This is a genomic window from Flavobacterium enshiense DK69, from assembly GCF_000498495.1.
GTDB lineage: Bacteria > Bacteroidota > Bacteroidia > Flavobacteriales > Flavobacteriaceae > Flavobacterium > Flavobacterium enshiense.
The window spans coordinates 1-51929 of the sequence record NZ_AVCS01000032.1; the positions used below are offsets into that span (position 1 = coordinate 1).

55 protein-coding genes are annotated in these 51929 nt (G+C 33.7%); 4 read left to right on the forward strand and 51 right to left on the reverse strand.

Annotated features, from left to right (window positions below; all coding sequences use genetic code 11):
• Together FEDK69T_RS14700 and FEDK69T_RS14705 are read left to right on the forward strand one after the other, a co-directional pair.
• The coding region (locus tag FEDK69T_RS14700) for a T9SS type A sorting domain-containing protein (RefSeq protein WP_035656451.1) at nt 1-2670 on the forward strand (2670 nt) is incomplete at its 5' end.
• 584 nt (nt 2671-3254) lie between these two features.
• Entirely contained in the window at nt 3255-5282 is a 2028-nt protein-coding gene (locus FEDK69T_RS14705; protein WP_023574977.1) for a T9SS type A sorting domain-containing protein, read from the forward strand.
• 77 nt (nt 5283-5359) lie between these two features.
• Here FEDK69T_RS14705 and FEDK69T_RS14710 read toward each other — a convergent pair whose 3' ends face one another.
• The 30 genes from FEDK69T_RS14710 to FEDK69T_RS14865 form a co-directional block, all read right to left on the reverse strand.
• Nucleotides 5360-6031, reverse strand: a complete 672-nt coding sequence (locus FEDK69T_RS14710) for an FAD-binding oxidoreductase (RefSeq protein WP_023574978.1) — start codon at nt 6029-6031, stop codon at nt 5360-5362.
• A gap of 140 nt (nt 6032-6171) precedes the next feature.
• On the reverse strand, nt 6172-7305 hold the full coding sequence (rffA, locus tag FEDK69T_RS14715; RefSeq protein ID WP_035630907.1) for a dTDP-4-amino-4,6-dideoxygalactose transaminase: 1134 nt from the start codon (nt 7303-7305) through the stop codon (nt 6172-6174).
• Nucleotides 7305-7937: an acetyltransferase gene (locus FEDK69T_RS14720; RefSeq protein WP_035630908.1), complete on the reverse strand. Its 633-nt coding sequence runs from the start codon at nt 7935-7937 to the stop codon at nt 7305-7307. Before FEDK69T_RS14720 ends, rffA begins: the two co-directional genes overlap by 1 nt.
• Entirely contained in the window at nt 7930-8856 is a 927-nt protein-coding gene (locus FEDK69T_RS14725) for a glycosyltransferase family 2 protein (RefSeq protein ID WP_023574981.1), read from the reverse strand. The genes FEDK69T_RS14720 and FEDK69T_RS14725 overlap by 8 nt, the downstream gene beginning before the upstream one ends.
• Nucleotides 8857-8866: 10 nt before the next feature.
• On the reverse strand, nt 8867-9976 hold the full coding sequence (locus FEDK69T_RS14730) for an ATP-grasp domain-containing protein (protein WP_023574982.1): 1110 nt from the start codon (nt 9974-9976) through the stop codon (nt 8867-8869).
• A 161-nt stretch (nt 9977-10137) separates the two neighbouring features.
• Nucleotides 10138-10965: an alpha/beta fold hydrolase gene (locus FEDK69T_RS14735; protein ID WP_023574983.1), complete on the reverse strand. Its 828-nt coding sequence runs from the start codon at nt 10963-10965 to the stop codon at nt 10138-10140.
• A gap of 5 nt (nt 10966-10970) precedes the next feature.
• Nucleotides 10971-11984 carry an HAD family hydrolase gene (locus tag FEDK69T_RS14740; RefSeq protein WP_023574984.1) on the reverse strand — a complete coding sequence of 338 codons (1014 nt, stop codon included), beginning with the start codon at nt 11982-11984 and terminating at the stop codon, nt 10971-10973.
• A gap of 222 nt (nt 11985-12206) precedes the next feature.
• Complete coding sequence (locus FEDK69T_RS14745) at nt 12207-12599, reverse strand: hypothetical protein (protein WP_023574985.1); 393 nt, start codon at nt 12597-12599, stop codon at nt 12207-12209.
• Between the two features lie 30 nt (nt 12600-12629).
• Complete coding sequence (locus FEDK69T_RS14750; protein WP_023574986.1) at nt 12630-14324, reverse strand: arylsulfatase; 1695 nt, start codon at nt 14322-14324, stop codon at nt 12630-12632.
• A gap of 773 nt (nt 14325-15097) precedes the next feature.
• Nucleotides 15098-15388: a YciI family protein gene (locus FEDK69T_RS14760; protein ID WP_023574988.1), complete on the reverse strand. Its 291-nt coding sequence runs from the start codon at nt 15386-15388 to the stop codon at nt 15098-15100.
• A gap of 236 nt (nt 15389-15624) precedes the next feature.
• Nucleotides 15625-16218: a dihydrofolate reductase family protein gene (locus FEDK69T_RS14765; protein ID WP_023574989.1), complete on the reverse strand. Its 594-nt coding sequence runs from the start codon at nt 16216-16218 to the stop codon at nt 15625-15627.
• A gap of 249 nt (nt 16219-16467) precedes the next feature.
• Nucleotides 16468-17529: a serine hydrolase domain-containing protein gene (locus FEDK69T_RS14770; RefSeq protein WP_023574990.1), complete on the reverse strand. Its 1062-nt coding sequence runs from the start codon at nt 17527-17529 to the stop codon at nt 16468-16470.
• 277 nt (nt 17530-17806) lie between these two features.
• Nucleotides 17807-18355: a dihydrofolate reductase family protein gene (locus FEDK69T_RS14775; RefSeq protein WP_023574991.1), complete on the reverse strand. Its 549-nt coding sequence runs from the start codon at nt 18353-18355 to the stop codon at nt 17807-17809.
• A 266-nt stretch (nt 18356-18621) separates the two neighbouring features.
• Nucleotides 18622-19047: a DUF1801 domain-containing protein gene (locus FEDK69T_RS14785; RefSeq protein WP_035630910.1), complete on the reverse strand. Its 426-nt coding sequence runs from the start codon at nt 19045-19047 to the stop codon at nt 18622-18624.
• A 183-nt stretch (nt 19048-19230) separates the two neighbouring features.
• Nucleotides 19231-19890, reverse strand: a complete 660-nt coding sequence (locus FEDK69T_RS14790; protein ID WP_023574993.1) for a hypothetical protein — start codon at nt 19888-19890, stop codon at nt 19231-19233.
• 358 nt (nt 19891-20248) lie between these two features.
• Entirely contained in the window at nt 20249-21493 is a 1245-nt protein-coding gene (locus FEDK69T_RS14795) for a T9SS type A sorting domain-containing protein (RefSeq protein WP_162147257.1), read from the reverse strand.
• Nucleotides 21494-21736: 243 nt separating this feature from the next.
• Nucleotides 21737-22318, reverse strand: coding sequence for a hypothetical protein (locus FEDK69T_RS14800; RefSeq protein WP_023574995.1), 582 nt, complete (start codon nt 22316-22318; stop codon nt 21737-21739).
• A 170-nt stretch (nt 22319-22488) separates the two neighbouring features.
• Nucleotides 22489-22995 carry a hypothetical protein gene (locus FEDK69T_RS14805; RefSeq protein ID WP_023574996.1) on the reverse strand — a complete coding sequence of 169 codons (507 nt, stop codon included), beginning with the start codon at nt 22993-22995 and terminating at the stop codon, nt 22489-22491.
• A gap of 168 nt (nt 22996-23163) precedes the next feature.
• A complete protein-coding gene (locus tag FEDK69T_RS14810; protein WP_023574997.1) occupies nt 23164-24054 on the reverse strand; it encodes a WG repeat-containing protein in 891 nt (296 codons plus the stop codon).
• A gap of 183 nt (nt 24055-24237) precedes the next feature.
• Entirely contained in the window at nt 24238-24636 is a 399-nt protein-coding gene (locus tag FEDK69T_RS14815; RefSeq protein ID WP_023574999.1) for an energy transducer TonB, read from the reverse strand.
• Nucleotides 24637-24977: 341 nt separating this feature from the next.
• A complete protein-coding gene (locus FEDK69T_RS14820) occupies nt 24978-25376 on the reverse strand; it encodes a GNAT family N-acetyltransferase (protein ID WP_023575001.1) in 399 nt (132 codons plus the stop codon).
• A 204-nt stretch (nt 25377-25580) separates the two neighbouring features.
• On the reverse strand, nt 25581-25970 hold the full coding sequence (locus FEDK69T_RS14825; protein ID WP_035630912.1) for a hypothetical protein: 390 nt from the start codon (nt 25968-25970) through the stop codon (nt 25581-25583).
• A 198-nt stretch (nt 25971-26168) separates the two neighbouring features.
• Nucleotides 26169-27461 carry a serine hydrolase gene (locus FEDK69T_RS14830; RefSeq protein WP_162147258.1) on the reverse strand — a complete coding sequence of 431 codons (1293 nt, stop codon included), beginning with the start codon at nt 27459-27461 and terminating at the stop codon, nt 26169-26171.
• A 309-nt stretch (nt 27462-27770) separates the two neighbouring features.
• Complete coding sequence (locus FEDK69T_RS14835; protein ID WP_023575004.1) at nt 27771-28334, reverse strand: GNAT family N-acetyltransferase; 564 nt, start codon at nt 28332-28334, stop codon at nt 27771-27773.
• Between the two features lie 262 nt (nt 28335-28596).
• Complete coding sequence (locus FEDK69T_RS14840; protein WP_023575005.1) at nt 28597-28950, reverse strand: hypothetical protein; 354 nt, start codon at nt 28948-28950, stop codon at nt 28597-28599.
• Between the two features lie 266 nt (nt 28951-29216).
• Nucleotides 29217-29705: a nuclear transport factor 2 family protein gene (locus FEDK69T_RS14845; protein WP_035630914.1), complete on the reverse strand. Its 489-nt coding sequence runs from the start codon at nt 29703-29705 to the stop codon at nt 29217-29219.
• A 187-nt stretch (nt 29706-29892) separates the two neighbouring features.
• Nucleotides 29893-30582: a TlpA family protein disulfide reductase gene (locus FEDK69T_RS14850; protein ID WP_023575009.1), complete on the reverse strand. Its 690-nt coding sequence runs from the start codon at nt 30580-30582 to the stop codon at nt 29893-29895.
• A gap of 228 nt (nt 30583-30810) precedes the next feature.
• Nucleotides 30811-31320: a DUF6438 domain-containing protein gene (locus FEDK69T_RS14855; protein WP_023575010.1), complete on the reverse strand. Its 510-nt coding sequence runs from the start codon at nt 31318-31320 to the stop codon at nt 30811-30813.
• Between the two features lie 191 nt (nt 31321-31511).
• Nucleotides 31512-32015, reverse strand: a complete 504-nt coding sequence (locus FEDK69T_RS14860; RefSeq protein ID WP_023575013.1) for a GNAT family N-acetyltransferase — start codon at nt 32013-32015, stop codon at nt 31512-31514.
• Nucleotides 32016-32204: 189 nt separating this feature from the next.
• Nucleotides 32205-32813 carry a GNAT family N-acetyltransferase gene (locus FEDK69T_RS14865; RefSeq protein ID WP_023575014.1) on the reverse strand — a complete coding sequence of 203 codons (609 nt, stop codon included), beginning with the start codon at nt 32811-32813 and terminating at the stop codon, nt 32205-32207.
• A gap of 348 nt (nt 32814-33161) precedes the next feature.
• Between FEDK69T_RS14865 and FEDK69T_RS14870 the strand changes: the two genes are divergently transcribed.
• Both FEDK69T_RS14870 and FEDK69T_RS14875 read left to right on the forward strand, forming a co-directional pair.
• Nucleotides 33162-33905, forward strand: a complete 744-nt coding sequence (locus FEDK69T_RS14870) for a hypothetical protein (RefSeq protein ID WP_035630915.1) — start codon at nt 33162-33164, stop codon at nt 33903-33905.
• A 645-nt stretch (nt 33906-34550) separates the two neighbouring features.
• Nucleotides 34551-36098, forward strand: coding sequence for a hypothetical protein (locus FEDK69T_RS14875; RefSeq protein WP_023575016.1), 1548 nt, complete (start codon nt 34551-34553; stop codon nt 36096-36098).
• 222 nt (nt 36099-36320) lie between these two features.
• Here the strand turns inward: FEDK69T_RS14875 and FEDK69T_RS14880 are convergent, their stop codons facing one another.
• The 21 genes from FEDK69T_RS14880 to FEDK69T_RS15975 form a co-directional block, all read right to left on the reverse strand.
• Entirely contained in the window at nt 36321-36989 is a 669-nt protein-coding gene (locus FEDK69T_RS14880) for a M24 family metallopeptidase (RefSeq protein WP_023575018.1), read from the reverse strand.
• A 222-nt stretch (nt 36990-37211) separates the two neighbouring features.
• Nucleotides 37212-37727, reverse strand: coding sequence for a hypothetical protein (locus tag FEDK69T_RS14885; protein ID WP_023575019.1), 516 nt, complete (start codon nt 37725-37727; stop codon nt 37212-37214).
• A 188-nt stretch (nt 37728-37915) separates the two neighbouring features.
• Nucleotides 37916-38668, reverse strand: coding sequence for a hypothetical protein (locus FEDK69T_RS14890; protein ID WP_023575020.1), 753 nt, complete (start codon nt 38666-38668; stop codon nt 37916-37918).
• A 211-nt stretch (nt 38669-38879) separates the two neighbouring features.
• A complete protein-coding gene (locus tag FEDK69T_RS14895; protein WP_023575022.1) occupies nt 38880-39326 on the reverse strand; it encodes a hypothetical protein in 447 nt (148 codons plus the stop codon).
• Nucleotides 39327-39525: 199 nt separating this feature from the next.
• Nucleotides 39526-40266, reverse strand: a complete 741-nt coding sequence (locus FEDK69T_RS14900) for a TlpA family protein disulfide reductase (protein WP_035631005.1) — start codon at nt 40264-40266, stop codon at nt 39526-39528.
• A gap of 160 nt (nt 40267-40426) precedes the next feature.
• A complete protein-coding gene (locus FEDK69T_RS14905; RefSeq protein WP_023575019.1) occupies nt 40427-40942 on the reverse strand; it encodes a hypothetical protein in 516 nt (171 codons plus the stop codon).
• 188 nt (nt 40943-41130) lie between these two features.
• Nucleotides 41131-41667: a hypothetical protein gene (locus FEDK69T_RS14910; RefSeq protein WP_131494772.1), complete on the reverse strand. Its 537-nt coding sequence runs from the start codon at nt 41665-41667 to the stop codon at nt 41131-41133.
• 189 nt (nt 41668-41856) lie between these two features.
• On the reverse strand, nt 41857-42471 hold the full coding sequence (locus FEDK69T_RS14915; RefSeq protein WP_023575025.1) for a hypothetical protein: 615 nt from the start codon (nt 42469-42471) through the stop codon (nt 41857-41859).
• Nucleotides 42472-42659: 188 nt separating this feature from the next.
• Nucleotides 42660-43553, reverse strand: a complete 894-nt coding sequence (locus tag FEDK69T_RS14920; RefSeq protein WP_023575026.1) for a restriction endonuclease — start codon at nt 43551-43553, stop codon at nt 42660-42662.
• A gap of 189 nt (nt 43554-43742) precedes the next feature.
• The gene (locus FEDK69T_RS14925) at nt 43743-44099 is read right to left on the reverse strand and encodes a helix-turn-helix domain-containing protein (protein WP_023575027.1); all 357 of its coding nucleotides are present in this window, start codon (nt 44097-44099) and stop codon (nt 43743-43745) included.
• Nucleotides 44100-44104: 5 nt separating this feature from the next.
• Complete coding sequence (locus tag FEDK69T_RS14930; protein WP_035630995.1) at nt 44105-44398, reverse strand: type II toxin-antitoxin system HigB family toxin; 294 nt, start codon at nt 44396-44398, stop codon at nt 44105-44107.
• A 259-nt stretch (nt 44399-44657) separates the two neighbouring features.
• Nucleotides 44658-45014 carry a hypothetical protein gene (locus FEDK69T_RS14935; protein ID WP_131494773.1) on the reverse strand — a complete coding sequence of 119 codons (357 nt, stop codon included), beginning with the start codon at nt 45012-45014 and terminating at the stop codon, nt 44658-44660.
• 291 nt (nt 45015-45305) lie between these two features.
• Complete coding sequence (locus FEDK69T_RS14940) at nt 45306-45698, reverse strand: hypothetical protein (protein WP_023575030.1); 393 nt, start codon at nt 45696-45698, stop codon at nt 45306-45308.
• Between the two features lie 158 nt (nt 45699-45856).
• Entirely contained in the window at nt 45857-46729 is an 873-nt protein-coding gene (locus FEDK69T_RS14945; RefSeq protein ID WP_023575031.1) for an SseB family protein, read from the reverse strand.
• Nucleotides 46730-46816: 87 nt separating this feature from the next.
• Complete coding sequence (locus FEDK69T_RS14950) at nt 46817-47416, reverse strand: hypothetical protein (RefSeq protein ID WP_023575032.1); 600 nt, start codon at nt 47414-47416, stop codon at nt 46817-46819.
• Between the two features lie 221 nt (nt 47417-47637).
• Complete coding sequence (locus FEDK69T_RS14955) at nt 47638-48009, reverse strand: hypothetical protein (RefSeq protein WP_035630970.1); 372 nt, start codon at nt 48007-48009, stop codon at nt 47638-47640.
• 179 nt (nt 48010-48188) lie between these two features.
• Nucleotides 48189-48836, reverse strand: a complete 648-nt coding sequence (locus FEDK69T_RS14960; RefSeq protein ID WP_035630974.1) for an HAD family hydrolase — start codon at nt 48834-48836, stop codon at nt 48189-48191.
• A gap of 195 nt (nt 48837-49031) precedes the next feature.
• Nucleotides 49032-49433: a hypothetical protein gene (locus FEDK69T_RS14965; protein WP_023575036.1), complete on the reverse strand. Its 402-nt coding sequence runs from the start codon at nt 49431-49433 to the stop codon at nt 49032-49034.
• Between the two features lie 201 nt (nt 49434-49634).
• Nucleotides 49635-50132 (reverse strand): carboxypeptidase-like regulatory domain-containing protein, encoded by a 498-nt coding sequence (locus FEDK69T_RS14970; RefSeq protein WP_023575037.1) that lies wholly within the window; start codon nt 50130-50132, stop codon nt 49635-49637.
• A gap of 198 nt (nt 50133-50330) precedes the next feature.
• Nucleotides 50331-51164 (reverse strand): alpha/beta hydrolase, encoded by an 834-nt coding sequence (locus FEDK69T_RS14975; RefSeq protein WP_023575039.1) that lies wholly within the window; start codon nt 51162-51164, stop codon nt 50331-50333.
• A 160-nt stretch (nt 51165-51324) separates the two neighbouring features.
• Nucleotides 51325-51929, reverse strand: a 605-nt coding sequence (locus FEDK69T_RS15975; RefSeq protein ID WP_035656453.1) for a hypothetical protein, incomplete at its 5' end; no start/stop codon positions are given.

A 51929-nucleotide genomic window follows, 5' to 3' on the forward strand; every position in this document is an offset into this window, starting at 1 on the left:
AATACTGGATCATGTACCAGCGGATCAGCAACAGGAATCGTTTATCCTGCGAAGCCATCTCCTCCTGTAGTAACGAATACTTGCAATGCAGCCTTAACGATACCGGCCTTAACGGATGTAACCGGCTTTACTCGTCAATATAGTTTTGATGGCGGAACAACATGGGGTACTAGCAATTCATCAGGAACAACGCCGGGCTGTTATACGATGAAAACAAGATATGTGCTGGCGGCAGCTTGCGGCGGAACGTTAGCAGGAGCTGAAGCTCCATGCGAAGCATCGGACGCAGGCAATGCAGTGATTTTCCCAACCGCCCCCTCAGCTCCAACAGTTAATTCAGGTTGTGGTAGTGCTATTGTAGTTACCCCTCCTAGTGCTGTAACGGGCTTTACCATTCAATATAGTTTTGATGACGGAGTGAACTGGGGTGCAAATACACCGCCAACTGCGGATAATTGTGATGGTTACAAAATAAAAACCCGTTATGTAATAACTGATGTATGCGGTGGTACCAGCGCTGGTACAGGAGGTAGTGGCAGCTGCGGAGCATCAGAGGCTACAACAAGGGTTTTAGATAAGACAGCTCCGACATTGGTAAATGCAAGCACAGCTTGTAGCAGTCTGAATCAGAGTGATCTCAACCAGTGTCTGAGTGCAGCGCAAGCTTTTGATGCCAATACATTGGCAGAATCGGTAGCGGCATTGTATCAGGACAATTGCGATACATCTGTAACAGCCACGCTGACCAATACGACTCCAGGGGCTGAAAACAGCGATTGCAGCTGGTCATTTACTTATGAGTATACGATAGTAGATAATTGCAATAACAGCGTTACTTGCCAAGTGGAGTACAGCGGCGGTGATAATGAAGCTCCGACATTGGTAGACGCAGACATAGATTGTAGTAGCCTGAATCAAAGTAATCTAAACCAGTGTCTGAGTGCAGCGGAAGCTTTTGATGCCAGTACATTGGCAGCATCAGTAGCAGCGTTGTATCAGGACAATTGCGATACATCTGTAACGGCCACGCATACCTTTACAACTCCGGGGACAGGAAACAGCAATTGCAGTTGGTCATTTACCTATGAGTTTACGATAGTAGATAATTGCCAGAATAGCGTTACTTGCAATGTGGAGTACAACGGCGGCGATAATGAAGCGCCAACCATTCCCCTCAATACCACCTTTAGCCTATCCGTGGATAAAACATCCCTTTGGCCACCAAACCATAAAATGGTTGATATAGCGATAACAACAAATGCTTCAGATAATTGTGGAATAGCCAGCGGTCGTGTAAAAGTAACGAGCAATGAACCATTTAATGCTATTGGGGATGGCAATACTGATTCGGATATTTGGATAGGAACTAATCAAAGTATCAGCGGACAATCAGTGGAAGGTACTGCAGTAATGGGCGATGATGGTAAGCTTCACATTCAACTTCGTGCCGAAAGATCTGGGGTTCAGGCATTAGTTACTCCTGATATTGGCAGAACTTATACCATTGAAGTTTTAAGTTTAACCGATGCATGTGATCATGTATTGACGTTGACAGAACCAAGACCAACAACTGCTGTCACCGTTGCTCACAACATTACGGGGCCTAATGCCGGAAAATCAATTAAATTAGGAGAAACTATTAATTTGACCGGAACATTTTGGGATAAACCAGGTAACAGGCATTCTGTGAAATGGTCTATTGATGGTACAATCGTTAATGGTGTAGTAACTGCTGAGCCAAGTGGAAATAGAGCGGGAAAAGTGTCGGGAAGTTTTAAACCGACTGCAGCAGGTGTATATAAAATACGAATGAACGTTACTGATCAAAATGGAATAACCAGTTATGCTACAACAAATGGTGATTACGAAGCCTATTTTGTAGTGTACGATCCAAAAGGTGGTTATACATATGGAGGGGGTAAATTCATTTCGCCGGAGGGGGCCTTAACAGCAAGACCCAATCTTACGGATAAAGTCGCCTTCGGATTTGCTTCCAATTATGTTAAAAACGCGACAAATCCGAAGGGTGAGACCCAAATCGATTTAAAAATCAGTGATGGCGAGTATAATTTTGGTTTTAACGCTTTAAATTATGATTATCTGGTTGTTAACGGCAATAAAGCTCAATATAAAGGTTTAGGTAAAACTATTATAAATGGGGTAGAGCAAGGCGGATTGGCATTTGTTTTAACGGTTATTGACGGGAAAAATCAAACCACTCCTACCGGATCAGATAAATTTAGGCTGAAAATTTATAATAAAAACACAGGAGTTGTTATTTATGATAATCAGCCTGGAGCCAGTGAAACTGCTGATCCGACGACTGCAATTGCTGACCCGAAAGCAGATGGTACTGATATTGTTGTGGTAAGTACCCCTTCAGGAACAGCGAAACCAGGGGATATAGATGAAATTAAACCAGTAGCAGTTTCTTTCAATGTCAAAGCTTATCCAAACCCTAGTAACAATCAGTTCACATTTGAAATTGAGAGTGAGAGCAGCGACGATATCAATATAACTGTATTAGATATTTCCGGAAGATTGATAAAAGAAATGACCAATGTCAAAGAGTCTAAAGTAACTTTTGGTGAAAGCCTTCCAAGAGGGGTTTATTTTGCAATGGTTCAACAAGGTAATAATCAAAAAACGATCCGAATAGTTAAGGAATAATGGATTTGATTATTAAAAAAACTCCGGCCAACAAGCCGGAGTTTTTTTAATATTATGTCATCAAAATGGTAATTTAACCCGTTGGCGTAATTCATTTGTATTTGTTTCACCATATAGGAACATAGTTTTTATGGATTCTTATTATAACCAATCATAAGCTATATAAAACCAAGAATTGGTCTATGGAATTTTTTTTAACTATGTTTCTATGTGGTTATTTTTATTTATTTTTTAAAATTTAAGAATTTTTAATTATTGTACCCAACGGTGAAAAATTTAAATCTGTAAAACTGCTTTAGGCAGTTTTTTTGTGCCTTTTATCGAAAACTTAATGTCTTGTTAAGATTCTTATAAGCATAATTCTAAATTAGAGTTCAAATTATCGAATTTTTATAGCAACTGGTTTAAAAGTGCTCAAATATAACAGTGGGCACTTAAGCCTTTACAAGTTTACCCCATTTATTGATTTTCGGGATCGGGCAGTAGTGTCTGTTACCATTCCCTGCAAGACGTACGTATGACTAAACCGTAACAATTTTGTTATGGGCTTAAATAGAGTTTATTGTTTAATAAATACCACAACTATGGAAACATTACTACTTAAAAAAGGGTTTTGGAGGAATTTAGTATTATTTACGGCCTTATCATTCACAACTGTAATCTTTGGTAAGACGAAGTTAGTGGATAATAATTTGCATTATTTAAGGGCTTCACCGACTATTTACTCTGATAGGGACGACTATTATTCGGGGGGTTCTAAATTAATAACGACGGCTAACGGTCTTTCATCGGGTTTGAATGTGGAGGTTATTTTTAAGGGTAATGATGATCCTACAACTACAGTTCTTACACGTACATTGGGTACTAACCCATCAGCTTGTGGAGGAAGTGTGACTTTTACTGCAACAGTTTCAAATGCTGGTCAGAGTAACAATAATCCAAAATGCGGATCAGTAACATTTTATGACGGACCAATATCTAACGGAATAACCATAGGAACGGGTGATCTGACTAATGGGCCTAATGGAAATGTTGTCGCCTTCACTACCAGTTCACTTTCACCCGGCGTTACCCATACCATTACTGCTGTTTATTCACCAAGTGGTAGTAATTGTAAATTTCTCGGATCTACCTCTTTTCCGGTATCTCATGTAGTAAATGCACCAACTGAAGCTGTATTTAGCACTCATCCTGCAGATATTACTGTTTCATGCGGAGCAATTCCTACATTAAGTTCTTTAAGTTATACTAATGGTTTAACGGGACTTTGTGGGATTAATGGATCAGTACCTTCCACACAAAGTGCACAAATTCCTTCTGGTATTTGTGGCGGCGTAATCACTGAAACATGGACTTTTACGGATGCATTTTCCAGAACTATCACGCATAGTAGAACAATTAGGGTAAATCCGCCAGAAGTTGCTTCTTTTGACCCTGTGATTGATATCACTGTGGATTGCGGTGCGGCGACTACGAGTTCTTTGGCTTATACTAACGGAAAAATGGGCGACTGTGAAATCAAAGGTTCGGTAACGTCCACTTTAAGCGTTCAGGATCCGGCTGGATACTGTGGCGGGGACATTACTGAGAGTTGGACCTATACCGATAATTGCAACCGAACCATTACGGCTTCACGCATCATCCATGTCAGACCAGCAGCGGAAGCTTCATTTGCATCCGTAAGCGATATTAATGTGGATTGCGGTGCGGCGACTAGGAGTTCCTTGGATTATACCAATGGAAGAACAGGCAACTGTGAAATCAAGGGTTCGGTAACGTCCACTTTAAGCGATCAGGATCCGGCTGGATACTGCGGTGGGGACATTACGGAGAGCTGGACTTATACCGATAGTTGCAACAGAACAATTACGGCATCCCGAACAATCCATGTTAGACCAAAAGCGGAAGCTTCTTTTGCAACTGTAAGCGATATTACTGTGGATTGCGGTGCGGCAACTACGAGTACCTTGGGTTATACCAATGGAAAAACGGGCAACTGTGAAATCAGCGGTTTGGTAACGTCCACTTTAAGCGTTCAGGATCCGGCTGGGTTCTGTGACGGTGATATTACGGAGAGTTGGACCTATACAGATAATTGCAACAGAACAATCACCAAATCCCGAACAATCCATGTTAGACCAATAGAAGTTGCTTCAGAAGATGTCCCTTGCTCTCCTGGAAGCAGCGGTGTACCAAAAGTGTATCTTTGCCATAAAACAGGTAGCGCCAAAAATCCATGTATAAATATTTGTGTGGATCAGAGCGCTGTGGCAGCGCATTTGGCTCATGGTGATTACTTAGGAGAATGTGCACCAAATTGTGAAAACCGAAATGTAATACCTGCAAAACAGGTGGACGGAGAAAATGTTGCATTATTTAATGTTAATGCCTATCCAAACCCAAGTAACAATCAGTTCACATTTGAAATTGAGAGTGAGAGCAGCGACAATATCAATATAAGCGTATTAGATATTTCCGGAAGATTGATAAAAGAATTGACCGATGTCAAAGAGTCCAAAGTAACTTTTGGTGAAAATCTTCAGAGAGGGGTTTATATTGCAATAGTTCAACAAGGTAATAATCAGAAAACGATCCGAATAGTTAAAGAGTAATTGATTTGATTATTACAAAAAACTCCGGTCAACAAGCCGGAGTTTTTTTATTTTATATAATAAATAGGAGAGATGATTTAGTTTTCAATGACGATTGCTTCCGGAGTTGCGCCCAAATCAAGTAAAATATCTGTAATGGTTTTTACAAAATCTTCCGGGCCACATACGTAGAAATTCTGACTGAAATCCAATATGTTTTCGATGAGGAAATTACGATCAATTCTTCGACCCTGAAAACCAACTATATTTTCCCTTGTGTAGAAATTTATGAAATTATTTTTCAGCATTTTTTGCAATTCGTTGGCCATTATTACGTCTTCGGAAGTTTTGTTAACGTATATCAACCGGTTTCCGTGAATCTGGTTGTTTTTATAAAGGTTTCGGAATATTGAAATAAAAGGAGTTATACCTGCACCGGCGGCAATGAAAACTCCCGGACCTTTGTAATTTATTGTTCCAAAAACATCATGGAGAATTAATTCATCACCAGCGTTTATGCGCCCTAATTCGTTTGTTACCCCCTTGCGTTCTTTGTAAATCTTGATCATGAATTCCAAATTGTTTGACTCTTTCAGATTTGTAAAAGTAAATGGACGTTTTTCGTTTTTCCATTGAGGACTATTAATGGATACTTCCGTGGCTTGGCCGGGCGTAAATGTATATCCTTCGGGCTTTTCCACCACAAAAGATTTCACATCATGTGTAATAAATTGGGCTTTTAAGACTTTTACAACATGGCTGGTTTCCATACGTTCAATTTGAGATTGTGGGACAGTTTTTTTAACATTATTAAAGTTAATGAAAAAAAGTGAGTTGTGAAATCAGAAGAGATGGGTATTTGAATGCGATAACAGACAAACAATCAAAATTTTAACAATCAAATTTCAACTTACAGTGAATCGGCGACTTTATCATGAAAAAGCAATATTGCCGAAATAACCTTCTCCACATCCAATTCGTAGAACATAGGGAGTCTTACCAATTTTTCTGAAAAGCTATCCGCATTTGGTAACAGACTTCCATCGTATTTATTAGAATAATACGGACTCGAATGCAGGCTCTGATAATGGAAAATAGCCAGTATGTTATTATCTTTCAGATAACGGATAAGGCGCGAACGATGGACCTCGGAAGGACACACCAGATAAAACATATGCGAATTATTGGACGCAAAATCAGGAATCTCCGGCAATTCAATCTCATTATTTTTTGCCCAATCTTTCAAATTTTCATAATAACAGTTCCACATCTGCAATCTTTTTTTCTGGATATCCTCCAATTTTTCAATCTGTGCCCATAAAAAAGCAGCAATTACTTCGGATGGTAAAAAAGAAGACCCTGTGTCAACCCAAGTATACTTATCGATTTCTCCTCTGAAAAATGCCGCTCTGTTGGTTCCTTTTTCCCAGATTATTTCGGCACGGGGAATAAATTTTGCATCGTTAATGGTTAACATTCCGCCTTCGCCCGCAATAATATTTTTAGTTTCGTGAAATGAAAATGCCCCCATGTGGCCAATAGAGCCTAATGCTTTTCCTTTATAATAAGAATCGATGGCTTGAGCTGCATCTTCAATGATAATTAAATTATATTTCTCGGACAGTCTCATGATTTCGTCCATATCACAAGCAACACCGGCATAATGAACCGGAACAATAGCCTTGGTCTTAGGAGTAATCAATGCTTCTAATTTCGAAACATCTATATTTGGGTGGTTTGGACTTGAATCTGCAAAAACAATTTTAGCGCCCTGCCTCACAAAGGCCAGTGCCGTAGACACAAATGTGAAACTCGGAATTATAACTTCGTCTCCTGGTTGAATGTTGGCCAAAATGGCACACATTTCAAGAGCGTCTGTACAGGAAGTAGTCAACAGTGCTTTTTTAAACCCATATTTTTGTTCAAAGAAAGCCTGGCACTTTTGTGTGAACATTCCATTGCCTGAAATTTTACCTGATTTTACAGCTTCTTCAATATATTGGGTTTCTTTCCCGGTAAGATAGGGTTTGTTGAATGGAATCATTATCTAATAAATTTGGCAGGATTTCCAACATACAATCCTGATTTTTCAATTTTTTTAATCACTACTGCACCGGCTCCCACCTGAGTTTTTTTACAAATGGTCAGATTATCGATAATGGTGGAATTTATTCCCAAAACCGATTGCTCCTCAATTTTCACAAAGCCGGCAATCGCTACCCTTGGTGAAAGAAAACAATGAGAACCAATATAACTATCATGAGAAATCGTACAATCCAGATTTACGATTGTATTACAATCAATTATCGTGCGCTGGTCGATGGTCGTATTCGGGTAAAGTACGACACCTTCACGGATTTCCGCTGTAATATCTATTTGGCAGCTGCTATGAATAATCTTTCCAAATGGGATTTTTCCTTTAAAATTTTCAAAAAACTGTTTTCTCACAGACAGATGTTTGTAACCGATACCCACAAGCAATTCATCAAACTCTTTTTCGAGATAAGCTTTTTCTATAGCATCAGTACCTCCGAGAATCTTGCAATCAAAAACATTTGGTTCCTTACAAAAATCATCAAAAAAGACCACATTTGAGTAATGATGATCTGTCAAAGCAAAATGGGCAAGTTGTTGGCCTAAATGGCCGGCTCCGATAACACCTAATGTTTTACTCATAAATTCTTTTTACAATTGCATTAGGTCTGCCTTGTACTTGTTTGAAAATCTTATAGATATAGATTCCAATGATACCCAGAAAAGTTGAAATTACTCCCAAAATAAGAACATTGATAGCTATAATGGACGTCCATCCCAATTGGACCTGATCTTGATAAATTAACTTCTGGATGACAAGATAAATGATAAATAAAAAACTGAAAAAGGAAATTGATAAACCAAAATAGAATAACCATTCCAATGGCTTTCCTGAAAAAGAAGTTATGGCCTGAAGCATTAATTTGGCTCTTCGTTTGAATGTGTAAGTACTCGCTCCATCTCTGGCTCCTTTTTTAACAGGAATCCCTTTTTGGTTGAAACCAACCCAGTACATCATCCCGCCAATGAATAAATTTGCATCCTGCAATCGAAGTAATTCTTTTACATACTGATGAGTCATTAGCCGTTCGGTTAAGATATTGTGAGGTATCTTAGTGTCGGAAAGCTTATTAATTAAAATCCAGAAAAGGCTGCCGCTGTTCCGTTCAAGAAAATCTCCCTTTCTGCTTTCCTGAAAACCATAAACCACATCCAACGATTGATTTCCTTTAATTTCATTATAGAATTCGACTAAAATTTCAGGAGATGTTTCGAGATCATTGTCGATCAAAAATATATAATCCCCATTAGCATATTGCAATCCTGCCTGAATAGCATAGTGATGGCCAAAATTTCGGGAGAGGTCAATTATTTTTATCTGCGGAATATCTTTTTTTCGTCCCAAGAGATATTCAACCGAGTCATCAGGAGAACCATCATTAACAAATAGTAATTCGAAATCATTACATTCAATTGCCGATAAAGCTTTTCCGATTTCAATCAAAAATTGCTCTAAAAAAACCTTTGATTTGTATAAGGTGGATACTACTGAAATTTTCATTGATAATATTTTAAAGCAATTCTTGTCTCTTAATCGATTGGTAAATCAAGTACCCAGAGCGGTCATTACTGTTGCTAATATATTTTAAATTTTTATTCTGGATTTTTTTTTCAACGTCAAACTCGTTATTTGTTTCGAAATAAGATAACAGGGGAGCAGTTTCCTTGCACAAAAAATAAACCCCGGAAGAATTTTTTTGACGTAAAACAGGGACTGAAAAATTTCCCAGGGCAATTTCAATAACTCCCTGTATAAAATCATATCCTGTGGAAAGTTCCACAAGGTCAGAACCTATAAAATCTCCTCCCATCCGGGCACCAACCTCTATAATATAAACTTCTCCGTTTTCATCGATTTTAATTTCTGTATGCCCGGCTCCATATTCCACATTTAGCGACGTTAAAGCTTTAAGGGTCTCGGTTATTATTTTTTCCTGAATTTCCGAGGACAACAAACTTGGCTGATGATGTGCCAATTCGACAAAGTGAGGTGCTCCGGTTGTCACTTTATCAGTGATTGCCAAAATATAATGTTCCCCTTTCCAACTGATACTTTCAACACTAACTTCCCTTCCTTCGATAAAATTTTCAATAATGGCCCTGTTTGAAATTGATTCTTCAAGAGCTACAGCAATAGCTTCTGATAACTCATTTTGAGAATTCACTTTTTTTACGCCTCTGCTCCCGGAACGATCTATAGGCTTTACGATAACCGGGAAATCAAAATTCAACTGGTTATTTTCAGGTTTATCAGTTACCCGAAAGTTTGGAATTGCACAACCGGATTGAAAAAAAACATTTCTCATTCGCCATTTGTCAGTTGTGTTCAATGCAGTTTCATAACTGTTTCCTGTCAGATTCAATCTTTCAGCCACATGACTGATAGAGGGCATGGCCATATCTGTCGCAATAGTGGTGATCCCATCAATTTGTATTTTCTCGCATTCAAGTAAAATTGCTTCTTTGTCCAAAATAGAAATCGGATAAAAAAAATCAGCAACTTCTCTGCAAACGGCACCTTCATCCCACGCAAAACAATGAGTTTCAATACCCATTGCTTTGGCTTTTTTCACCAAGGGCAACTGCAGGTAACTGGCTCCGATTATTGCAAGTTTTTTCATGTATCTGAAAACAGTTAAATAATTTGCTTTAACTTTTCAAATATAGTTTTTCCTTAATAGAAGTGAAAGTAAAAAATTATGTAAAAGTTAAGGAGGGGGGTATCTTCGGAGATGCAATTAAAACTTTTATTTTGAAGTTTTTTCTTTTTTGCCCGTTAATATTAAAGTTTTGGTTCTTCTTCAAAGAATTTTTCAATCAAGGGAACGATGAATTCATTCTCTTTAAAGTTTGGATTTAATGTTGTGATTTCTCCGATATAGGCGCCATGCCCACCCGGGATAATTGCCAGTTTGCAATCAGGAATTAGTTTCGACATAGCAACAATATGTTCGGAAGTTGCCACATCCTGGTCGCCATTAACGAGCAAAACGGGAAGTTTAATTGATTTTATCTGGTCATCTGAAAATTCTTTGAAGTTTATCACCCTTTCGGCGCATTTTTCATACATATTCATAAGCTTTGTACTGTCGGGATTGACCATTAAAAAAGCGTCTTTGTATTGTTGCGGCATTTGCTCAAATGTTCCGTTTTTCATAAACTCCCAAAACTGCGGAAATGCACCATTTTTTTTTAGTAAAGGAGAAGCTGCCACTATTTTATGGCAAAGTTCCGGATGTCTTATCGCCATTTGTAATGCGGTGTTTGCGCCATTACTAAAACCAAAAAGGTCAGCCTTGTGAATGTGAAGGTTTTTAAGGAGTGCGGCAACATCATCGGCGTCCTGCTCAAATGAAATGGGAGTATTTCGGTCACTCGTCCGTCCATGCGCCTGAAGTTCAACGCAAATCAGCTGGTGCTCTTTGGAGAAAAGAGGTATTACTCTTCCAAAAGTGGTCTGAATGGTAGAACCACCGCCATGAATAAGAACTAGGGGTTTTCCCTGTCCATAAATTTCATAATACATTGCCATTCCATTTACTTGGGAGTAACCGCTTGTCATGACCGGGTTTTCAGTTGTTGAAATTGTCATGTTATTCTGTTTTATCATTCGTATCACTTTACAAATATAGTCTTCCAGTCTTTCTTCATATCAACCATAACCCATCCATATTTTCCGGCATCATCTAAGCCTTTCGACAACTGACCAATATGCGATTCACGGTCATAAGCCCATTCTCTGTCAGCGTCGGTGTGATGCACAATCAGTCCAAAGCGTGGATAGCCTGTTGCTGTTGTAGTCCATTGGAGCATCTGATAATCGCCATCGGAGTTTCCTGCAGCAAAGACCGGTCGCTTGCCTATATACTGATGAATGCCCACAGGTTTTCCTTCTTTGTCGTCAATGAAATTTAATTCGGGAAGCTTTACAAGTTTCGGTTGACCATCTTTACTAACTTCATACTTTACTTTCCCTGAACTGCCCACGACCATGTAAGGCGGAATACCGTATGCTTTTTCTACCCACACACGCATGAAATCAACTCCGCCACCGGAAACGATGAACGTTTTGTAATCATTTGCTCTCAGGTATTTCAGCAATTCCACCATCGGGAGATAAATCATTTCGTTGTAACGTTTTCCGGTTTTCGGATGTTTAGCAGAACGCATCCAATCTTCTACAGTTTTTGAAAATTCGTCTGTGGTCATTCCGGCATGGGTGGTCATCATAATTTTGAGCAGGTCATGCTCACCGCCTGCCAAAGCCGTCTTAATATCTCCCTCTAAAATTGCTTTGAAAGGTTGCTGGTTTTTCCATTCGGGATGTTCAGGAGCCATTGCCCGGATACGATCAATGGCAAAAGCGAACTGGAAATATAGTGGTTGCTCACCCCAAAGAGTTCCGTCATTATCAAAAGTGGCGATACGTTCGGCCGCAGGAATAAAGTCGGCGCTTCCTTCAGTAGTGGTTTTCTTGACAAAATTAACAATGGCTTGTTTTGTCGGTCCGTCATTCCATGAGGGAAGCGTGTCCTTATTTTTTTGCTGAGTTGTTCCCTCTGAGTCTGGCAGTTTTATCCATGCGACAAGCAATAGTGCCGCTACACATAAGAAAGTTTGTATTTTCATAATATGTAACTTTTTATTTTCATTTTGGAAATACAAGTGTCAGAACTGCTCGCGCTCATATTGCCGGTTTTGATTGCCACACGAGGAATTCGAGAGCTCATTTTCATTTTTTCATCCACCGGCAATATCGTGCTGCGAAATATGCCAATTTGCATGGTTCCTTTCATAGGAATACTTTTTCGATGTATCTATTTGATGGCCAATTCGTTATTGGAATATGAATTAATAACTTTTGTTTTTCTCTTTATAGCGTGTTTTTACTTCTTCCTTCACTTCTCTCTTTTTTGTTGTGTATGTTTGGAATTGTTCAGGCGTTAAAATCTTTTTCAGTTCTTCTTCTTTTGCAGTTTCATTGCTTTTTATTTTTTTCATTTTTTCGTTTCTAGGCCCTGACATATTTTTCAGTTCCTCATTTAAGCGTGCATATTTTAAATTAAGCTCCTGTACCAACGGAATTTGTTCGGCTGTGAGGTTCAGGTTGTCTTTCATCCAGGTTGTAAGTTTTTCAGCACGCTGCTCCGGAGTAGATTGTGCTTTAGCGTTTTTAGATTGTGCATTAACGTTTACTACTGTAAGTAACATAACGGACAGTACTGCGATGATGATTTTTTTCATAATGTTGAGTTTTTAATATTGATATTCATTTTATTTTTTCTTCTTTTTATTAGTCGGCTCTACTTTTTTTTCCTGTCTTAGCATAGGGAAACTCAATTCAAGTGCCTGCTTAGCTTTGATTGCTTTTAACTCACCTTCAATAATATTTGCAGGATTAAAGCTGGGTGGAAAAGAGCGCGGAGGGAATTCCTTAAAGGATGCGGCAAAATCGCTTACATATCCCATGCCTAGGTACATCTGTGGAGCATGGTTTAGGGTCCAGTCCCAATATGTGTTGGATGTGAAATCAGCACGCTCAAAAGGATCCTGCATCAGGTTGGTGAATTTCACCAGGCGCAATTTTGTGAAAGGTTCGCCCCACACACCCATGGTTCCCGCGAGACGTTGTTCGGCAAACGTCATCTTCCACTCATTTACACGCATGGCCACCAGTTCTGCGTCATCATCGGTATAGAAAAAGACATTGCGTGCACTTTTCACTCCATTATTCCGGCCTATTGTTCCATTCACAGTTGTGAGAAACTTCGACTGGTCGAAGCCATCAAGGTGTACTTTATAATTTTTACCATTTGCTTTATAACCTTTCAGGCATTTACTAACAATGTCGGATTCCCCGGCAATAGCGCATAGTGTGGGTAGCCAGTCGTTGTGACTCATTATTTCATTTGTAACAGTGCCAGGGGCAATATGACCAGGCCAGCGTACCAGGCAGGGAACTCGAAATGCGCCTTCCCAGTTCGTATTTTTTTCACTGCGGAACCAAGTCATGGCACCGTCAGGCCAGCTATTCATGTGAGGGCCATTGTCTGTTGAATATACAACAATGGTGTTGTTGGCAATACCCAGCTCATCCAGTGCTTTCAGTATTTCACCAACTGTAATATCGTGTTCTATCATTCCATCTATATACTCGCTGTCTCCATACTGGTATTTACCCCTGTGCTCAGCGCGAACATGTGTGCGGAAGTGCATACGTGTTGAATTGAACCAGCAGAAGAATGGTTTGCCTGCAGCATTCATGCGTTTGATAAAATCAATGGCAGCAGCCGATGTTTCATCATCAATGGTTTCCATGCGTTTTTTGGTAAGCGGACCGGTATCTTCTATAGTCTGTTTTCCCACCTTGCCCCAACGGGGATCGTCAGTAGCATCATCAGTGTTGGTCGCTTTACATTTTAAAACACCGCGCGGTCCCCATTTTTCCCTAAATGCAGGGTCTTTTGGGTAGTCAGGCAATTCAGGTTCTTCCTCAGCATTGAGGTGGTAGAGATTGCCGAAGAATTCATCAAAGCCATTTACGGTAGGCAGGTTTTCATTGCGGTCACCAACATGGTTTTTTCCAAACTGTCCTGTAGTGTAACCAAGACTTTTGAGGAATCCGCCAATGGAGGGATCTAACTGATTCATACCCATGGGAGCACCAGGATAACCTACCTTGGTAAGTCCTGTACGGATACCATGCTGCCCTGTAAGAAAGGCTGCCCGTCCGGCAGTACAACTTTGCTCGCCGTAGTATTGAAGGAAACGCATACCTTCATCAGCAATGCGATCAATGTTGGGTGTTGTGTAACCCATCAGCCCATCACTGTATGCGCTGATGTTGGTTGTTCCTATGTCATCGCCCCAGATGACAAGGATGTTGGGTTTTTTATCTTGCGCTTGGGTAATGCAGTAAGCAAATAAACTAATACAGAGGGCAACATAAATTTTGGCAACATTTTTCATAAGACTTTATTTTAGTTGATACTATAAACATTGAATCCGGTGAACGTTTGCAGCCAAAGACAATCTGTGATCAGTCCGCTTCGAAAAGGAAAACAGATGAACCTGACTGCATCAATAAATTTTTTTTGACATACTTATTTTTTAGTATTAGCTATAAATGTATGAATTTGTTTAAGTTTTAGCTTTCTTTTAAAGATTAAATCCATGAAAATCAGACGATTAACATTGTTTTGTTGAAAAAAAGTGCCATGACAAGGGAAAATACTGTTTCTGTAACAGTTGTCACTGTTATTTAGAAATAGTTCTTTTAGGTGTATGTAAATGAGTTGTTTGTGAAATTTACAGGTTATGACGGAGTAATAAAAAATTTTTCAACTGTTTATTTTCTGTCAAATATGTTACGATAATAGTCAACTTTAAAATCGTAAACCGGCCTTGCGGATTTTTGGTATTTTTCCTTGTTTTTCAAATACAGTTTTGATTTTGAAAGCCCTATGTTATTAGAAGTACCGGAAGGGGAGTAGAGTCTGGTTAGTTTAATTGGTTGCCCAAAAAAATGTCTGTCGATAATTACTTCACCCTTTTTTTGATGTCATCTGTGATTTTAAGTCCTAAGATATAGACATAGAAAATTCGGAATGCATTGTTTTTGCCGAATCTACTTGTAAAGAAAATTTTCGTGATTTTAGATTTCTTACTATCATCGATAATTTTTTGATTCAGTCCGAAAGGCAAGTCTTTTACTCGGTTTAAAATAACCGAAGTGATCAATTCTATTTAAATATTGCTCTCATTGTATAGAATTCGTATTTATTCAATCCATTAGCAGGGTCGTTCTCAATGATCTTTTTTAAATGTTCTTCGTTGTCAACAGATACAACACCAACACCATAGCCACCATTGGGGTCAGATACAGGTCCAAAAACAATAGCTGTCCCATCGTCAAGAAGAGATGTCCAATAGGCAACATGATTTTGCATCACAGCTTTTTCTTCTGTAGTCATGTCAATCATAAATGTAGGTCGGGGCGGATTTAATTTGAGAAAAAACTGTTGCTTTGCCATGGTGTCCGTTTTATTTATAGGTTACTGTAAATCTTCATTAATTCTATGTCAAGTATTCTCGTTAACGTTTGTTCTATTTTGTAGAGTGGACTTTATTTTTTGTTAGTTATGTCTCTAAACCAAATTTACTAATAAAAGGGGTTTAATTTATTCTTAAAAACCCCATTTGTATGAAACTGCCGTCCGTTTTTTTGCATCTCTGCCAATGAAGGCCTGCTGTTTAATGTTTGCAATCTTTAAGCTTCAACCGTACCCGTTTTAACTTCTCCAGCTCGCTTGAAACTGGCAATAATAACTCCACGTGACGTGATAATACTCTCTGTTAATGTAAATGCTGCAGGAATTGTTCCATCATTAAAAAGTTTTTTTCCCTTACCTAAAGTTAGAGGATGAATTTTGAGTCTGAGTTCGTCTACAAGGTCATTTTTAAGTAGTAGCTGAACGAGCTCACTGCTGCCCCAGACTTGAATGTTTGAGCCTTTTGAATTTTTGAGTTTTTTAATGTCTTCTACGCTTTCGATGAAAACTGAGTTTTTCCAATCTGACTTTTTCATGGTCTTTGATAGGACGTATTTTGTACCATCATTAATGCCTGGCCAAAAGTCTGAGTGTTTAGGCCAGTAGTCGGCCCAAATCTCAAATGTTTTTCTGCCTAAAAGATAATCTGCAGGTTTTAGTTCATTTTGCACCACGTTACCATAAACTTCATCTCCATATGGTGCAGTCCAACCGCCATATTCGAAACCTCCCGATATATCTTCTTCAGGTCCGCCAGGAGCTTGCATTACCCCATCTAATGTAATCATTGATAAGACGATTATTTTTCTCATTGTTATTTGGTTTTAAGTTGCGCTCATCTTAATGGGTTTCGGTTTTCCTGTTTTCAATCATTGCTTGCAGATATTTTCTAGTTTGCAGTGTAAGCAAGCATGATGGGTAACTTCCTGCCGGTTTCATGAAGTTATGTATCTTGTTACTGATGTATACAAATATAACTAAATGTTGGATAGAGATCTGATTGTCAATTACACAATGCACCAGCTCATTTCTTAAAATGCTTTTGGTTGGGTATTTTAATCTTATAAACTTTGGAGAGTTAGTTTAGCAATTTCTTTTGTTATCTCTGTTGGAGAATGACAGTCACAGTTACTGAATCCAATTACATAAATATCTTTGCTTGGAATGTACACCGCCATTGATTTAAATCCAAAAACACTTCCTCCGTGTTCTCTTGTCAGGATTCCGTTGATTTCTTTTATATGCCACCCGAATCCATATGTGATTTCTTCACCATTGTTTAATTTAGATTTTTCAAAAGCTTTATTTAGATTTACAGAATCTAATATTTGGTTTTGATTCAGGGCATTTTGCCATTTCAACATATCTTCTAGCGTAGACATTAAAGAACCAGATGAAAAAGGGACACTAAAATTTATAATGGTTTTATTAACGAATCCATCCTTTTTCTTATGATATCCATACGCTCTGTTTTTTATAATTTTTCTATCTGAAGCATAATAGGAATTATTCATTTTAATTTTTTCAAAAATATTTTTTTGTATAAAATCTTCGTAGGTTGTTCCGGAAGTTAATTCTATGATGTGCCCTAATAGAACATAACCGGAATTATTGTATTCAAATTTTTCACCAGGTTTAAAGTCATTAGGTTCATCCTTAAAAAAATTAACCATCATTTTAGGAGTCATTTCTTTTTGAGCAATGTCGGATATTGTTTTTATTTTAGTAAAATCTTTAATTCCAGATGTATGCGTAAGTAAATGCCTTATAGTGATTTCATTTCCGGATGGATAATCAGGGACAAATTTAGAAATAGGGTCATTTATATTTAATTTTCCTTGTTTTTCAAGAATTAATATAGAAACTGCAGTGAATTGTTTAGTCATTGAGCCTATCTGAAAAACATTTTCTGTAGTCATATTGACATTCAATTCCAAATTAGACTTACCAAAGGCTTTTTCGTATAAAATTCTCCCATTTTTAGCAATTAAAAATGCACCTCCCGGTTCATTGATTTCACTAAATTCTTTTTGTATTATGCTGTCAATTTTCTTTTTAAATTCCTGAGCAGATAAAGAACAAAAAAATGAGGTTAGCAGTAAGCTTAAAAAAAAATTTTTCATAATCAGTTTTTAGCATGTTTGTATTACAAAGATATATTTATTTTATAATACTATGTAATGCAAAGTAATGTTTTTATAAAATATTGATTCAAATTATAAAATTATTTTTTTTACTAAGTTTTGATGATATAGCTGCTAACGTCCCGTCGGTTTATGAAGTTTGGGATTATTAACACTAAAGTTTAATAGAAGCAATGTACTTCGAGTTACCACAAATGTGTCATAGAATCTCGTCAGCGTGCATTGCGGTAAACCGATGTTAGTGATTCGTAGTTTATTATTTTGTTGGCTCATAATAAAGCACGATTGCACCTGAGCCAAGGGTTTTTGTTTTCAAAAGTTTAAAAATTATCCTATCGTTTATGTTTTCAAATAATGGTAAACCGTTTCCTGCAACAACGGGATGAACGCAAAGCTGAAATTCGTCTATTAAATTAAGTTTCAATAACTGTATAATTAAGCTCCGACTACCGACCAAAATGTCCTTGCCAGATTGTTGCTTTAGTTCTAAAACTTTTTCTTCAAGGTCTCGATTTGCCAACATTGCACTTTTCCATTCTATATTTTTTAGTGTGTGGGAAAAAACAATTTTTGGGATTTTATCCATTATCGCCGCAAATTCGTCCATTGCTTTGTTACCGGTAGGGTTTTCCACTACCGCTTTCCAATATTCCATAAGCTGGTAAGTTATCCTTCCATATAGAATTGTGTCTCCGTTACTTAATAGGTCGGCATAATGTTGATGTAATTCTTCATCTGGGATTATTGCCGTGTGGTCACAAAACCCATCAAGTGTCATATTTATTGCTGCAATTATTTTTCTCATATTTAGTTTTTTAATTGCCCGCCCTTTGCCGGTTGGGGTGTCATTTTACAATGACGCTAACGTCCCGTGGCTTTGTGAAGTTGGGGATCTTTATTAGTGATATTTACAAATATATCGAAAAATTTGAAAGAAAAAGTTTAAAAATAGGGGAGAAGTGCAAACATCGACCATTACTGATACTCACTGTAACTCTGCTTACACAAGACCGCTGTTGGTGGGAGGTTTTTCTCGCAACGAACCCTATAGTTTAAAATTTGCCCGGGAAATTAATGTTTATGCTCAAGTCCATATCGTATTGCTGATTCAAGTACATCTCTGTTTATATCTTTCAGCGTTTTGAACTTAATGCAATACCCTGTAACGCTCGCCTTGCCAATTTTGTTTCCATACGCTTTGGCTAAGTATGTCTTATCATTAAGACCAAGAATATAGACAGAGATTCCGGTTTTGTTTGCACTGATGCCAACTTGGTAAAACTCTCTGGTTTTACCATCAGCATATTTAATGGTGTGAAGCCCATATCCAATATTAGGATTAGAAACAGTTTTATTTTCACTGTTTTTACCATCCAAGAACCATAATTTACATGCTGGCATTACTTCCTGAATGAGGCGGTGCAACTCTTGCATGTCGCTGCGTTTTGGTTCAGGCTGGCTAGTAATATACTCTTTTATTTGTTCTTGTAAGTTCATATAAAATTATAGGTTGCTGCCAGTTCGCTAAACTTTTTGCTTACGTCCCATCAGCTTTGTGTGGGTGGGGATTTTGTTCCCAGACCATTCCAAAAGGACTAAAGTCAAATATATAAAATTACCTTTAAATTTAGCTCTAGAACCCCACTTTCACAAAACTGTTGTTATCAGATAGCCATAATTTTAGTTTTGTAATCTCCATTCATTATTCTGTAGGTCGTCAAACCCAATAACTCCTTTGTTTTGGTCAAAATATATATTCTTTAAACTAGGTAATTGCCAATTTGGGTTTGGAAATGGATTTGGATTTATTTCTATTTTTCTAACATTATTATAAGTAACTCCGTTTATTGTTACACTTATTAACGTTTCAGAATAATCTAAAAGAACACTTTGAATTCCTGTTTCAAAAGGAACTAATCCAATAGTTGTAATAAATTTTGAATCTTCTGAAATTACAGTTGGATTTGTTTGATATACTTTTGGCCATCTTTTTAAACTTAAATAAAACGAACTATTGCAACAAAAATCGCCATCAGCAAATAAAGTTGATTGCATTTCAATTCTCTGTTCATCGTAATAGAAATATTTTGTTGAACCATAAACAAAATCACCTCTGCTTTCAAGTTGCTTTTCTATTTTGTTTATTAAAACTTTGAATTTCAATTCAGAATCATTTTGGTTTTTATAAATCAAAACTTTTCCGACTTCTGTTGAGTTAATAAATTTATCGCTATCTGTTTGCTGGAATTTGAAATATTGAAGATTATCGCTAATTTCTTCTTTCTCATTTGAACAACCTAAATTAGTAACGATTGCAAAGAGTATGATTAATTTTTTCATCTTAAATTTTTAGCGTTTTTCAATGATTTCTGCTAACGTCCCGCGTATTTATGCCGTGGCGGATTTTTTATTACTGATGTTTACAAATATATTGAAAAGTTTGAAAGAAAAAACCTATCTATAAAAAGAAAAATACAAATGCCGGCTATTCCCGATACACTCTAAACCCACTTATTCAAAACCGCTATTGTCAGCAGTTTATTATTCTCCTTTCAACAATTTGTATTTTTTCTTTAATTTCAAATTTGATCCTGATTGAATAGCTTCAATTTATTAATAAAGTTTTGTAGTGGAATTTGGCTTCAAATTTGCACTTCAGGCTATCTGAAACCCACTTTAGTGAATGGTTTTCTTGTATTTATTGTTTGATAAGTTTTCCAGCTTTTAGTCTTCCTTTGTCGCTACGTAACTCATAAAAGTAAATACCGTCTACAAGTTGATCAGTATTTATGATGATTGAGTTTTTTGTAGTTGTCTCCTGTAATACTAAGGAGCCAAGAAAGTCATAAAGGTAAATAGTGGTCAATTCACCTCCAGGTATTCTTAAAGTAAGTTGATCGTTAAAAGGATTAGGGAAAGCAGCTGGCGGAAAGTTTTTATTGTCCAAAGGTTCATTGTTTTCGTTTTCAGTTTCTTGGCAGCTTGTCATAAATGGGATAAAGTTTACAAGTCCATATTCAATGTTTTCATAACCGTCTATTATAGTTGAACTTATGAAACTTGGATCGGTTGAGCACCAACAATTAGAAGAAAGGTCCGCATTGTTGCTATGATAGAGTTTAAGATTCCAAGAGTTGTTATTGCAAATGGTATTTCCTGTAAAAACAACATCATCAAAATATGAAATTATTTCAAAACCAACATCATTATTTGATACAGTGTTATTTACAAACCTGTTGTTTGTGCTATTGAACCATGCACGTACACCTATGAAATTATTCTGAATTGTGCAACCAACAGTGGAGCCATAAGGAGATAATGCAACTGTATGTCCGGAAAAGAAGCAATTTTCAATATTATCAAACCCTTCAATCCCGTACACATTATTAATAAAAACACTATTGCTTACTCTTGATGCAAATTGACACCCTCCTAACGCTGTGGAATTTGATTCAAATTTGCAATTTTCAAAGATTGTACTAGGAATCCCTCCATCATAATTTACCTGACGATTATTTGCGAAGTAGCAGTGTCTGAAAATATATGGTCCATTATATGCGATATCAAGGTTGATAAAATAATTGGCGAACTCTCCTTTGCAGTATTCCATGATCACTTGATCTCTTACTCCGCCAGTCTCATCAGTTCCCACAACGGTTATTCCATTCCACGACTGCCGAATTGGGGACGGTAAATTCGAAGTAAAAGTAATACTGTCATTTTCATTTCCGATAGCTATTAGTTTACCCCTCACCTCAAGTCCTACTCCGGGATTAAATTTTGCTATTACCCCTGGCTCAATAGTAAGATTTACTCCAGGAAAAACAACAATATTATCTGTAACAATATATGGATTGTTGACTTTTTTCCATATAGTATTAGAGTAAATACCGCCACTAACGTTTGTTTGAGCATAGACAGTTGAGCAAAATAGAAAGACCAAAAGTACGTTTTTAATAGTTTTCATGGTTACATTGGTTATATTGCCTTACGGTTGTATTAATCGTGTCTGCAGTTAACCTTCCGACTGATTTGTGAAGGTGGGTATTTTGCAACTGATGTTTACAAATATACCGAAAAGTTTGAAAGAAAAAGTTGAAAAATAGGAGTGAAGTGCAAACACCGGCTCTTACCGATACACACCTAAACCCCGCTTTCACAAAACTGCTGTTGTATGCTGCTGTAGTTATTCTTTTGCACAATATTTAAGTTTGTAATTATTTTGGGCATATTCTAGAGTTTTCGGTATTGAATGACAATTAACTGTTAATGCTGAAAAATTAATGGAATTAATTAGATCGTATTCCTTCAAGTTAATTTTTTCAAATTTTCTTAGACCAGAATTTAAATCATTTGATGTTTTCAAAATTCTATATTGAGGAATACCATCAAAGTTTTCTTCTAAATGCTGGATAATTATTAATTCTTTATTGTGTGTATTTTGATAAACAATTAAATCTTTATTAAAGGTTCCAAAATCATTTCCTTTAAATAATAAAAATAAATAACCAACTGATATTATAAGAACTATAGGGAAAAAGATTAAAATTACCCCCTCAAGCCATTTATTTTTTCTAATATCTTTTAATCCAAAAATTATTAAAAAGATCAGTAATGTTAGAAATAAAAAAACAGATAAGTAACCTTCAAATATTATTTGATAAAATTTTGACCTAACATCTATGTTGTCTGGAAAAATAAAAACAGGAATTACTGATAATAAAAATGCTAGGATAGAAAAGAGAAATAATTTGTTGATTAATTTCATATAGGTTATCGTTTGAAACAGCTGAATACAACGTCCCGCCAGCTTTTTGAAGTCGGGGTTTTTGTTACTGATGATTACAAATATTCTGAAAATATTGAAAGAAAAAAACTTATTTAAATGAAAGAAAAATATTCACTGACCATTACCGATTAAAACTGAACTAAGCCATTTCATAAAACCGTTGTTATGAGAGGTTTTATATATTTATTGTAGGTAAAAAACATGTAATTTGCTTTTTTTAAGACTATTTTTTTTCTCTTAAAGTCAGCTTTGTCTATTATATAAAAAACTCTTCTTGGTTTGTATAAAGCATTTTGAATTTCGGCAAAGTTATATTTATGTAAAATATCGGTCGTGATAATTTTATTTTTGTTTTTATCCATAAAATCTTTGCTGACAATTCTGGGTTTTGTCTTATGAGGTTTTTGTAAATGGGTTTCAAAATACAATTCTTTTGCATCAGGAAATTGATAAATATATTTTTCGACAAACTCATTTTTGTTTGTTTTCAAATGTAAATCTTCAAACTTTTCGAGCTTGTCGAAATACAAATAAATTGTATCTGTAGATTTAATATACGCAAGATCCTGAGCAAAAAGATTACATGAGGATATAAAAAAGTAAAGCAAAATGTATCTCATAAATGTTTTTTCGTAAAGTTTTGCAAAATCTCTCATAACGTCCAGCCGGCTTTACGCTGTGAAGGATTTATTATTACTGGTGTTTACAAATTTACCGAAAGTTTGAAAGAAAAACTTGAAAAAAAGGATAGAAGTGCAAACACAGGCTCTTATTGATACACACTAAAACCTCACTTTCACAAAACCGCTGTTTTGCAACGTTTTTTAGTATTCGTATGAGTAAATTTCATCTTTTAAGTTTTTCTTTTTTAGTACTATATATTCTTTTCGCAGTTCAATGCTATCATAAATCGGCTTTTTAGTTATTGTTCCATTAACATTTATTAATCCAATCTTGTTGTTCTGCTTAATTGTAAAATATCGCCAATTTTGTGACGATTTAATTTCATCATAAATGAGTGGAATTATTGTTTCATTTTTTGAGTTTATAATACCATATTTATTTTCCTTTTTTATAATTTGAAATAAATTTTCATCTATTGAATAATGTCTAACAGTTTCGATTAATTCAATTTTTTTATCTAAATCAATATTGTTTTTAGAATTCTGCACGTCTATAATTTGGGCTTTATTGTTTTTTGTTGCAAATATTCTATTCTCGTCAACTGTGTAAAATTTGTATTCTTCTGGAATTATATTCTTTCCATTAAAATCATATACTCCGTTTAGATTATTTTCATTTTTTGTTAGATAAAATTCATCGTTTACAATTGAAGAAACACTTTTATATTTTAATGGAATAATAGTTTTTCCATTAATATCAGATAATCCATTTATTGAATTTTTTTTCCAAAGAATAAACCTATCATTTTTTCGTGGTAAGATAAATTCAAATTCTATCGGAACTAATTCTTTATTATCAAGAGAGAAAAGTCCATTCAAATTATTATTTCGAATAATCAGTCGTCGATTTTTATACTCTATAAAATCATATTTAAACGGAATTACAACGTTTTTTAAACTGTCAGTAATACCAAATTTATTATCTCTCTTTTCAATAAATCTATTTTCCTCGATCTTAGTTATAGAATTTTGAGAATAAATTAATATTGGTATAAACAGAAATAATATTGTTGAAATAGCTCTTTTCACCATGTCGTTTTAAAATGTTGCATAGCGTCCCGCCGGCTTTGTGAAGGTGGGGATTTTTATTACAGATGTTTACAAATTTACCGAAAAGAGTAAAGAAAAAACTTCTTTTTAAAGAGGAAATGCAAACACTGACCAGTCCAAAAAATCCCAAGCGTCACCATAGCATAAAAACGTTGTTAGCAGCTGTTAAATTGTTATTGGAAAAGATAAGGTAAATGGAACTTTTTTATTATCCTGTTTTGCAGGTTCAGAAATTTTTAATTTTCGAACCACTTGGACGGCAGCACTATCCACATCAGGTCTAAGGCTTTTTAAAATTTTACCTTTTGCTATACCAGTCGTGTCAATAGTAATAGCCAAAATAATTTGACCACTTACTTTGTCCTTTATAGCTTGTTTGGGAATATAAAAATTATCACGTAAGTCTTTCAATAAGGCCTCTTTACCTCCTGGGTATTTAAAATACTGCTCAATATGCTTTGAACCATCAGGAAGTGTAACTTCATAGATTTTTCCATCTTGTGAATAAGATTTCGTGAAAACAAAAGAAATGATGATTAGAAAGTGTTTTAAATTAAATGTCATGTTGTATAATTTTTATTCAACCTATTTTAGGAAGATACGTTATTGTTAATAGCTGCTAACTTCCCTCCGGCTTTGTGAAGGCGGGGATTTTTTTACTACTGATTTTTACAAATATGTCGAAAAGTAGAAAGAAAAAACTTCTTTTTAAAGAGGAAATGCAAACACCGACCAATCCAAAAATTCCCAAACCCCACCATATCATAAAACCGCTGTTAGCAGCAGGCATATTTTGTTTTATTACTCTATTGTAAGTTCTATTGTTACTTGTTGTTGATTGAGAAACTACAAAAAAGTCAAGTTGATTTTCGGTTGTATTGATATTCCATTTTGCTCTTCAACAGTTATTCTGTTCGAAGTATTGTAAAAGCTCTGTCTTCCTTTGTCATCCCAATTTTTGGATAGTATTCCATAGCTGTTGGAACAGAAAGCAAAAGTATCATTGACTGGTCTCCAAGTTTTTCTTTTGTCAACTGAACAAGTTTTTTGCCAATTCCACCTTTTTTATAATCAGGATGAATGGCAAGGTCGGCAAGGTAACAACTCCAAACCCAATCTGTAATTGAACGTGAAACCCCAACCAATATGTCATTGTCCCAAGCTGTAACTATTAAATTTGAACTGTCATACATTTTTTGTATCCGTTCTTTGTCATTTGTTGGTCTAGGCAAACCTGCGTTGTCGTAAAGTTTAATTATTTGTTCTGCTGTTGGTCGTTTGTCAAAACTATATTCTATGTTCATATTGTCAATGTTTAATGTCGTTCAATGCTTGCTGCTAACGTCCCTCCGGCTTTGTGAAAGTGGAGATTTTTACAAATATAACAAAAATTTTGAAAGAAAAAACTTAAAAAAACAGAAAAAATATACAAGCACCGTCTCTTACTGATACACACCCAAACCCCGCTTTAACAAAACCGTTGTTAGCAGTCGTTTTTTCCCTAATATTTATTTCTTAAAATAAAAATAGCCTAAATCGTCGTTAGAAATTATCGTTATTCCCGAGAAAGTCCTGGTATATGGCAAACTTGCTATTAGAAGATCTTCTGAATCATATTTTAAAGATGATGAAAGGTCGTTTTCGTTTAGCAGAAATTCATCAAAAGTAATATGGCCATGTTCAATTTGGTATGTGCTTTTGTTGCTAAAAATCATCCTTTTGTCATTATCGTAAATTATTCTTTCATATCTTCCTTTTGAATCTATTTTTAAGGAATCAATATTGTTTTCAAAGCATCCAACATACAGTCCTGATAAATCTTCTTTTGAAGTGCAAGAGGCAAGAATAATTAGGCACCCGTATGTGAAAAATCTAAAATGTTTTAATATATATGGCATTAATGATAATTGAGTTCTAAAATGGTTGCTAACGTCCTGCCAGCTTTGTGAAGGAGGGAATTTTTGTTAGTGATGTTTACAAATATACCGATAAGTGGAAAGAAAAAACTTCTTTTTAAAGAAGAAATACAAGCGCTGACCAGTCCAAAAAATCCCAAGCCTCGGCATAGCTTAAAATCGCTGTTAGCCGTTCGGTTTTTATTTATTTTCGATTCGTTTCAACATCTCTTCTGCGTTTTTGTTTTTTGCGTCAAAGTCTAATGCTTTTTTTAAGTATATAATTGCCAAATCTGATTTTTTCATTTTGTCATAACATTCTCCGATAAATGAATATGAACTTGAGATTCCAGTCGAATTTTTTAAATCAATTGTTGTGCTTAATTCAAAAACTTTGATTGCGTCTTCAAATCGTTTTCTTCTCATTAGATATTTTCCAGTATTTATTAAGTCTTCAAATTCGCTTGAAAAATCGTATTTTTCTTTTTGACTTGATTTAATTTGCTCATAGAATGAAATTCCATTTTGAAAGTTGTCTAATAATTTTCCTCTAATATCAAGATAAATTGATTTTTTTGGAATTGTGAAAGGTTTATCGGCTAAAATATTTAATATTGATTCTGTAATTGCACTAAGTTTGAAATTTTGATTGTTGGTTATTAATACTATAATTGTTTTGTTTTTTGATTCGTAATAAACGTTTGATTCATAATTATTACCTGAACCTTGATGAGAATGCTCCACAACTTTATTGTTTTCAATAATTGTGTTCCCCAGACTTGATTCAGAATTTTTGTCAAAACTTTTTGCAAGAATGTTTATTGAGTTTTTATTGACTATTTTTTTATTTTGTAAATTACTAACCCAATTATACAAATCAGTTATTGAAAAATACATTTCTCCACCTCCGTGAATGAAAGTTGTTTCTTTAAAATCGTTGTCAAATGAACCAGCCATATTTACAGTTAATGTGGAATCTTTTGGAATTTTACCGCCACTAATTTTTAATTTTTTGAAAAACTTGGTTTTCAAAAAATCTTCATAAGACAGATTTGTTATTTTTTTAATTATTTCTTGTTGAAGAAAAACATTTGCATTACTATAAATATATCCCGTTCCAGGTTCAAATTCCAATTTTTCAACATTATTCAATTCCGATAAATATTCAGAATCTGTATTTTTAAATATTCTTGGCAAACCACTTGTATATTGAAGCAAATGCTTAATTTGAATTTTAGATGCCCAACTTGGTAAGTAAGTTAAATAAGTGGAAACTTTGTCCTCTAAATTCAGTTTTCCTTTTTCTGCTAAAAATAAAATTCCTGTACTGTTGAATTCTTTAGTTATCGAGCCAATCGGCATGGTGGATTCCCGATTTAATTTTTTGCCTTTTGAATAATCTGTATATCCGAGTTCATTTTGATACATAATTTTCCCGTTTTGAGAAACAATTATATTTCCATTAAATATTCCTATTTCGTTTGCTGATTTCATCAGGAAATCTAAATTCTGAATTTTTTTGGATTGTCCGGAGGATATAAAAAAATTCAGAATTATTAGCGTAAAAATTATTTTCTTCATTATTACTTTAAAAGACTCAAATTTTATTGAATCGTTGAAATTATTTTTCTTTCGGTTTTCATTCACGCCAAACTGATAGCTAACGTCCCGCCGGTTTTATGAAGTCGAGGATTTTTGTTACCGATGTTTACAAATATACCGAAAAGTCTGTAAGAAAAAAGTTGAAAAATAGGAGGGACATGCAAACACAAGCTCATACCGATACACACCCAAACTCCGCTTTCATAAATCCGCTGTTTTGCTTTCGTTTTTCTTTTTCCATTCTCCAATATCGATTCGATAAATATTTACAAGCATTCCATTATATTCGATGGATTTATCATTTCTCATTCCATTACTTCTCGCAACTTTTTCAGAATTAATATTTTCAATATTAATTATTGAAATTAAACTTTGCGAAAAATTATTCTCGAATGCAAAATCTTTACATTTTTTAGTGGATTCGGATGCAAATCCTTTTTTTCTATATTCCGGTAATATAGAATATGCAATTTCTATTTCTTGTTTTCCTTCAATTTCTCTTACTATAAGTCCGCTTTGACCAATAATTTTATTTGTGAATTTATCGATTAATACGTTCGCTCCGCCTAAACCGTTTTTATATCTTTCAAATGTCATATCAAACCAGAGTTTGCATCTTTCGTTTGGTGTTTCAATTTTGTCAACTCCTAAAAATCTGCAAACCTCAATATTTTCAAACAATTCAACCCATATATCAAAATCCTCAATATTTAGTAACCTAAATTTTAATCTTCCTGTTTCTTGTCCTTCTAATGTATATTTCATTTGGCAGTTGATATTTGATTTTTTATAATAACAAGCTTATACTTTTTTGATTGGTTTTCTATTTCGTTTCGTTTCGTCAAAATGACGCACAGCGTCCCGCCAGCTTTTGTCAGTGGGGATTTTTATTACTGATTTTTACAAATATACAGAAAAGTCTGAAAGAAAAAGTTTAAAAATAGGAGAGAAGTGCAAGCACTGGTTCTTACCGATATACACCGAAACCCCGCTTTCACAAAGCCGCTGTTAGTGGCAGCTTTTTTATTTATAATCCGAATATTTGAGGTGTTAAAATTCCGATTTTTGTTAAAGCTTCATGCATTACGCCATTAACTGAATTCTCAATAGCATATTTACGCCCAGATTTATCAATTCCGATGTTAAGGATTTTAATTTCGAAAAAGATACCTTTATTGTGGTATTCATCAATCCATTTGTTTTGAAATTGCATTTCGATTTTTTTTAAAACCTCACTGTTTTTCAATTCAATATTTTCTCCAAATGTTAGATTCGATTTATTTGAATTTTTAATCGCAATGGTTATATCTGAATATATTCCTTCAGCTCCTTCACCAAGTATATAACTATTTCTTATAATAGCTTCTCTAAATTGTTCCATAGAAAATAAATTATGTTTCTGCCAAGTTTATGGTTTTGTTATATAATTGAATGTTTTTAAGTTGTTTTTTTCACAGGATTGCTGCAAAGTTGCCACTAACGTCGCCGGTTTATGAAGTGGCGAAATTTTTAATACTGATGTTTACAAATATACCTAAAAGACTGAAAGAAAAAAGTTGAAAAATAGGAGAGAAGTGCAAGCACTGGCTCCTCCCATTACACACCGACCCCGCCATAGCATAAAACCGCTGTTAGCTGCTGGAAATTTCAATGCAGACTTATAACTTTTGTGATTTTCCATTCACCATTTTCTTTTTTCCAAACAATTGTAAATCTTCCAATTTTAGGGATGCCATTTGGTTCTTCTTTGTTGTGAAATTTATGTAACCCAATTTCTATAGCTCCATAATTGTTTATTGGATAAACTTCAATACTTCCTTTTACAAGTTCTCTTGTTACTTTGCCGCAAACATACTTTTTTGTCCCCTCTACAATTTCTTGTTTTGAATTCATAAAACCACCTTTATCATGATAGAACTCGATATTGTCAGAATAAAACGAGCTGTATTTATTAAGATCTTTGTTACAGTTATTATAGGCTTCAAAAAAAGCACTATCCATATCTACAATGGCTTCATACAATGTTAAATCATCTGGCTCATAATTTTTTGTAAGTCTATAAGTATTCTTTTTGGGCGAACAACTTAATAGAAATAACGCGGTAAAAATATAAGTGATGAGTTTGACAAGTTTCATGTTTTTCGCGATTTTGTTTTTTGCTTGTAGCTAACGTCGCGCCGGCTTTATGAAGTGGCGGAATTTCATTACTGATGTTTACAAATATACCGAAAAGTTTGAAAGAAAAAGCCTCACTTCGGAGAAGAAAAATATTCACTGGCCATTACCGATTAAGACTGAAGTTAGTCATTTCATAAAACAGCTGTTAGTGACTGGTTTTATATTTATTTCGTTTAAAATATTTTATTGATGCATAGATTAAAGAGAACAAAATGTATAATATTGTATATAAACGAAATATTTTAAGAATGTCTTTTTTCGAATACGAATTAAAATACTTCTCAAAAGAAAGATTAGTTGTAAAGATATTACCAAGTTTACTTTCTACAGCGTAAAGACCACTTTTTGGTGAGCTTAATAAAGTACCATCTTTGTCTATTATAAAATAGGCTGGGAATCCATTTACTTTAAAGGATTTAAGGTTTTCATTATTTATATTGGAAAATGTCCAATTAAGTTTTTTTGTCTCTAAAAAATCCCAAGGTTTTCTTTTATGGATTAACAAACTTTGTGTCCATTTTGGAGAATCAACACTCATGCTTAATATTACTAAATCATCGTGTTTCTTTAATAGTTCTGGAAAGAATTTCATTTCTTCAAGACAAGGTTCACAACCTGAAAACCAAAAATCAACAAGTATCAATTTTCCTTTGTAATCATCAATAGTCTTTAGTTGACCAAATTGATTTTTTAAAGCTATCTTTGGAAAATGAGTAATTACTTTTTCTCTATCTCCGATGTTTTTAATATGAAAAGTAATTATAAATATTGTGAAAAAGAAGAATAAAAGACATAGTGTGTACCATTTTAAAAGATTTAGTATTTGATGTTTCATTTTAGATTTAAATTTTTAGTCAACCTATTTTAGGACGTCTCATTTGGTAAACTTGCCACTAGCGTCCCGCCGGTTTTATGAAGTGGCGGAATTTTTATTACTGATGTTTACAAATATACCGAAAAGACTGAATGGAAAAACCTCTTTCGGAGAAAGAAATGCAAACACTGACCATTACCGATTAAGGCTGAAGTTAGTCATTTCATAAAACCGCTGTTAGTAGCAGGTTTAATTTAAAGACTCAATTTCTAATTTTTCATTAACCTTAGTAAGGCTTTTATCTTTGCTTATTTTATATAGAAATGCCATTAAATCCTGCATAAGCCCAGCTGGATAAATATATCTCATAGGTTTTCTTTTATTATCTATATATAATATCAAAGTTAACTGAGATCCTTCACTCAATGTAATTGTATTTGGTTCAACGGGAGGTGCTTTTGTTCCAGATTTTTCCAAATCAATTTTTTCTAATATGCTTAGAAACTCATTATAAGTTTCTTTGTCAAGTTTACCACGATAAAAACCAATTCTTGTTGAGTCGATTTTATAATTTTGATAAGCTTTTTCGATATAAAGTTTAATTTTTTTGTTTTGATTAAGTTCTAAGTGATATTCTGGACAAGTTCCAAAGCATTTAGATGTATGGAAAATCATTTTTTCAAATCTTGAATTGATTTTTCCAGAAGAACAGTTAGCCAAAAATTGTGTGATAATAATAAGTAAAATTGCTTTTCTCATATTGTTTTACGTGTGATTTTGGAAAACTTGCTACTAACGTCCCTCCGGCTTTGTGTCAGGTGAGGATTTTTGTTACTGATGTCTTCAAATTTACCGAAAATTTAGTAAGAAAAAAACTTCTTTTTAAAGGAGAAATGCAAACTCTGACCAATCCAAAAAATCCCAAGCCCCGCCATAGCATAAAACCGCTATTATCTGCAGGCTTTGTTTATTTGGTATATTACATTATTTAGATTTTTTTCATCGATTTTATTTTCAATTAAGCAAAAACCTAATTTTTCCAATAACTTTCTTGAATTTTGATTTTCTTTATTTGTAAATGCTTCAATTGTTTTGAAGTTTAATACGTTAAATGCATAATCTAAAATTCCAGTAATTGCATTTGTCATTATTCCCTTATTCTGAAATTCCGGAAATAATTCATATCCTAATTCAGCGTAATTTTTATCGTAGTTGATTTTCCAAATTGCAATTGTTCCGACCAGCTCATTTTTTTCAATAGTATTTATCGAAAAAAATAAATCAGTTTTACTTCTTTCGACTATGAAATTTTCAATATCAGTTAATGATTTGTTTAAATCCCTTCTTATGAATTTACTAACTTCAGCATTTGTTCTTAATCTGTGAATTATTTCAGCATCAGATTTTTCAACAATTTTAAGTTTTAATCTATCAGTTAAAATTTCGTGTTTCATTTCTTATTAGGAATTTTGGATAAGCTTGCAGATAATCTCCCGCCGGCTTTATGCTGTGGCGGATTTTTTATTGCTGATGTTTACAAATATACCGAAAAGTTTGAAAGAGAATAGTTGAAAAATAGGATAGAAGTGCAAGCACTGTCTCCACCAATTACACGCCGACCCCGCTATAGCATAAAACCGCTGTTAGCGGTAGGCTTTTATCTCGATTTGGTTTTTAATACTTTGTTTTACATCTTCCCATTCACTATCCAAAATACTATAAAAAGCTGTATTTCTCGGTATTCCATTTGGTTCTATTTTATCTTTTCTTAAAACCCCTTCAAATATTCCGCCAATTTTTTGAATTGCTTTTCTTGAACGTACATTGTTATCTTTTGCTCTAAATTGAACCCTATTAGTTTTTAAATTTTCGAAACAATAATTGAGTAGTAATAGTTTACACTCTAGGTTTACAGTTGTCCCCCAATATTCTTTCATAATCCAAGTAACACCTATTTCAATTTTTTTGTCATTAGGATATATTTCAAGAAATCTAGTAGTTCCAATAATTTTGTTTGAATTTTTGTGAATAATGATAAAGGGATACACTGTTCCTTTTTCTCTATCTTTCATTGCGCCGTTGAAATTCGGATAAAATATTTCATCAACTGAATAGTCTACAGATGTTAGTTCCCATATTTCTTTATTAGATGCAGCAAGAAATAAATCTTCAAAATGTTCCTTTTCTAAAGGGAGGAGTTCTATTTCATCTCCCTTTAATACTACAGGATGATTAATCCAGTTGTTCGTCATAACTCTATGTTCTTTTAAGCTTACTGCTAACGTCCCGCCGGCTTTATGCTGTGGCGGATTTTTGTTCCTTTAGATTGTTTTATCACAAAGTCAAATATACAAAAAGATCGCCCCATTAAACACTAAAACCCCACTTTCACAAAACCGCCTTAGCGGAAGTTTTAAATTTTTGAATTGTTTTTTTTCTTCAAGATTTTTATGTAAAGTTGTACTTCCGTTATAATATTAAAAAAAAAACACACGACCTGTTTATTTTTAAAATAATAGGATATAATTTCTTTTCAGAGATACATTAGGGGAATAGTAAAATTCCGTTAGCATTATGCTAATTAATTTTAATCGACCAAAATGAGAAAACATACAGAATCGACTTATTCAACACTAGAAGTAAAAGTGAATCATTCAAAACCAAATAGCCAAATAACAGCTGCCGATTTCTTATCCGATCCGGAATCTCGATTAGATTCTGCACAAATGAAGTACAAACCAATGGCAGACTCTGACATTCCATACAGAGACTTAACTAATGCTAAGACCAAACGAGAAAGCATTGGCCAATTAATCGACAAACTGGATGTTGTTAAAAACATTAGATACCAAAGAACAATAGAAGACACCTATTGTAATGTTTACTCTTACGATTATTGTCATTTCTGCAAAGTATATCTTCCTACTGTTTGGTGGACAGATCAAGCCCTGGAAAAAATATTGCAAGGACAGGAAGTAGAACCGCTTATGGGTGAAACCGTAGATCACATTTATTCCAGTGCCATACACGACTGGTTTTTAAAATGGGGAGATGATTTTGGATGGAAAAGGATGTTTACTGCTGAAGAAATTCAAAATAAAGTGAACACCAATGGAGGGGTTGGAATAATTTGTGCAAAAAGGAAAGAAAAAGGACTCTCCGGACATATCGTTCCTGTTGTTCCGGAAACGAACGAGCATCAAGCCTACAGAGAGAATGGCGTGGTAATATACCCACTACAATCACAAGCGGGAAAGGTGAATTACAATTATTTTTCAGAAGTTAAAAAAGATTGGTGGAATGACGAACTATATTCCTCTTACGTGTTTTATTACCATGACTAAACTCTGAACTGAGAGTTCATGATTTGATAGGCAGACTGAACGTCTGCAGGGTTGCAGCCCTAATTTAGTAGCCACAAATTACGCGATTTAATTTGTGTGTATTTGTGTAATTGTTGCGCACTTCGCTATTGCTCGAGTTATGGATAAAATGCTTTTAAAGGCTAAAGCAAAATGCACTAAGCACCTAGTTTTAAACGATATCTGAAACCAGTTAATCCAAATAATTAATCAGACAATTGGAAGATTTTGTGTTATTATTTGATTTTCAATGAATTAACCGTTTGAAATGAGATAATAATGACTATCTTCGCAACCTGGAAAAAACAAGGACAGCAAAAACCGTAACAGGGCAATTTGTCTGCTTAAATTGTTGATATGAAAGTGATTAATGACAGTAGTAATTTTATAACTCCATTACAAAATTTTGCTTTTTATCAATCGTTCAGTCGATTCAAATGCAAAATTTCTGAGACTTAAATATAAATTCCTATAATTTAAAAAATAAGAGAATGGATTTAATAGTTTGTTTAATCCGTTTGAAAAACTGTTTTTATTTTGATTCACAGCAGATTAAACTCATGCTTCCGAATAAAAAATAATGACTTTAAAAAGTTCAAAATAACCATAAAAAGAAAACTAGTATAAATGAAAGACAATCAGACAAAAAAATATTATTGGGGAATTGGATTAGAAAACGAAACCTACATGCAATTTGAAGAATCTCTAATAGTTTCTGGTGAGTTTATACAAGAAAAAATTGGTTGTGAGCGATACAGCATTGATTATAGAAAATGCTATAAACCGGAAAGCTTGGCCCCCTTATTAAAAAAGGCTTTTGGTTGTAACGAAAACTACAAAGTGAGCCGAATGATTAATAGTCATTCGCTGGAAAAACTCGACATAAACTATCAGCACAAAACGTTACCGGAAGTTAAATCATTAGTTGGGAGCACCGGAATAGATGAGGTGACGCCAAAGCCACTTCCAAATCCGGAATATTTGGGGAAATCCATCATGGAACTTTTTCTTGAGGAGCAACCGTACAATATTCAAAGTATGATTACCCAAAGAAATAAAACGATGGGATCTGTACATTTTGATGGTGATTCTATCGAATTTGTAACCAAATATTTTGAAAACAGAACAATTTCAGATTCTTGTAAAGAGCTGGAAGCAACCAAAAAGTTATTCCTGGATAAAATTAATGAATCGTCTGTACTAGATGGAAAATTAAACTTTCCGGATTACAATAATGGTCTTAATATGTTCATGACAAATCAGGAAAATCTTGTTTTGTTTAATAATGGCACCTATCATTTTCATATTACATTACCTTCGCTGACAGAAAACAGTAGGATTGTAGATTATATTGATTTTGATAAAACACACGCAAATGCCATTTATTTGTTACAATGGTTTGAGCCTTTTTTTATAGCAACTCTTGGCAGTCCTGATATTATGGGAGTAATAAGCGACAAATATAGCTTAGACAAAAAATTTACTTTAGGTTCTATGAGAAATGCCATGTCCCGATACATAGGGGTAGGGACTTTTAATAAATCGATGCCTAAGGGAAAAATTTTAACTTACAAAGTGGATGATTTCAGAAAGTTGCTAAAGTTTGAAAAAGAAGAGAACATTTGGTGGCGAGACCAGATTGAATTAGAAATGGAATATGAATTGCTTTCTGAAGTGGGTCTCGATTTTAATCAGGAAAAAATGTACCAAAGCGGTTTTGAATTCAGAAGTTTTGATGAATTTCCGGCAGCGTATTTAAATGACGTTCTTTTTTCAATTATTCTAATTTGTGAGCATTCTTTAAATCTACCGGATGTTCAATGGGGACATGACAGTGTGGTTTGGAATAATTTAGTTTTTAAAACCTTAAAATATGGATATTTAACTGAAATTAATGCCCTCGAAAAGAAAGAAGTTTTAGACCTGTTACAAATAGTAACCCCCTCAGACAGCAACTATGATACGCTCAAAACCGAATTTGAAGCTATTGTAATGTTGGACGAATTTTTCTTCAAAATTTTGGCTGTTTTACATGAAAAGTACAAAGACCACAATGTATGTCTGGATTCTATGTATGGGCAAAAAACCAGTTTTCCTCCAAAATGGGATAACTTCAACAAATACCAAACAGAGCAACATCTACAACAAATAGGATCTTTCTCCATAATTCAATAAAGATAAATTTTATCATTTGGTGCATTCATTTGGTGCATTAAGTTATTGAAGTCTCCCTGTTGGTACAAAATTTCCGCTAACGTCCCGCCGGCTTGTTGGAGGTGGGGATTTTTGTTCCCAAACCTTTCCATTAGGACTGAAGTCAAATATATAAAATTACCTTTATATTTTGCCTTAAAACCCCACTTTCACAAAACCGCTGTTAGCCGTTCGTTGTTTCATTTATGTTAATAATTGTTCGAAAAAACCACCAATTTTATTTTTTCGGTCAACAAAATGTATTTCTAATATCCAATGTCTTTCATTGCCGTTTGCGTCAAGTGAAAACATATCATTTTGATTTTCAGGATGAATATATAATTGATAATTTCCAGGCTCTAATCTTTCATGTGGATATTCCCCAATTAAATGCCCTGCAATTTCGCCTCCAAACTCCCAACCAAATTCATTTGCTTTTTGTTTTACAAAAGCAAATAATTCACTTGCTTTAAGTGTTTTTTGGTTGTCAAACCAATTCTTTGTTTCGTACCAAGCCTTTTCAACATCATTTTTTAATTTCAGTTTTTCTGAATTATTTCCAATAACATAAGTCCTTCCTAAATCTGCTTCCCAATTTTCTATAATTGGCCCAAAATCAAAAAATAAAATATCATCATCCTTTAATATTTTATTTGGTGGGTTTTCATTGTATGGAAATAATGTGTTTTCTCCACTTCTCACGATCTTTTTGTGCCAATGATTTTCAATACGGAACATTTCAAATGCTAAATTGAAAATTTCATTATTAAGTTCTTCTTCTGATTTCCCTACTAAAATTAATTTTTTTTCTTCAACTGTTTTAAATAATTGAATTGCAATGTTTTCGGCTTCTAATAATTTTGTCTTAATCATTTTTTTTCTTAAAAATTTGGTTTGTTTTTCTCCGTCGGTTTATTCAATGACGGCTAACGTCCCGCAGCTTTGTGTCAGGTGGGGATTTTTATTACTGTTGCTTACAAATATACCGAAAAGACTGAAAGAAAAAACTTATTTTTAAAGAAGAAATGCAAGGACTGACCATTCCAAAAAATCCCAAGGCCAGCAATAGCATAAAACCGCTGTTAGCAGAAGGCTTTATTTTTTCAATATTGCGTTACCTTTAAAAGTTTTGCGTTCAGAATAAAATGTTATTCCGAGGATTTTCCATTCCATAAATCCAGACACAGAATAATTGCAATAATTTTTGTCTTTTGGTTTATCGACATCTATATTTTGAACATTCCAATTTGTTCCGCTAATAAAACCTTCTTTGCTACAATTTGCATTTAAGATTATTAATTCATTCCCTTTTTCTCCAACAAGAATTGATAATCTAATTTTGGTAGATAAATTGTCTTCTAATTTAACTTCTTGAAAGAATGAATTCCCATTAAAAGCCATTTTTGGATTTGTTTGATTGAGGAAATCAATGTTTTTATCAGCTAAGTATTTATCGTTTGGTTTTGAAGCAAATGATAATATTCCTAAAGCAAAAACTAGGGCTGCCAAAATGCCAATTTTTTCTTTGATAAGTTTTACTGATTTAAAGCAAATAATTGTAAAATAAATTAAGATTGCAATATTTAATATTCCCCAAAAAATTTCAATCATAATATTCCATTTTAGTTGTTGTTTCCTTCAGTTTTTTCAAGCTTTCTGCTAACGTCCCGCCGGCTTTGTGCTGGTGGGGATTTTTATTCCCAAACCATTCCATTAGGACTGAAGTAAAATATACGAAAAGCTCGTTTCATTAAGCCCTAAACCCCCAATTTCTTAAAACCGCTGTTAGCAGTAGTTTTTTACTGTTGAGGAAACTTGGCAGTTATTTTGCCTTTATCGTCCAAAAACAAAATTTGTGCTTTTCCAAGAGAATCAACTTTCATTTGCAATCTAACATTTCCCTTGGTATCTGATAGATTTAATACTGCGTCTTTATTTACATCCTTTCCTATAAAAACTCTATTTGCAAATGCTGGTTCAGAATTTTTAGGAAATCTCATTTCTTCCAGTCTCTTTTCTCTTTCAATTTCATCTGGAATTTTTTCTGCTTCTTTATATTTTTTTCTAAATTCTGCAAAATCTGGATTTTTGTGCCAATCATCTACATAAAGCCCTGTCTTTTTTGAGCCGTTGTCATCTAAATACTGCAGGTATAGTACTTGGTTTTGGTCATATTGGTCAAAAGAAAAATGTCCTGAGGCAAAGTATTCCCCTGTCTTAGGGTCTTTTCTTCCTGTAAAAACAAGTCCACCACATTCCGTTAATTCATCATTAAGGAAGATTAGACCTGGTCTACCTCCTTCTTTTAAACCGTAAGTTTTACCATGCATTAGATTAGCAGGTGAATTTTGAGAGTTCGCTAATACTAATCTTGGTTGTCCATTTGATTCAACAATTGTTAATTTTTTTGCTGTGATTTCATTAAATGTTTCGTTTTTAGTAGAAATAAACGAAAACAAAAAAAAACAAATGGTTGCAGTTGTGATTAAATATAAATTAATTGTAAGAGATTTGACTTTCTTCTTCAAAATTAAGATGTCTTGATTTTCCATATTAAAGGTTAATTTTTTATGCGAATTTGTTTTTAAATTACTGCTAACGTCCCGCCGGCTTTAAGAAGTGGCGGATTTTCATTACTGATGTTTACAAATATACCTAAAAGACTGAAAGAAAAAAGCTTCTTTCGGAGAAAGAGATGCAAACACTGACCATCACCGATTAACACCGAACCCCGCCATTTCATAAAACCGCTGTTAGCAACAGTTATTTTGACATCTTATCCAGTACTATAGTGTTTTCTTTGTCTTCGCTATCAAACTTCGTGAATCTATCTGAGAAAGGATTGAAACTAACTCGATACTCCATTTTAGTATCTGTGAGAAATCTGACAATTCCTCTCATTCTTCCCTTTTCTATCTTTTGTTCTTTTTCATATAGAACCAAATCAAGCCATATTGGGTTTTTAGAATAGTCGATCTCATATTCTAAACTAGCTTTAACACCGTTGATTTCAAAGTTTTTGCCTCCTAACACTTGATTGCCAATTACAAATACCGCACTATTTCCTTCATTTAAAATTAAACTTCCTTTTTCACCTTTATCAGTGCCAGTCCATTCGCCAATATGTTTTTGATTTGAATTTGAACAGCCAAAAAAAAGAGTTGCTATAATTAAAATTAAAGCAAGCTTAATTACTTTTAATTCTCTCATACCTATATCGTTAATTTATAATTGTTGCTAACGTCCCGCCGGCCTTGTGTCAGGCGGGGATTTTTTGTTACTGACGTTTACAAATATACCGAAAAGTTAGAAAGAAAAAACTTCACTGCTGAGAAGAGAGTGTAAACACCGACTCTTCCCGATATACACCCAAACCCCGCTTGCACAAAACCGCTGTTGGGCGCAGTTCTTATAAAAGTTCGTTCATCGCTAGTTTCAGTTCTTTTACGTTGTTTACTACTTTGAGAATTTTACCATTCTTTACAATGAAATGGGTTGGAAAGATATTGATTTGCAAAGTTCCAGAAAAGTAACTTTTAGGAACGGAAATTGTTGGATATATAAATTCCTTTTTGCGCAAAAATTGATTTAAATCATTTGCCGAATCTGAAGCTAAGCTAAAGAATATGATGTTTTGGTTTTGCTTATTTTGTTTTACGAGTTCATTAAGTTCAGACATTTCAGCAACACATTGCTGACAATGAATAAACCAGCATTTTATAATCAATGTTTTATTTGAAAGTTTTTTAGAATCGTATTCATCATTCTTTAAATCTTGAAAGTGGAAAGCCGGAAAAGATTGATTTTCCATGTTGTAATTTCCATATTCAATTTGAGCCGCATTTTTCATTGTTGTGCTTATTTCAGGCTTTGCAGTTTTGTCCAGTTTTAAAAGTTGATAAGTGTTATCAGAAGATTTAATGGGTATGAACTCACCAGTTTTTAGTGAATCAAGAAATTCTCTTTTTTCAATTTTTTTTGAAACTGAGTTGAGGGCAATAAAAGGTGATGAAAGTCTGATATTTTGATTGTAATATGACCACCACAAATTGAAGTTTTCTTGAAGATCATCGAAGTTTGACTCACTGCCTTTTTGATGACATGAGACAATCAAAAGTGATAGAATAAGAATTGTGAATATTTTTTTCATTGCGTAGTTTTAACGAATTGCGCCCAACGTCCCGCCGGCTTTGAGAAGGTGGGGATTTTTATTCCTTCAGTTTGTTTTATCACTAAGCCAAATATACAAAAAAGAGTTTCAGTTTTTCCCTAAAACCCCACTTGCTCAAAACCGCTGTTAGCAGAAGGCTTTATTTTTTCAATATTGCGTTACCTTTAAAAGTTTTGCGTTCAGAATAAAATGTTATTCCGAGGATTTTCCATTCCATAAATCCAGACACAGAATAATTGCAATAATTTTTGTCTTTTGGTTTATCGACATCTATATTTTGAACATTCCAATTTGTTCCGCTAATAAAGCCTTCTTTGCTACAATTTGCATTTAAGATTATTAATTCATTCCCTTTTTCTCCAACAAGAATTGATAATCTAATTTTGGTAGATAAATTGTCTTCTAATTTAACTTCTTGAAAGAATGAATTCCCATTAAAAGCCATTTTTGGATTTGTTTGATTGAGGAAATCAATGTTTTTATCAGCTAAGTATTTATCGTTTGGTTTTGAAGCAAATGATAATATTCCTAAAGCAAAAACTAGGGCTGCCAAAATGCCAATTTTTTCTTTGATAAGTTTTACTGATTTAAAGCAAATAATTGTAAAATAAATTAGGATTGCAATATTTAATATTCCCCAAAAAATTTCAATCATAATATTCCATTTTAGTTGTTGTTTCCTTCAGTTTTACCAAGCTTTCTGCTAACGTCCCGCCGGCTTTGTGGAGTTGGGGATTTTTGCTCCCAAACCATTCCATTAGGACTGAAGCCAAATATACAAAAAGATCGTCCCATTATGCCTAAAACCCCAATTTCACAAAACCGCTGTTAGCAGCAGCCTTACTATATCAAATCTATTCCATCAATAAAAATTTTGATATTTTTTGTTTTGAGAAATAAAGTGTATTTTTTTAAATCGTCTCTTTTTTCAATATTTTCAATTATGAATTTCTGTTCTAAGATACTATTGGAAGTTTTAATTTCAATTTTGTTATTTGTTCCATCACCACGCTTAAATCCTTTAGTGTTGTAAGCTTTTAAATATATTTTTTCGACATCTTCTAAATTGATAAGATTTTTATTAATCTCAATGTTGTTTTCCGTTAGTTTTATATTACCTGTAATTTCATAACGCTGGTCAAAATCCCAAGTAAATAAGCTCAGAGAACTAATCATAAAACTTATAATTCCCAGTACAAATAATATCATTACTATTATTTCAATAAGATGGCTAAAGTGGATATCATTTTTTTGTAAAATCATCAATGTGAAAGCACCCAAAAAGCCTAAAAATGTTAAAGTATCTAACATTATTGGAACTATTTTTCGTCTGCCATGTGTTAGCAAGTCGATAGATATTTTGGATGTAGAAATTTCCATGTTATTAGTTGTAATTTGACGATTCGTTGGGTTGGTTGCTGCTAACGTCCCGCCAGCTTGCTGCAGGTGGGGAATTGTTCTCCCAAAAGTAACGAATTAAGACTAAGTTTACAAACACAAAGCCAACATTAAATTTCGCCCTAAAGCCCCACTTGCTGCAAACTGCTGTTAGCGGCTGGTTTTATTTTTTCAAGAGAGTTCTTCTGAAACAATTTCTATTATTTCGTCATTTCCATTTATTAAGTTTATTTGTAGAGTATCAAATCCATTTCGCTTTACTTTATCAAATTCTGATTTGCTACCATCAATTAATTCAATAAACCCATTTTCGTCAACATCATCGCCAAATTCATCATCATATTCTATTCCATTGTATGTCGATATAATGATTTCAAAAACTTCGTTGTTATTTTTGTCTTTATATAAAATTTCTGCTTTTCTATTTTCGATTTGATTTTTGGAATATTTATCGCAAAACATTGCATTATAACCATGTTTGCAACCATCAAAAAGTAATATTTGTTCTTTTGTTGAAATGTTGATTGCATAAATTAAAATAGGAGCGAAGTCGGTTCCCACAATTAGGCTTTTATATTCATCATGCAATTTTCCATAATATGCAATTCTGAATTTAGTTTCCCCTGATTTTGCTTTTAACTTTCTTCTCCATTCGTGACTTTCTAAATCATTTGGATTAGAAATGTTTTCTGTTAAGTTATCAAGATAAGTTGGACCAAGAATTCCATTTTCAGTTGAAGTATTTACATTCTTTTTCTTGTTTCTAAAAATATTGAATATGCCCATTTTCTTGTTAGATTTTCTTTATACGTTCTGTTGCTCCAAACTAGCCGCTAACGTCCCGCCAGCTTGCTGCAGGTGGGGAATTGTTTTCCCAAAAGTATCAATTTAAGATTAAGTTTACAAACACAAAACCAACATTAAATTTTGCCTTAAAGCCCCACTTGCTGCAAACTGCTGTTAGCCGTAGTGTTTTATTGTTCCTCAAAGAAATCTTCATCAAGTTGTTTTACTTCGTATGCTGCTTTTATTTGGACACCAACATTAAACTCATGCATTAAATCAACAAGTTTATTTCCATCAAGAAGAATGATTTTATGATGAGCATTTTTTGCTTTTTCGATTGCACCATTATCGAACAGTGATGTTGTTACAAATACTCCTTTGTTTGTATCTCCACTCATTGCGCCAATGAAATTTCTGATGTCTTTTTCTCTAACTTTATTTTCGCTAAATCTTTTCGCTTGAATATAAATTTTATCCAAACCAAGTTTGTCTTCATTTATTATTCCGTCAATTCCGCCATCACCAGATTTTGAAGTTTCTATGAATTCTCCATAACCCATTTTTTTAAGTAAAATCAATATTACTTTTTCAAAATAATAAGGATCTATAGTTTTCAATTTTTCTAAAAGATCGTTTTTTACTTCGTTTTCAATTTGCGAAAAACCTTTATCAATTAAATCTTGTGGAGATGATGTAGTTATTTCTTTAATTTCTGTTTTTCCTTTATTGCCTTTTTGATTTTCTTCAGAATAAAAATTTACAATTCCTGAATCTTCAACAACATTTTTTAAAGACAGTTCGGATTTCTGTTTTAAACCTTTTTCTGTAATTTTTACGTGTCCTCTTTCTGGGTAAAAAATATATCCACCTTTTTTTAAATATGATTTGCCCCAAGCAATTCGGTTATTTATTAAATTCTCTCCCGATTTAGTTTTTTCAGATAATTGCTCTTCAGTTAAATTTGAAAAATATTTTTCTATAACTAATTTTTGCAGTTCTCTTGTGTGAATAGTTTCTCCGTTACTTAAAATTTCAAGTATTGGATTGAAAGTTTCGTGAAACTTCGGGATTTCTATATTCATTATTTTTTGTAGTTGTTTGGTTTTCGTCATTTTGGGCAACATTACGGCTAACGTCCCGCCGGCTTTATGCAGATGGGGATTTTTGTTCCTTTAGTTAGTTTTATCACCAAGCCAAATATACAAAAAGGAGTTTGAGTTTTGCCCTAAAACCCCATTTGCATAAAACCGTTGTTAGCAGCCGTACTTTTATTAGTAAGCTTGGATTAAAACGTCTGTAGGTATGTGAAGTCTTTCATGTAATTGTCTTATCATTTCCAATGAAAGCTTTCTTTTTCTATTTAAAATTTCACTTGCGCGACTTTTTAGCCCCACAATATTGGCTAAATCATTTTGATTGTAACCCATTTGTTCCATTCTGAACTTAATTGCTTCGATTGGATCTGGTAAACCAATAGGGAAGTGTTCGTTTTCGTATTGGTCAATCAAAATGCCAAGCACTTCAAGTTCGTCTCCTTCAGGAGAACCACTTTTTGCGTCAAAGATTATTTCAAGTCTTTCCAAAGCTTGATTATAATCGTTTTCTGTTTTTATAGGTTTAATTTCCATAACTTTTAAATTTCGTTAGCATTAATCTTGTCATATTCTGCATGCGTTCCAATAAATCGAATCCAAATCATTTGATAATCATAATTTAGCTTAACAATTAACCTATAATTATTTCCTTTAATATTGAAAACTACTCTATTATCATTTAAAATACTAGCACTTGGATAATCTAGTTTTATTTCGTTTGGATTTTTCCATTCGGCTTTACTCGCTTCCTGAAACCACGATTTCAATTGTTGTTCACAATCAGCGTGTATTTCCCAAAAATCCCTCAATATTTTTTTAGCTATTACTCTCAAATGTTTTAATTTTTGACAAAGATAACAAAAGTTCCCAAAACGGGAAAATTATTTCGTTTTTTTTTCGTCGCGTTGAGTCAGTATGGCTGCTAACGTCCCGCCGGCTTTGTGTCAGGCGGGGATTTTTGTTACTGACGGTTACAAATATACCTAAAAGATTAAAGAAAAAAAGCTGAAACAACGCAAAGATTTTAGAACCAAACCATTCCATTACACACCGAAACCCCGCTTGCACAAAACCGCTGTTATGCGACGTTTTTTATTCAAACTCTACTTGGCCATAATTTATTTTTTCAGTTTTGTCTATAAAACCATTGTATGAATCAGCTACCCATTTCCCGTCTCTAAATATGAAAGAAATGTATTTTGCTATGTATTTTTTTGGATTGTGTATTTCTAAATTGTCACCTTCAACTGGTTTGTAATCAAAATCAAAACAATTTCTTTCATTTAATTCTGCTTTGATGTATTCTGCACTTAGATTGTCTACTAATTTGTCGCTAGGAGACATTAATAATCCATCCATTTGAATATCGGAATTACCCAAGTATCTTTTTAATGTCCAGGTATATTTTTCTGCGTCAATTTTATTTTTTCGAGAGTTTTTATTATTCACAATTGACTTGATGTTTCCGTTTGGGAGACAAGTACAGAATTTAATATTTTTACCTGTTTGACACATATCGATTGGATTTTACGTGTAGTTTTTCTAAAATGTCGCATAACGTCCCGCCGGCTTTATGCTGTGGCGGATATTTTATTACTGATGTTTGCAAATATACCGAAAAGTTTGGAAGAGAAAAGTTGAAAAATAGGAGAGAAGTATAAGCAGTGGCTCCTCCCATTACACACCGCCCCCGCTATAGCATAAAACCGCTGTTAGCAGCAGGATATTACTGAATTAATTTTACAAAATTATTATATCGCTCATGTTAGCATTGTAATTTATAAATTCTTTATTACCATTAGTTCTGCAAATGCTTGCTGAAGGATATGAATTTGGATAAGTAGAAAATATTTTAGGAATTACATTTTGTGTTTCCAAAGCATTTTTTTCAATGGAGAAGAAATATTCAACAAAACAATAATCATAATCAATTTTGTCATAATATATTGACTCTAATACTTCAATACCAGTATTTTTCTTTATCCATTTTTCTAAGTTTTCCAGTTCTGTAAATTCTCCTTCTAAGATTATTGAATATTTATATTGAGATAATAATTGATTTCTTTCCTCTTCGTAAGAGTTTAAATTACCTCCATATTCAATTAGCATTTTTTGATACGAACTGTTTCTCATAGTTATGTTTATCTTGCTGCTAACGTCCCGCCGGCTTTAAGAAGTTGGGGATTTTTGTTCCCAAACCATTCCATTAGGACTGAAGCCAAATATACAAAAAGGCCGTTCCATTAAACACCGAAACCCCAATTTCTTAAAACCGCTGTTAGCAAACGTTTTTATCTTTTATAAATCAATGAATCTTCAATTCCTTGTACAGTTTTATACCAATTTTCATCGCTTAGCAAAAATATTTCGAGAGGCAATTCCAGGTTTTCTCCATCCATTGAATTTTGAACAGAATTTATACTTGCAGCTCTCGAGTTGTCTGTATAGGTATCAAGGACAAAACCAAGAATTAATATACTCTCATTATTTCTTACCATTACGTAATGATAAACTTCCTTAATAACACTAACCTTTTTAAAATTAGATTGAAGTTTTTTTAATAATTCTCCTGCCATAGGATTGATAGGAGTTCCAACTGTTACTTGAGTATCTTCTTTAATTACTTCAGTTTTAATATTCTCTCTATTTCTCTCTAAAACAAACATTGTTGGCATATCTGAGTCGATAACAATTCTATCAATCCCTTGCGCTTGACAAAATTCAATTACATCTTTCGATTTCATTGCTGTGTATTGAGTTTCTTTTTTAGTCCATTCAACAAGATTTTCTGGACTGGTGAAAACACCTAAAACACTCAATCCATCGATGTCAAAAACTGATGTTAGTTTTAGAGTCGATTCTTTTTCTAAAGTTCTCCAATTGTCATCCATTCCGCCATCATTTATCGAGGGCAGTATTAACATCGAATTCCCTTCAACGATTTCGTCAAAAGCTTTTTTGTAATTTTCTTGACTCTGATTCTTACCGTATTGTTCTAACAATTCTATCAATTTAGTATTGTTAGGATTTTCACTATTTTTTTCGATGCTTTTTTTATTGCTTCCAAAGATTTTGTCAAATATTCCCATGTAGTTTTTTAAAATGTTTGCTAACGTCCCGCCGGCTTTAAGAAGTTGGGGATTTTTGTTCCCAAACCATTCCATTAGGACTGAAGTCAAATATACAAAAAGACCCTTCCAGTATACGCCAAAACCCCAATTTCTTAAAACCGCTGTTGTGTGCTGTTGTTTTTAGTTTTCTACGAAGTCATATTCTCCTTCAATAAACTTTAATTTAAATCGGGGTAAAATATTCCCGTCAACAGAAATTTCATTTAGTGTTCCTTTTAGAACTATAAATTTACCTTCTAATTGATCTTTTGTTTCCTTAATACCATTTTTAATATTGACATATTCAAAAGAAAAAATTTGTGTTCCCTTACTGTTATTTACACCTGAAAAAAATGTGTTTTTATCTTCGTCTGTAATCTGGGTGCAGTTTACAAAACAATTACTTTTAAAAGGATGGGCTGGCATTATCATTTGTTTGTCTTTCAAGTGGATTGTTCTTTTTAAAGCTTCTTCCTTTGATAGTTTTTTTTCATTCAAAAGTCCTGCAGTAGAATAGATGAACATATATCTTAAAACTTTTTTTTCAGTATCTAATTCTGGAATTGGTTCCGTAAACTCTAACAAATCTGAGCATAATTTCTCGGAATCTTTCCAGTTTTCTTTACCTAAATTTTCTAAAAGTTGACTGAATTTATTTTCGAAATTTTCATTTGTTATTTTTTGCGAAAAACCAAAAATTGAGAAGAAGATTAAAGAAAAAGTAATTATGATTTTTTTCATAGAAAGGTTATATAGTAGTTAATTTTTAAGTTCTGTTTTTTTCAATAGCACACAACGTCCCGCCGGCTTTAAGAAGTGGCGGATTTTCATTACTGATGTGTACAAATATACCGAAAAGTTTGAAAGAAAAAGCCTCACTTCGGAGAAGAAAAATATTCACTGACCATTACCAATAAATCCCTAAACACCGCCATTTCTTAAAACCGCTGTTATGCGCTGTATTATTTTACCTTTAAGATTTCTCTAATACTATTTAAAAATCTTTCTTTGAGATCATTTGGATTTAAATATCCCCATTCTTCATAAATATGATGAATTTTATTTAAGTCATATTCAGCCATGTCATGATAAATCCAAATTTTAGATTCTGGATAATCGTTTAGAGATAAAGTTATCATTTTGACTTTTTTATCATCATCATTTATGTCTCTATGCTCAGAAGTTTTTTCTGAGTAATTAATAGATTTTGAATTCAGTAGCTCTTTAACTTCGTTGATAAGATTATTTTGGAAATTGCTTAAGCCATTATGATTTAATTCTAATGCGGGCTTCCAAAAAGCTTCATGATTCTGATTCCAATTTCTATTGAACATAGTTTAAAGATTAGTTTGGGAAATATAGCGCATAACGTCCCGCCGGCTTTATGAAGTTGGGGATTTTTGTTCCCAAACCATTCCATTAGGACTGAAGCCAAATGTACGAAAAGATCGTCCCGTTAAACACTAAAACCCCAATTTCTTAAAGCCGCTGTTAGCTGTTGTTCTTGTTATTTCTAGTTTTTTAGATTTAATAAACTTGCCAATTCTTCGAAACTATAAAAAATTATTGCGCCTTCATCTTTCAATTCTTTTTCATTGTTTTCGTTTGCGAATCCATAAACTTTAAAACCACCTTTTTTTGCTGAAATTACACCAGCTTTGCTGTCCTCAATTACAACACATTCGTTTGTTGTAAATCCCATTTCTCTTGAAGCAAATAGAAATATTTCTGGTTCAGGTTTCCAACTATTAATTTGGTATGAACTGAATATTTTATTTTCAAATTTTTCAATCAAACCTGTTGTTGTTAAATTCAAATTGATTTTTTCTATTGGCCCACTTGAAGCAACGCAATAAGAAACGGATAAAGTATCAATAAATTCTTTTACACCTTTAATTGGTTTTAAGTCAGTTTTAAACGCTTCGAAAGTTAGTTTTCTATATTCGCTCTCAAAATTGTCAGGCAATTTTTTATTGGTCAAATTCTCAATGTATTGAAAACTGTCTTTTAGACTTCTACCGTTAAAATTTTTAATTGCATCTTCAATTGTCATTTCAAGACCAAATTCTTTTGCCATTGAAAGTAATATTTGATTTCCAATTATTTCACTGTCAACCAAAACTCCATCACAATCAAAAATAATACATTTAATATCTTTCATAGGCTTCTTGAATTCACATCGTTTTTTTAGAATAACAGCTAACGTACCGCCGGCTTTGTGAAGGCGGGGATTTTTGTTACTGATGTTTACAAATATACCGAAAAGTTTGAAAGAGAAAAGTTGAAAAATAGGAGAGAACTGCAAACACTAGCTCTTACCGATACACACCCAAACCCCGCTTGCACAAAACCGCTGTTAACGGCTGGTTTTCTTTTTAGAAATTTCTATTAAAAAATCTATTAACTTATCTAATTCACTTTTTTCATAATCTATTGGACCTAGAATATCCAACGCAAATTCTTCCACTTCGTTACGATTCCATTTTTCAATTACAGGAAATACTGAATCATCCATTTGAATAAGCCTATTTTTTATAGCGTTTCCAACATGGTTATTAAACTCAAAGAAAAACTTTTTTGCATTCTGTCGATGATTTATTTGTTCTTTTTCAATTTCCTTTGGAGCAATTAGTTTTTCAAGAATTTGATTTGTAATAGGGCTATTTGCAAATTCATTTATTTCGCAAATATCCAAATCAGAGTATTTTATTTTATGTAAAAGTTTTTTCAATAAAAACAATTCAGTTGAAGTAAACATATAGTTTTTCGTTTGATTTTTTTACTCGTAATTTTTGGCCAAACTTGCCGTTAACGTCCCGCCGGCTTGCTGCAGGTGGGGATTTTATTCCTTTAGTTTGTTTATTCCTAAAGCCAAATATACAAAAAGATGTTAGAGTTTTCCCTAAAACCCCACTTGCTGCAAACCGCTGTTAACTGCCGTTTTTCTTCTCCGAGTAAGTTAAAAACTAATATTATGTGTTTTACAAAACCATTTTTCACAAAAACTTGAATCACAACCACCAAGCTTTACCTTTCCTTTTTCTGCTTTTATCATCGTTCGTTTGCTTGGTAAACCATAAACAATTGGAATAATATTGTCTGTATGTTGTTTAGGACATCTTTTGATACTCTTTACGCATGGCTCAGGATATATAAACTCGAATTTTTGTTCGCTGGAATCAATTATAAAATTCTCGTAAACTTTTTCTCTAAGTCCACTTGCATTTACGTTTAAAGTATAGACTCCATTTTTTAAATTTTCAATTTTGTAATTACCATCGGTATCTGTTTGCGCGCCATAAGTTTTACCATCTTTGTCCTTAAGGACTAATACTACTCCGGAAAATCCACACTCGCTGCAAAATAGACCATCAAATACTTTTCCTTTTAACGTTGCAGTTTGAGAAAATAAATTATTTATAAATAATAAAATTATTAAATATGTTATCTTTTTCATTGAACGATTCGTCTTTTTAAAATGGCAGTTAACGTCCCGCCGGCTTTATGCTGTGGCGGATTTTTTATTACTGATGTTTACAAATATACCGAAAAGTGGAAAGAAAAAACTTCTTCTTAAAGAAGAAATGCAAGCACTGACCAATCCAAAAAATCCCAAGCCCCGCCATTGCATAAAACCGCTGTTGTGAGCAGTGCTTTAATTAGTTTTGATTAATTTACTTACTATTTTATTAAATTCGTCACTCCAATTTTTATTACTATGTCCACCGTTGTATTCTTTGGTCTCGTAAGTTAAGTTTAATTCTTTATACTTTGATTTTAGAAATTCTGCTTCTATTTTAAGGAAGAAAGGTTCTTCACTTCCATAATACAAATATAAATTTGGATATTTCACGTCTTTTTGCCAAGTATTTGTTTGAATATCTCCACCAAAAGTTGAAAAACAGATATAAGTTCCAATTGTGTTTGGATAAGTATTTAATAAGCTTAATCCAAAGCCTGCTCCGTTGGAAACCCCATAAAAATGACGATCTTTTTTATTAAGGTTTTGGTTAAAATTTTTCTCTACCTGAGGAATTAATTCATCTATGAAGTATAGCATATGGTTTTGAAACCTATTTGCTAACAAAGAATCTTTTCGATTTACATATTCAAAGTTTCGATAAGTTAAATAGACTTTTTTTCCATCCCCAGTCTTTATACTAGTACTATCTACTATTTTATCATTGGAATAGCTAGCAATAAAAATCACCGGTTTTATTATTTTATTATTAATTAAAGAATCTAATGCATGTTTCTTTTGTGTTATGTCTGAATTTCCATCCGTTGCATATATAATGGGATATTTTTTTTTCTTATTGAATCCTTTAGGTAAATAGATTTTATGTTTTCTGTATTCAGATAAAAAGTTGCTATAGATAGAATCCGTATAAAACCTCGATTCCAAATTCAATATTCCTTTTTTTGTTTGACAGGAAATCATAGAAAGGTATATAAAACCAAAAATAATTATTACGCTTAATTTTTTCACATGTAGTTTTTTTAGCATTGCTCACAACGTCCCGCCGGCTTTATGCTGTGGCGGATTTTTTATTACTGATGTTTACAAATATACCGAAAAGTAGAAAGAAAAAACTTCTTTTTAAAGAAGAAAAGGAAGCACTGACCAATCCAAAAAATCCCAAGCCCCGCTATAGCATAAAACCGCTGTTAGCGGCTGGCTTTATTGTTACAACTATGGCTTTTTCGTTCGAAAGATTATCTCCTTTTTGTATTTTAAAACCAGGGCTATCCAGATTATCAATACTTTTTAAATAAACTCTATTTTGCTCTGCAAAAATGTAAATTCGTTCACCATGATTTTTGTTATGATTATAAAAATCGTCGTAATCTCTAGGAGGAATAGTTTTAAAAATCATCACCTTCTCTTCATTTTTTTCGGTTTCCCATTTACTTTGTTGTGCTAAACTTAATATTTTCTCCTTAAAATCCGAAGCTGGGTTTTCAACTATTATCAATTTCAAACGGTCGGACTTAAGCTTAAAAGAAACCAGACCGAGAATGAAAAATATTAAACTTAATTTTGGTAGTGGTTCTGCAAAATTAATTACCGAGAACTGTTGAAAACCATTCGTTATGGACATCACGCTAAAAAAAAGGCATAGGGCAGGAACTTTAAAATAATTGATTTTTTCAAAAGAATCTAATTGAAGCTTTTGTATGTTAACTGACGTAGTAATATTTTCTTTTTTCACGTTATTTTTTTTCAAGCTTGCCGCTAACGTCCCGCCGGCTT

Excerpts from the sequence above, each read along its gene's own strand:
- FEDK69T_RS14705 (WP_023574977.1), top strand. The coding sequence starts at position 3,255 with ATGGAAACATTACTACTTAAAAAAGGGTTTTGGAGGAATTTAGTATTA.
- FEDK69T_RS14710 (WP_023574978.1), bottom strand. The coding sequence starts at position 6,031 with ATGGAAACCAGCCATGTTGTAAAAGTCTTAAAAGCCCAATTTATTACA.
- rffA (WP_035630907.1), bottom strand. The coding sequence starts at position 7,305 with ATGATTCCATTCAACAAACCCTATCTTACCGGGAAAGAAACCCAATAT.
- FEDK69T_RS14720 (WP_035630908.1), bottom strand. The coding sequence starts at position 7,937 with ATGAGTAAAACATTAGGTGTTATCGGAGCCGGCCATTTAGGCCAACAA.
- FEDK69T_RS14725 (WP_023574981.1), bottom strand. The coding sequence starts at position 8,856 with ATGAAAATTTCAGTAGTATCCACCTTATACAAATCAAAGGTTTTTTTA.
- FEDK69T_RS14730 (WP_023574982.1), bottom strand. The coding sequence starts at position 9,976 with ATGAAAAAACTTGCAATAATCGGAGCCAGTTACCTGCAGTTGCCCTTG.
- FEDK69T_RS14735 (WP_023574983.1), bottom strand. The coding sequence starts at position 10,965 with ATGATAAAACAGAATAACATGACAATTTCAACAACTGAAAACCCGGTC.
- FEDK69T_RS14740 (WP_023574984.1), bottom strand. The coding sequence starts at position 11,984 with ATGAAAATACAAACTTTCTTATGTGTAGCGGCACTATTGCTTGTCGCA.
- FEDK69T_RS14745 (WP_023574985.1), bottom strand. The coding sequence starts at position 12,599 with ATGAAAAAAATCATCATCGCAGTACTGTCCGTTATGTTACTTACAGTA.
- FEDK69T_RS14750 (WP_023574986.1), bottom strand. The coding sequence starts at position 14,324 with ATGAAAAATGTTGCCAAAATTTATGTTGCCCTCTGTATTAGTTTATTT.
- FEDK69T_RS14760 (WP_023574988.1), bottom strand. The coding sequence starts at position 15,388 with ATGGCAAAGCAACAGTTTTTTCTCAAATTAAATCCGCCCCGACCTACA.
- FEDK69T_RS14765 (WP_023574989.1), bottom strand. The coding sequence starts at position 16,218 with ATGAGAAAAATAATCGTCTTATCAATGATTACATTAGATGGGGTAATG.
- FEDK69T_RS14770 (WP_023574990.1), bottom strand. The coding sequence starts at position 17,529 with ATGAAAAATTTTTTTTTAAGCTTACTGCTAACCTCATTTTTTTGTTCT.
- FEDK69T_RS14775 (WP_023574991.1), bottom strand. The coding sequence starts at position 18,355 with ATGAGAAAAATAATTGCAGCAATAAATATGACACTTGATGGGTTTTGT.
- FEDK69T_RS14785 (WP_035630910.1), bottom strand. The coding sequence starts at position 19,047 with ATGAACTTACAAGAACAAATAAAAGAGTATATTACTAGCCAGCCTGAA.
- FEDK69T_RS14790 (WP_023574993.1), bottom strand. The coding sequence starts at position 19,890 with ATGAAAAAATTAATCATACTCTTTGCAATCGTTACTAATTTAGGTTGT.
- FEDK69T_RS14800 (WP_023574995.1), bottom strand. The coding sequence starts at position 22,318 with ATGAAATTAATCAACAAATTATTTCTCTTTTCTATCCTAGCATTTTTA.
- FEDK69T_RS14805 (WP_023574996.1), bottom strand. The coding sequence starts at position 22,995 with ATGAGAGATTTTGCAAAACTTTACGAAAAAACATTTATGAGATACATT.
- FEDK69T_RS14810 (WP_023574997.1), bottom strand. The coding sequence starts at position 24,054 with ATGGTGAAAAGAGCTATTTCAACAATATTATTTCTGTTTATACCAATA.
- FEDK69T_RS14815 (WP_023574999.1), bottom strand. The coding sequence starts at position 24,636 with ATGACATTTAATTTAAAACACTTTCTAATCATCATTTCTTTTGTTTTC.
- FEDK69T_RS14820 (WP_023575001.1), bottom strand. The coding sequence starts at position 25,376 with ATGAACATAGAATATAGTTTTGACAAACGACCAACAGCAGAACAAATA.
- FEDK69T_RS14825 (WP_035630912.1), bottom strand. The coding sequence starts at position 25,970 with ATGCCATATATATTAAAACATTTTAGATTTTTCACATACGGGTGCCTA.
- FEDK69T_RS14830 (WP_162147258.1), bottom strand. The coding sequence starts at position 27,461 with ATGAAATCAGCAAACGAAATAGGAATATTTAATGGAAATATAATTGTT.
- FEDK69T_RS14835 (WP_023575004.1), bottom strand. The coding sequence starts at position 28,334 with ATGAAATATACATTAGAAGGACAAGAAACAGGAAGATTAAAATTTAGG.
- FEDK69T_RS14840 (WP_023575005.1), bottom strand. The coding sequence starts at position 28,950 with ATGGAACAATTTAGAGAAGCTATTATAAGAAATAGTTATATACTTGGT.
- FEDK69T_RS14845 (WP_035630914.1), bottom strand. The coding sequence starts at position 29,705 with ATGAAACTTGTCAAACTCATCACTTATATTTTTACCGCGTTATTTCTA.
- FEDK69T_RS14850 (WP_023575009.1), bottom strand. The coding sequence starts at position 30,582 with ATGAAACATCAAATACTAAATCTTTTAAAATGGTACACACTATGTCTT.
- FEDK69T_RS14855 (WP_023575010.1), bottom strand. The coding sequence starts at position 31,320 with ATGAGAAAAGCAATTTTACTTATTATTATCACACAATTTTTGGCTAAC.
- FEDK69T_RS14860 (WP_023575013.1), bottom strand. The coding sequence starts at position 32,015 with ATGAAACACGAAATTTTAACTGATAGATTAAAACTTAAAATTGTTGAA.
- FEDK69T_RS14865 (WP_023575014.1), bottom strand. The coding sequence starts at position 32,813 with ATGACGAACAACTGGATTAATCATCCTGTAGTATTAAAGGGAGATGAA.
- FEDK69T_RS14870 (WP_035630915.1), top strand. The coding sequence starts at position 33,162 with ATGAGAAAACATACAGAATCGACTTATTCAACACTAGAAGTAAAAGTG.
- FEDK69T_RS14875 (WP_023575016.1), top strand. The coding sequence starts at position 34,551 with ATGAAAGACAATCAGACAAAAAAATATTATTGGGGAATTGGATTAGAA.
- FEDK69T_RS14880 (WP_023575018.1), bottom strand. The coding sequence starts at position 36,989 with ATGATTAAGACAAAATTATTAGAAGCCGAAAACATTGCAATTCAATTA.
- FEDK69T_RS14885 (WP_023575019.1), bottom strand. The coding sequence starts at position 37,727 with ATGATTGAAATTTTTTGGGGAATATTAAATATTGCAATCTTAATTTAT.
- FEDK69T_RS14890 (WP_023575020.1), bottom strand. The coding sequence starts at position 38,668 with ATGGAAAATCAAGACATCTTAATTTTGAAGAAGAAAGTCAAATCTCTT.
- FEDK69T_RS14895 (WP_023575022.1), bottom strand. The coding sequence starts at position 39,326 with ATGAGAGAATTAAAAGTAATTAAGCTTGCTTTAATTTTAATTATAGCA.
- FEDK69T_RS14900 (WP_035631005.1), bottom strand. The coding sequence starts at position 40,266 with ATGAAAAAAATATTCACAATTCTTATTCTATCACTTTTGATTGTCTCA.
- FEDK69T_RS14905 (WP_023575019.1), bottom strand. The coding sequence starts at position 40,942 with ATGATTGAAATTTTTTGGGGAATATTAAATATTGCAATCCTAATTTAT.
- FEDK69T_RS14910 (WP_131494772.1), bottom strand. The coding sequence starts at position 41,667 with ATGGAAATTTCTACATCCAAAATATCTATCGACTTGCTAACACATGGC.
- FEDK69T_RS14915 (WP_023575025.1), bottom strand. The coding sequence starts at position 42,471 with ATGGGCATATTCAATATTTTTAGAAACAAGAAAAAGAATGTAAATACT.
- FEDK69T_RS14920 (WP_023575026.1), bottom strand. The coding sequence starts at position 43,553 with ATGAATATAGAAATCCCGAAGTTTCACGAAACTTTCAATCCAATACTT.
- FEDK69T_RS14925 (WP_023575027.1), bottom strand. The coding sequence starts at position 44,099 with ATGGAAATTAAACCTATAAAAACAGAAAACGATTATAATCAAGCTTTG.
- FEDK69T_RS14940 (WP_023575030.1), bottom strand. The coding sequence starts at position 45,698 with ATGAGAAACAGTTCGTATCAAAAAATGCTAATTGAATATGGAGGTAAT.
- FEDK69T_RS14945 (WP_023575031.1), bottom strand. The coding sequence starts at position 46,729 with ATGGAATGGTTTGGGAACAAAAATCCCCAACTTCTTAAAGCCGGCGGG.
- FEDK69T_RS14950 (WP_023575032.1), bottom strand. The coding sequence starts at position 47,416 with ATGAAAAAAATCATAATTACTTTTTCTTTAATCTTCTTCTCAATTTTT.
- FEDK69T_RS14955 (WP_035630970.1), bottom strand. The coding sequence starts at position 48,009 with ATGTTCAATAGAAATTGGAATCAGAATCATGAAGCTTTTTGGAAGCCC.
- FEDK69T_RS14960 (WP_035630974.1), bottom strand. The coding sequence starts at position 48,836 with ATGAAAGATATTAAATGTATTATTTTTGATTGTGATGGAGTTTTGGTT.
- FEDK69T_RS14965 (WP_023575036.1), bottom strand. The coding sequence starts at position 49,433 with ATGTTTACTTCAACTGAATTGTTTTTATTGAAAAAACTTTTACATAAA.
- FEDK69T_RS14970 (WP_023575037.1), bottom strand. The coding sequence starts at position 50,132 with ATGAAAAAGATAACATATTTAATAATTTTATTATTTATAAATAATTTA.